Origin of the sequence: Luteibacter yeojuensis (assembly GCF_000964085.1) — a bacterium.
Lineage (GTDB): Bacteria > Pseudomonadota > Gammaproteobacteria > Xanthomonadales > Rhodanobacteraceae > Luteibacter > Luteibacter yeojuensis_A.
In genome coordinates this window covers 1-57,671 of record NZ_JZRB01000006.1, presented here as the reverse complement: position 1 = coordinate 57,671, position 57,671 = coordinate 1, and the positions used below count along the sequence as shown (strand labels likewise).

40 protein-coding genes and 1 pseudogene (1 of these 41 running past the window's edge) are annotated in these 57,671 nt (G+C 67.6%); 10 read left to right on the top strand and 31 right to left on the bottom strand.

Going from position 1 to position 57,671, the window contains the following annotated elements; translation table 11 throughout:
• The 10 genes from VI08_RS03760 to VI08_RS03720 all read right to left on the bottom strand — a co-directional run.
• Positions 1-469 carry the 5' portion of a CehA/McbA family metallohydrolase gene (locus VI08_RS03760; protein WP_045828209.1) on the bottom strand. Its footprint begins 1,019 nt before the window's first position, so only the first 469 of its 1,488 coding nucleotides appear in the window; the start codon lies at positions 467-469; its stop codon lies beyond the left edge, outside the window.
• Complete coding sequence (locus tag VI08_RS03755) at positions 469-2,961, bottom strand: TonB-dependent receptor (protein ID WP_045828208.1); 2,493 nt, start codon at positions 2,959-2,961, stop codon at positions 469-471. Before VI08_RS03755 ends, VI08_RS03760 begins: the two co-directional genes overlap by 1 nt.
• A gap of 169 nt (positions 2,962-3,130) precedes the next feature.
• Positions 3,131-4,057 carry a 4-hydroxybenzoate octaprenyltransferase gene (gene ubiA, locus VI08_RS03750; protein WP_045828207.1) on the bottom strand — a complete coding sequence of 309 codons (927 nt, stop codon included), beginning with the start codon at positions 4,055-4,057 and terminating at the stop codon, positions 3,131-3,133.
• 282 nt (positions 4,058-4,339) lie between these two features.
• Positions 4,340-4,501, bottom strand: coding sequence for a hypothetical protein (locus tag VI08_RS21615; RefSeq protein ID WP_157006306.1), 162 nt, complete (start codon positions 4,499-4,501; stop codon positions 4,340-4,342).
• A 79-nt stretch (positions 4,502-4,580) separates the two neighbouring features.
• Positions 4,581-6,062 carry a mannitol dehydrogenase family protein gene (locus VI08_RS03745; RefSeq protein WP_045828206.1) on the bottom strand — a complete coding sequence of 494 codons (1,482 nt, stop codon included), beginning with the start codon at positions 6,060-6,062 and terminating at the stop codon, positions 4,581-4,583.
• A 10-nt stretch (positions 6,063-6,072) separates the two neighbouring features.
• Complete coding sequence (locus tag VI08_RS03740) at positions 6,073-7,146, bottom strand: ABC transporter ATP-binding protein (RefSeq protein WP_045828205.1); 1,074 nt, start codon at positions 7,144-7,146, stop codon at positions 6,073-6,075.
• A 10-nt stretch (positions 7,147-7,156) separates the two neighbouring features.
• On the bottom strand, positions 7,157-7,987 hold the full coding sequence (locus VI08_RS03735; RefSeq protein ID WP_045828204.1) for a carbohydrate ABC transporter permease: 831 nt from the start codon (positions 7,985-7,987) through the stop codon (positions 7,157-7,159).
• A 13-nt stretch (positions 7,988-8,000) separates the two neighbouring features.
• The gene (locus VI08_RS03730; protein ID WP_045828203.1) at positions 8,001-8,876 is read right to left on the bottom strand and encodes a carbohydrate ABC transporter permease; all 876 of its coding nucleotides are present in this window, start codon (positions 8,874-8,876) and stop codon (positions 8,001-8,003) included.
• Positions 8,873-10,225 carry an ABC transporter substrate-binding protein gene (locus VI08_RS03725; protein ID WP_045828202.1) on the bottom strand — a complete coding sequence of 451 codons (1,353 nt, stop codon included), beginning with the start codon at positions 10,223-10,225 and terminating at the stop codon, positions 8,873-8,875. Before VI08_RS03725 ends, VI08_RS03730 begins: the two co-directional genes overlap by 4 nt.
• Before the next feature lie 254 nt (positions 10,226-10,479).
• Positions 10,480-11,406, bottom strand: a complete 927-nt coding sequence (locus tag VI08_RS03720) for a helix-turn-helix domain-containing protein (protein ID WP_052697674.1) — start codon at positions 11,404-11,406, stop codon at positions 10,480-10,482.
• 49 nt (positions 11,407-11,455) lie between these two features.
• Between VI08_RS03720 and VI08_RS03715 the strand changes: the two genes are divergently transcribed.
• On the top strand, positions 11,456-12,055 hold the full coding sequence (locus VI08_RS03715) for a short chain dehydrogenase (RefSeq protein ID WP_045828201.1): 600 nt from the start codon (positions 11,456-11,458) through the stop codon (positions 12,053-12,055).
• Positions 12,056-12,197: 142 nt separating this feature from the next.
• On the top strand, positions 12,198-12,737 hold the full coding sequence (locus VI08_RS03710) for a DoxX family protein (RefSeq protein WP_084621231.1): 540 nt from the start codon (positions 12,198-12,200) through the stop codon (positions 12,735-12,737).
• On the opposite strand, the gene ilvN is transcribed toward VI08_RS03710, so the two are convergent.
• From ilvN to VI08_RS03635, 16 genes and pseudogenes are all read right to left on the bottom strand, one after another.
• Positions 12,734-13,213, bottom strand: a complete 480-nt coding sequence (ilvN, locus tag VI08_RS03705) for an acetolactate synthase small subunit (RefSeq protein ID WP_045828200.1) — start codon at positions 13,211-13,213, stop codon at positions 12,734-12,736. The genes VI08_RS03710 and ilvN overlap by 4 nt on opposite strands.
• A 2-nt stretch (positions 13,214-13,215) precedes the next feature.
• Positions 13,216-15,009, bottom strand: a complete 1,794-nt coding sequence (gene ilvB / locus VI08_RS03700) for a biosynthetic-type acetolactate synthase large subunit (RefSeq protein ID WP_084621238.1) — start codon at positions 15,007-15,009, stop codon at positions 13,216-13,218.
• 190 nt (positions 15,010-15,199) lie between these two features.
• Positions 15,200-16,219 (bottom strand): ketol-acid reductoisomerase, encoded by a 1,020-nt coding sequence (gene ilvC / locus VI08_RS03695; RefSeq protein ID WP_045828199.1) that lies wholly within the window; start codon positions 16,217-16,219, stop codon positions 15,200-15,202.
• 114 nt (positions 16,220-16,333) lie between these two features.
• Positions 16,334-18,064, bottom strand: coding sequence for a dihydroxy-acid dehydratase (gene ilvD, locus VI08_RS03690; RefSeq protein ID WP_045828222.1), 1,731 nt, complete (start codon positions 18,062-18,064; stop codon positions 16,334-16,336).
• Between the two features lie 26 nt (positions 18,065-18,090).
• Positions 18,091-19,158, bottom strand: a complete 1,068-nt coding sequence (leuB, locus tag VI08_RS03685; RefSeq protein WP_045828198.1) for a 3-isopropylmalate dehydrogenase — start codon at positions 19,156-19,158, stop codon at positions 18,091-18,093.
• Positions 19,155-19,742, bottom strand: a complete 588-nt coding sequence (gene leuD / locus VI08_RS03680; RefSeq protein WP_045828197.1) for a 3-isopropylmalate dehydratase small subunit — start codon at positions 19,740-19,742, stop codon at positions 19,155-19,157. The genes leuB and leuD overlap by 4 nt, the downstream gene beginning before the upstream one ends.
• Positions 19,739-21,154: a 3-isopropylmalate dehydratase large subunit gene (gene leuC / locus VI08_RS03675; RefSeq protein ID WP_045828196.1), complete on the bottom strand. Its 1,416-nt coding sequence runs from the start codon at positions 21,152-21,154 to the stop codon at positions 19,739-19,741. Before leuC ends, leuD begins: the two co-directional genes overlap by 4 nt.
• Positions 21,151-22,098: a branched-chain amino acid transaminase gene (locus VI08_RS03670; RefSeq protein WP_045828195.1), complete on the bottom strand. Its 948-nt coding sequence runs from the start codon at positions 22,096-22,098 to the stop codon at positions 21,151-21,153. Before VI08_RS03670 ends, leuC begins: the two co-directional genes overlap by 4 nt.
• 64 nt (positions 22,099-22,162) lie before the next feature.
• Positions 22,163-23,338: pseudogene (locus VI08_RS03665) on the bottom strand (2-isopropylmalate synthase); the annotation flags it as partial.
• A gap of 120 nt (positions 23,339-23,458) precedes the next feature.
• Entirely contained in the window at positions 23,459-23,587 is a 129-nt protein-coding gene (locus VI08_RS22335) for a hypothetical protein (protein ID WP_269745821.1), read from the bottom strand.
• A 301-nt stretch (positions 23,588-23,888) separates the two neighbouring features.
• Entirely contained in the window at positions 23,889-25,385 is a 1,497-nt protein-coding gene (locus VI08_RS03660) for a class I adenylate-forming enzyme family protein (RefSeq protein ID WP_045828194.1), read from the bottom strand.
• Positions 25,382-26,131: a CoA-transferase subunit beta gene (locus VI08_RS03655; RefSeq protein ID WP_045828193.1), complete on the bottom strand. Its 750-nt coding sequence runs from the start codon at positions 26,129-26,131 to the stop codon at positions 25,382-25,384. The genes VI08_RS03660 and VI08_RS03655 overlap by 4 nt, the downstream gene beginning before the upstream one ends.
• On the bottom strand, positions 26,124-26,945 hold the full coding sequence (locus VI08_RS03650; RefSeq protein WP_045828192.1) for a CoA transferase subunit A: 822 nt from the start codon (positions 26,943-26,945) through the stop codon (positions 26,124-26,126). The genes VI08_RS03655 and VI08_RS03650 overlap by 8 nt, the downstream gene beginning before the upstream one ends.
• A 17-nt stretch (positions 26,946-26,962) precedes the next feature.
• Positions 26,963-27,688 carry an enoyl-CoA hydratase/isomerase family protein gene (locus VI08_RS03645; protein ID WP_045828191.1) on the bottom strand — a complete coding sequence of 242 codons (726 nt, stop codon included), beginning with the start codon at positions 27,686-27,688 and terminating at the stop codon, positions 26,963-26,965.
• Positions 27,681-28,841 (bottom strand): CaiB/BaiF CoA transferase family protein, encoded by a 1,161-nt coding sequence (locus tag VI08_RS03640; protein WP_045828190.1) that lies wholly within the window; start codon positions 28,839-28,841, stop codon positions 27,681-27,683. The genes VI08_RS03645 and VI08_RS03640 overlap by 8 nt, the downstream gene beginning before the upstream one ends.
• Before the next feature lie 22 nt (positions 28,842-28,863).
• Complete coding sequence (locus VI08_RS03635) at positions 28,864-29,637, bottom strand: IclR family transcriptional regulator (protein WP_045828189.1); 774 nt, start codon at positions 29,635-29,637, stop codon at positions 28,864-28,866.
• A gap of 246 nt (positions 29,638-29,883) precedes the next feature.
• Here VI08_RS03635 and VI08_RS03630 point away from each other — a divergent pair, with 246 nt between their 5' ends.
• Positions 29,884-31,233, top strand: a complete 1,350-nt coding sequence (locus tag VI08_RS03630) for an MFS transporter (RefSeq protein WP_045828188.1) — start codon at positions 29,884-29,886, stop codon at positions 31,231-31,233.
• Positions 31,233-32,534 carry an OprD family outer membrane porin gene (locus VI08_RS03625; RefSeq protein ID WP_052697673.1) on the top strand — a complete coding sequence of 434 codons (1,302 nt, stop codon included), beginning with the start codon at positions 31,233-31,235 and terminating at the stop codon, positions 32,532-32,534. The genes VI08_RS03630 and VI08_RS03625 overlap by 1 nt, the downstream gene beginning before the upstream one ends.
• An 88-nt stretch (positions 32,535-32,622) precedes the next feature.
• Here VI08_RS03625 and thrC read toward each other — a convergent pair whose 3' ends face one another.
• The 5 genes from thrC to VI08_RS03600 all read right to left on the bottom strand — a co-directional run bounded on the left by thrC (position 32,623) and on the right by VI08_RS03600 (position 40,531).
• Positions 32,623-33,903, bottom strand: coding sequence for a threonine synthase (gene thrC / locus VI08_RS03620; RefSeq protein ID WP_045828187.1), 1,281 nt, complete (start codon positions 33,901-33,903; stop codon positions 32,623-32,625).
• Positions 33,904-33,905: 2 nt separating this feature from the next.
• Complete coding sequence (locus VI08_RS03615) at positions 33,906-34,862, bottom strand: homoserine kinase (RefSeq protein WP_045828186.1); 957 nt, start codon at positions 34,860-34,862, stop codon at positions 33,906-33,908.
• Positions 34,850-35,998 (bottom strand): homoserine dehydrogenase, encoded by a 1,149-nt coding sequence (locus VI08_RS03610; protein ID WP_052697672.1) that lies wholly within the window; start codon positions 35,996-35,998, stop codon positions 34,850-34,852. The genes VI08_RS03615 and VI08_RS03610 overlap by 13 nt, the downstream gene beginning before the upstream one ends.
• Positions 35,999-36,428: 430 nt before the next feature.
• Entirely contained in the window at positions 36,429-38,420 is a 1,992-nt protein-coding gene (locus VI08_RS03605) for a bifunctional 2',3'-cyclic-nucleotide 2'-phosphodiesterase/3'-nucleotidase (protein ID WP_045828184.1), read from the bottom strand.
• 182 nt (positions 38,421-38,602) lie between these two features.
• Positions 38,603-40,531 (bottom strand): alkaline phosphatase family protein, encoded by a 1,929-nt coding sequence (locus tag VI08_RS03600; protein WP_045828183.1) that lies wholly within the window; start codon positions 40,529-40,531, stop codon positions 38,603-38,605.
• A gap of 164 nt (positions 40,532-40,695) precedes the next feature.
• On the opposite strand from VI08_RS03600, the gene VI08_RS03595 reads away from it, so the two are divergent.
• The 6 genes from VI08_RS03595 to VI08_RS03570 all read left to right on the top strand — a co-directional run bounded on the left by VI08_RS03595 (position 40,696) and on the right by VI08_RS03570 (position 57,494).
• Positions 40,696-42,987: a TonB-dependent receptor gene (locus tag VI08_RS03595; RefSeq protein ID WP_045828182.1), complete on the top strand. Its 2,292-nt coding sequence runs from the start codon at positions 40,696-40,698 to the stop codon at positions 42,985-42,987.
• Positions 42,988-43,025: 38 nt separating this feature from the next.
• Positions 43,026-44,084, top strand: coding sequence for a glycerophosphodiester phosphodiesterase (locus VI08_RS03590; protein ID WP_045828219.1), 1,059 nt, complete (start codon positions 43,026-43,028; stop codon positions 44,082-44,084).
• A gap of 138 nt (positions 44,085-44,222) precedes the next feature.
• A complete protein-coding gene (locus VI08_RS03585; RefSeq protein ID WP_045828181.1) occupies positions 44,223-45,728 on the top strand; it encodes an amino acid permease in 1,506 nt (501 codons plus the stop codon).
• A 150-nt stretch (positions 45,729-45,878) separates the two neighbouring features.
• Complete coding sequence (locus VI08_RS03580; protein WP_045828180.1) at positions 45,879-47,591, top strand: ShlB/FhaC/HecB family hemolysin secretion/activation protein; 1,713 nt, start codon at positions 45,879-45,881, stop codon at positions 47,589-47,591.
• Positions 47,592-47,608: 17 nt separating this feature from the next.
• Complete coding sequence (locus VI08_RS03575) at positions 47,609-57,082, top strand: hemagglutinin repeat-containing protein (protein WP_045828179.1); 9,474 nt, start codon at positions 47,609-47,611, stop codon at positions 57,080-57,082.
• Positions 57,083-57,209: 127 nt separating this feature from the next.
• The gene (locus VI08_RS03570; protein ID WP_198148829.1) at positions 57,210-57,494 is read left to right on the top strand and encodes a hypothetical protein; all 285 of its coding nucleotides are present in this window, start codon (positions 57,210-57,212) and stop codon (positions 57,492-57,494) included.
• The last annotated feature ends 177 nt before the right edge of the window (positions 57,495-57,671 follow it).

Here is a 57,671-nt window from a genome sequence, read left to right as displayed (position 1 = left end):
TCAGTGGCGCGGTGAGCCCATGCTCGGGGCCAAAGCCCTCGTCATCGCCCGAGAACCACACATCGGCCGTGAACGTGGCCGTGGAGGTGGGGCGGATGTTGGGGATGCCGAGCAGCAGGCGCCACGGGCCGGCCTGGATCTCGCCGGGGAGGAACGACGCGGTCGCATCGGTGGCCGACACCGTGAAGCGGCGCTTGCTGCCGCCGCTCCAGCCGCGGAAGCCATCCTGCGCCGCGAAGCCGCCGGGGCCGAGCAGGCCCAGGTCGATGGTGGTGCGCTGCTCGCGCCCGGTGTAGGTGACGTCGATGGTGATGCGCCGCGTGCCGGCGGGTACCTCGAAGGGCACCTCGCGGTAGGTGTGGTTGTCCTTGCCGGTGAGGTTGCCGCGGAGCACCACGTCGGGGGCGCGCTCCGCCGCGAACGTGGCGGCGGCGAAGCAGGCGAGGAACAGGGCGATGAGGGAGCGCATCAGAAGCGGTACATCGCGGCGGCGCGGAACGAACGGCCCAGGATCGGGCGCGCGATGAACGTGGTGGCACCCACGTCGTTGCTGGCCAGTTCGCCCGCGCGGGGGTTGCCTTCGGTAAGGCCCAGCGAGTTGAACAGGTTGTCGGCGTACAGGTACAGCGAAAGCTGCTGGGTGGCGTCGTAGCGGGCGCTGAAGTTCACCACGTGGTAGGCGGGCAGGCGCACCGAGTTGGCGGTATCCACGTAGCGCTTGCCTTCGTACTCGTACGAGAACTGCAGGCGCAGGCGGTTATCCAGCAGGTTCACGCCCGGCACGATGCGGTAGCTCACCCTGGGCACGCGGATCAGCTGGTTGTCTTCGTAATCACGCAGCACCGGGGCGTTGTTGACCACTTCGGTGTAGCGCAGGCCCTTGTACTTCGGCTGCTGCAGCGTGGCGTTGAACTGCACGTCGAACCATTTGACAGGGTACACGGTGCCCTCCAGCTCGAGGCCATACGTCTTCGTGTCAGCGTACCCCGTTTGCGGCGTGGAGGTATTGGTGTTCCGGTCGAACACGTAGTTCGAGAAGCCCACGTTGTTGTACTTGGTGTAAAACGCGGTGGCGTACATGTCCACGAGGCGGTCGCTGTACTTCCAGCCCGCCTCGCCCAGGTCCATGGTCTGCAGCACCGGGGTGGCCGTGGGGCTGGTGATATAGGTGCTGAGGTTGGGCAGGCGGAACGTGGAGGTCCAGCGGGCGAACAGGCCCTGGCGGGGCGAGAACTGCCAGTTCGCGCCTAGGGTCCAGCCCGTTTTGTCGAAGCTCTGGTCGTAATGGGTGAACTGGCCGTTGCCGGTCAGCACCTTCGCCGCCGCGGGCGAGCCGCCCAGGTCGACAGTGGCCTTGCCCTCGGTGTAGCCCTGCACGGTGACCTTCTCCCAGCGCGCGCCGCCGTCGATGCGCAGCTCGGGCGTCACCTGCCACTCGTCGGAGAGGTACACGGCGTTGGTGTTCGACTTGCCGCTGGCGTGTTCCCACTCGTAGCCGTAGCCGTAATAGCCGTGGTCGGTGAGCGAGCCGACCACGTTGCCGTTCGCGTCGACGCCCACGAGGTCGAGCAGGCGCGCGTTGTCGCGCACGTCCAGCAGCACCGTCGACGAGTAGCGGTCGAAATCCTGCTCGAAGTTCGCGTGGTAATAGCCCAGCGTCACATCGTGGCTTTGCTCGCCGAACTCGAACTTGCGCAGCACGCGCGTATCGTTGATGAACTCGTTCACCGGCATGGTCACGCCGCGGATGCCGCCGGTGACGACCAGGCCATTGCCGTTCTGGCCGTTGGTGTTGAACACCTGGACGGGGTTATCCACGTAGCGCAGCTGCAGCGCCGTGGCGCCGGGCACGAGGCCAAGGCGCCTGGCGCTGTCCTGGTCGATGATCGACTGCCCGGTGCCCACGGCGTTGGGGAATACGCCGTTGCGCTGCGTATCGGTGGTGCTGTAGCGCATGGCCTCGGCGAGCTTCCAGTCATCGCCCAGGTCGTGGTTGAACTTGAACGACACCTGCGTGCGCTTCACGTGCGTGCCTTCGCTGTTGTCGAAGTGGTACGTGCCGCCGCCGGCCTCGCGCATGTCGAGGTTCTCGGTCTCGGGGCCGGCCAGCGTGCCGTAGTTGCCATTGAAGCCGGGCGCGGGTCGGATATCGCCGTGCGAATCGGTATACATCGGTATGCCGAGGTACAGCGCCACCTTGTCATCCATGTGCTTCACGTCGAAGCTCACGTCGCCGTGCTCCAGCTGCTTCGACAATGTGGCGCGCAGCTGGCCGCCGTCGTCGGCGTGGAAGCCCGGGCGGCGCACGCCGTCGTCGACGCGCCAGAAGCCGCCCACGCCGAGTTTCCAGCCGCCGCCGATGGGCGTGCCGTACCAGAAGTCGAGGCGGTTGAGCGAGTAGTTGCCCACCGTGTACTTCACCAGGCCCTCGGCCGTATCGCCGACCTGGCGCGGGATGAAGTTGATCGCGCCCGCGGGCGCGTTGGAATAGAAGATCGACGACGGGCCGCCACGCACCACTTCCACTCGCTCAATGGTTTCGTCGAGGCGGAACGCCTGGTCGGCGTTGAGGTAGCCCAGCGCCGGGTCGTGCTGCACGGGGATGCCGTCTTCGAGCAGGTTCACCGAGCCGTAGCCATCCACCGGGATGCCGCGCGCGCGGATGTTGCCCGAGGCCTCGCCGCCACTGGATTCCACCCAGAAGCCCGGCACCGACTTCACCGCCTCGGTGACGCTCGTCGGCGCCTGCATGCGCAGGCGATCCTCGTCGATCGTGGTGATCGAATAGCTGGTTTCCGACTTGGTGCGGGTGTCGGTGCCCGAGCGGGCGGTGACGACGACATTGTCGAGGTCGGTGGCCTTCTTCTCGGGGGCGGCGTCCTGCGCATGGGCGGCGGCGGAAAACACGAACGCACCGACGATCGCCGCACGGAGCGCGCGGCTGAGGGGGGTGTCACGCATGATGGGGTCGAACTCCGGGATGGGTGCTGCACGTACCCACCCCGCCGCCCAGCAGGGGTTAGCCGGGGCGCCGGCCTCTCCCTGGGTACGCGACCCGAAAGAACTTATGGGTTAGCGGTGACGGACTCGTGCAGCGCATATGTCCGCCCGATGACGAAGGTGACGCGCGTCACAGTGCCAGGGCGACGACGATGCCTACCCAGAGCGCCAGGCCCACCCAGTTGTTGTGGCGGAACGCCGTGAGGCAGGCGTCGCGCGCACGGTCGCGCATGATCCACTGCTGGTAGCCGAACAGGCCCGCGGCCACCGCCAGCGCCGCCCAGTACGGCCAGCCCAGCGCACTGCGCGTACCCACCAGCAGCATGGCCAGCAGGAACGTGCCCATCAGCACGCCGATGATGACGAGGTCGGCGTCGGCGAACAGGATGGCCGTGGATTTCGCGCCGGCCTTCAGGTCTTCCTCGCGGTCGACCATGGCGTATTCGGTGTCGTAGATGACCGACCACAGGATGTTCGCGATGAACAGCAGCCACGCCACCGGCGGCACGTTGTTGGTCACCGCGGCGAAGGCCATGGGGATGGACCAGCCGAACGCTGCGCCAAGCACCACCTGGGGCAGGTTGGTGTAGCGCTTGGTGAAGGGATACAACGCCGCCAGGCCTGCGCCCGCGAACGAGAGCAGGATGGTGAGCGTGTTGGTGAACAGCACGAGGACGAACGAGAACACCAGCAGCGCCGCGAAGGCGACGAGCGCTTCCTTCGGCGTGATGCGGCCGCTCGCGATGGGGCGGCCCGCGGTACGCGCCACCTGTGGGTCGAGCTTGCGGTCGGCGTAATCGTTGATGGCGCAGCCGGCCGAGCGCATGGCGAAGACGCCGAGGGTGAAGATCACCAGCGGGCCCATCGGCGGGAAATCCTTCGCGGCCAGCCACAGCGCCCACCAGGTGGGCCACAGGAGCAGCAGGGCGCCGATAGGGCGGTCCATGCGGGTGAGCTGGAGGAACGCGTAGATCTTGTCGCGGCGGGCGGCCGGCGCGCCCCGCAGCAGGAAGGCGAGCACCTTCTCGGCGGTGGTCGATGCATCGGCCGGGCGCACGGGCGGCGGAGCCGTTGCGGCTGGCTTGCGCGCCATCGTGGGAATCTTGCGGCGGGGCGCGTTTTTCTTGGAAGCGGGGCTCATGGCCCCGAATTCTAACTGTGGGAACCGGCCTGTGGGGGCCTACCTGTGGGGCCTACTTATGGGGGCCACCGGTGGGGTCCATCTGTGGGAGCGCGCTTGCGCGCGATGGGCCTTGCCGCTAGCACCATCGCGCGCAAGCGCGCTCCCACATAATCCTTTCTAATCCCACAGTATCCTTTCTATTCCCACAGTTGTTTTTTACTTCGGCTCCGCCGGCTCGACCGGATCATCATTGACCGGCGGTTCCGGGTCCGCGTCTCGCTCCGGCCGGTAGCTGCCGGGCTGGCGGATCTCGTCTTCCGGCCGGTTCTTGCCCGGTTCGGCGAAGGGCGGCTGGGGGTTGGTCGGGGTGAGGGGCATGGTGGGGGCTCCACTCGGCTGGGTGAGCAGCCAACGTAGGTTCGGGTGGGTGAAGCCCCCGGGTACACCCCATGAAACCCTAGTCGACGAGGGCGTCCAGCCGTTCCAGTGTCTTTCGCACGCCGTGCTTTTCGAGGGCGTCCACGTAGATGTCGTACTGGCGGCGGAAGCGCTCGTCTTTCGCCGGTAGCGGCCCTACAAGCTCCACGCTTTCGATCAGCGTCTCCTTCGAGCCGCTATCGATCAGCGGCTGTACCAGGCGCATCGCGTTGGGTTCACGCAAGGGATACGTCGCGCCGTCGTCGTCCTTCCCCACGCGCACGTAGCGGTCGTACGCGGCCAAAAGGAACGCCAGGCGCCGCGCATCCTTGCCATTCTCCAGGCACGCCGTGATCGTCGGCCCGAGGAAGCCCGGGATCTTGGAGCCGCCGTCGAGGCACAGGCGGTCGAGCTGGTCGGCGATGGACTCGTTGCTGAATCGATCGAGCAGTTTCTTCTTGTACGGGCCGAGATCCATGCCGGGCAGCGACTTCAGCCACACGCCGGCATCGTCGTTGAGGAAGGCGGTGAGGTAGGCGTTGAACAGCGGATCTTTCACCGCCAGGTCGACGCGGCGGTGGCCGGAAAGGAAGGCCGGGTACGACAGCATCTGGTGCGAGCCGTTGAGCAGGCGGATCTTCGCGTCCTCGTACGGCGACACGTCGTCGACGATCTGCACGCCGTGGCGCTCCCACGCCGGCCGGCCATGGCGGAACTTGTCTTCGAGCACCCACTGGATGAAATCCTCGCAGACCACGGGCGCTTCGTCGGTGAGGCCGGTGGCCGCATTGAGTTCGTCGCGCACCGCTGGCGTGGTCGCGGGGGTGATGCGGTCGACCATGCCATTGGGGAAATCCACCTGCGCGTCGATCCAAGCGGCCAGCTCGGGCGAGCGTGCCTTCGCGAACGCGAGCACGGCCTTTTTCGCCTGCGCGCCGTTGTGGCGCAGGTTGTCGCACGACATGACGGTGAACGGTTCCACGCCCGCGGCGCGGCGCCGGGCCAGTGCACCGACGATGAAGCCAAAGGCACCCTTCGGTTCATCGGGGTGCTCGAGGTCATGCTTCACCGTGGCATCGTCGAGGCGGAACTGGCCGTGCTCGTCGATGAGGTAGCCGCCCTCGGTGATGGTCAGCGAGACGATGCGGATGGCCGGGTCGGCGAGGCGCTGCAACACCTTGGCGGCACCGTCGACGGGCGCGTAGAGGTACTCCACCATGGCGCCCACCACATGCGTGGTGCGCGTGCCGTGCGGGTCGAACTCACTCACGGAGTACAAACCCTGCTGCGCCTTGAAGGCGTCGGCCAGCGGCTTGTCGTGCTCGAGCAGGTTGATGCCGAGGATGCCCCACGATGCCATGTCGGGGTCGGTGAGCGTCAGGTTGGTGTAGATCGCCAGGTGGGCGCGGTGGAACGCGCCCACGCCGATGTGGGCGATGCCGGCGGTGACCTTGCCGCGATCGAACGGCGGTGCGTCGACACCCGGGGGGAGGCGATCGAGTTGGGACGGGGTAAGAGCCATGGGGGCCTTCTTAAGGGTGGTGGATGGCTTTGCCGGTGGCGTCGAACACGTAGGCATGGGTGAGGTCGACGCGGATGCAGATATCGCGGCCCGCGCGGCGCTCGAAGTCGCCATCGGCGCGCACGGTGATCGTGCCGAGCCCGGGCACGTCGACGTAGGCATAGGTTTCGCTGCCGAGCCGCTCGACGACGGTGAGCTTGCCCGCCAGGGTCTCGCCGGTGCCGTTGCCGTCCTCGCACACGCGCAGGTGCTCGGGGCGCACGCCCAGGGTCAGTTCGCCGCGCGCTTCGATCTGCGCAGGCAGGTGCAGCACGTTGCCGTTGGCCAGGCGCAGGTCGCCGCCTTCGGCCGTGGCGGCCATGAAGTTCATCTGCGGCATGCCGAGGAAGCCGGCCACGAACTTGTTCACCGGGCGGCGATACAACTCCAGCGGCGAGCCGATCTGTTCGATGCGGCCTTCGCTGAAGATGGCGATCTTGTCGGCCAGCGTCATGGCCTCGACCTGGTCGTGCGTCACGTAGATCATCGTTGCGTTCAGTTCCTGGTGCAGGCGCGCGATCTCCAGGCGCGTCTGCGCGCGCAGGGCGGCATCCAGGTTGGAGAGCGGCTCGTCGAACAGGAACACGCGCGGCTCGCGGGTGATGGCGCGGCCGATGGCGACGCGCTGCCGCTGGCCGCCGGAAAGCGCCGACGGCTTGCGGTCGAGGTAGGGCTCCAGGGCCAGGATCTTCGCCGCCTTCGCCACCTTCTCGTCGATGGCGAGCGGCTTGGCGCCGGCCAGCTTCAGCGCGAACGACATGTTCTCGCGCACGGTCATGTGCGGGTACAGCGCGTAGCTCTGGAACACCATGGCCAGGTCGCGCTTGTCGACGGCGCGGTCGGTGATGTCGTCCTTGTCGAGCAGGATCTGCCCTTCGTCGGCTTCCTCCAGGCCGGCGATGAGGCGCAGCGTGGTGGACTTGCCACAGCCCGAGGGGCCGAGGAACACGCAGAACTCGCGATCCTCCACCACGAGGTCGATGCCCTTGATGACATCGGTGCCCTCGAACGACTTGCGCAGCTTGCGGATTTCCAGACGGGACATGGGTCAGCTCCTATTTGACTGCGCCGAAGGTGAGGCCGCGGACCAGCTGGCGCTGCGACAGCCAGCCCAGCACCAGGATCGGTGCACAGGCCAGGGTCGAGACGGCCGACAGCTTGGCCCAGAACAGCCCCTCGGGGCTGGAGAACGAGGCCACCAGCGCGGTGAGTGGCGCGGCACTGGTGGTGGTGAGGTTGAGCGACCAGAACGCCTCGTTCCACGACAGGATGAGGCAGAGCAGCGCGGTGGAGGCGAGGCCGCCACGGCTGACGGGGATCAGCACGCGGAACATCGTCTGCCAGGTGCCCGCGCCATCCATGCGGGCCGCTTCGAGGATGTCGTACGGGATATCGCGGAAGTAGGTGTAGATCATCCACACCATGATCGGCAGGTTGATCAGCGCGAAGATGATGATCAGCGCGGTCTTCGAATCGAGCATGTTGAGGTCGCGGCTGATCAGGTAGATCGGCACCAGCACGCCCACGCCCGGCAGCATCTTGGTCGAGAGCATCCACAGCAGCACGTCCTTCGTCTTGCGCGTGGGGTGGTAGGCGAAGGCGTAGGCCGCCGGCACCGCGAGCAACATGCCGAGGACGGTGGCGCCGCCCGCGGTCACGATCGAGTTCCACGCGTAGTGCAGGTAGTTCGCGCGCGCCAGGATCTCCCTGTAGTTCTCCAGCGTCGGTGTGAACAGGAAATGCGGCGGCATGCTGAAGGCATCCAGCTCGCTCTTGAAGCTGGTGAGCACCATCCAAAGGATGGGGAAGAAGATGATGAGCGCGACGACCCACGAGGCGGTGATGCGCAGCAGGCGGGCGGCGTGGTTTGGTTTCTTGTTGGCCATGGTCGTGCCTCCCTTAGCGCTCGGTCAGCGATTTGCCGATCAGGCGGATGAGGAACACCGCCATGATGTTGGCCAGCACCACCGCCACCAGGCCACCGGCCGAGGCGGCGCCCACGTCGAACTCGAGCAGGGCCTGCGTATAGACCAGGTACGGGATGTTCGTCGTCGCATCGCCCGGGCCGCCGTTGGTAGTGACGAAGATCTCCGCAAACACGTTGAGCAGGAAGATCGCCTCCACCATCACCACCACGGCGATGGGCCGGGCAAGGTGGGGCAGGGTGAGGTAGCGGAAGATGGCGAGGCCGCGCGCGCCGTCCATGCGTGCCGCTTCGAGCTGCTCGCGGTCGAGCGATTGCAGCGCGGTGACGAAGATGAGGATGGCGAACGGCAGCCACTCCCATGAGACGACGACGATGACCGAGAGCAACGGCCAGTCGGCGAACCAGTTCACCGGCGTGGCGCCGAACAGCTTCCACACCCATGCGAGGAAACCCGAGACCGGGTTCATCAGCAGGTTCTTCCACACCAGCGCCGAGACGGTGGGCATGATGAAGAACGGCGAGATGAGCAGCATGCGGACGATGCCCTGGCCCGGGAAGGTCTCGTCCACCAGCACGGAGATGCCGATGCCGCCGACCACCGTGATGACGAGCACGCTGCCCACCAGCACGATGGTGTTGAGGATCGAGGTCCAGAAGCTGGGGTAATTGAAGAAGTAGCCGAAGTTCTCCAGCCCCACGAAGGCCGACTTACCGGGGTAGAGCAGGTTGTAGTACTGCGTGGAGAAGTACAGGGTCATCGCCAGCGGCACGATCATCCACAGCAGCAGCATGATGTTGGCGGGCTGCGCGAGGAGGCGCTCGGGGCGTTTGCGGACGCGCGCGTTCATGGCGTGGCCTCCTTCGAGATGACCGGCTTCTTGTCGTAGTAGCCAGCGCGCTTCATGGTGCGGTCCACCGCGCCCTGCGCCGTATGCAGCAGTTCATCGACATTGCCGCGGCCGGCCAGCGCGCCGGCGATCTGCCGGCCCACCAGGGTCGCCACCGCCTGGAACTCGGGGATGGAGACGATCTGGATACCCTTGTAGGGCACGGGCTTGAGCGTCGGGTGCGCGGGGTCCACGGCCTTCAGCGAATCGGCGGTGACCTGCGCGAACGGTGCGGCCTTGATGTACTCGTCATTGGTGTACGTGGATTCACGGGTGCCCGGCGGCGTGGCTTCGGCGCCGTATTTGTCGGCGACGAGCTTGAGGTAAGGCTTGGAGGTGGCCCACAGGATGAAGTCGCGCGCGGCATCGCCCTGCTTCGAACTGGCGGGGATCGCCAGCGACCACACCCAGAGCCATGACGAGCCCTTGTCGGTCACCTCGTGGGGCGAGCGCACGAAACCCACCTTGCCGGCCACCTGGCTTTCCTTCGGGTTCGAGACGGTGCCGCCGCCGACCGATGCATCCACCCACATCGCGCAGCGGCCGCCGGCGAACAGGGCGAGGTTTTCGTTGAAGCCGTTATCGGAGGGGCCAGGCGGACCGTAGTGCTTCAGCAGGTCGATGTAGAAGTTCACCGCCTTGTGCCACTCGGGCGTATCCACCTGCGGCTTCCAGTTCTCGTCGAACCAGCGGCCGCCCCAGCTGTTCACCATAGTGCCCAGCAGGGCCATGTTCTCGCCCCAGCCCGCCTTGCCGCGCAGGCAGATGCCGTAGACGCCGTGCGCGGGGTCGTGCAGCTTCTGGGCGAAGCCCTTGATCTGGTCCCACGTGGGTTGCTCGGGCATCGTCAGGTTCGCGCGGGCGAACAGGTCGGTGCGGAAGTAGGTGATGCTGGCCTCGGCATAGAACGGCACGGCATAGAGGTGGTTATCCACCGTCAGCTGCTCACGCACGTTCTTCAGCAGGTCGTCGGCATCGTAGTCGGCCGGCAGGTTGTCCAGTGGCTTCAGCCACTTCTGCGCGCCCCAAAGGGGTGCCTCGTAGGCGCCGATGGTGATGACGTCGAACTGGCCGCCGTGGGTGGCGATATCGGTGGTGAGCCGCTGGCGCAGCGTGTTCTCCTCGAGCACCACCCAGTTGAGATGCACGCCTGGGTGAGATTTTTCGTACTCGGATGAGAGCGCTTGCATGCGCACCATGTCGGCGTTGTTCACGGTGCCGATCGTGAGCGTGGTATCGGCCCAGGCCGCGCCGGGCGCCGCGCACGCAAGCGCCGCGGCACACCACCATCCCTTACCTACGTTGCTCATCGTTGCTCCCGATGCGGCGAGTCGTCGTGGATGAGGGTTATAGGCGTTAGGCGGCAATCGCCACCAATACGTGGCGCGTCGTTTTGCGGTGAAAATGCGTACTTTCTTGCGTCACGCCGCTTGCGGCGGCCCTTCGCGATGGCGTCGGGCTGCGCTTTGTGCTGCGTTGCAGCATGTCACGCCGGGCGCAACAAAGTACGTATCGCATTGGGGTTTTTCTGTTCGGCCCCGCCGCGGCGTGGCGCGGCGCGTCATCACAATTCAGCGGGCGCCTGGCGATGTCGCATCCGATACTCGCGCGGCGTCATGCCCGTGAGGGCCAGGAACCGCCGGTTGAAGTTGCTGAGGTTGCTGAAACCCACCTCGTAGCAGATCTCGGTGATGGCCTCGTGCGAGCCCACCAGCTTCTCGCAGGCACGCTGCACGCGCGTCTGGTTCACGTACTCGATGAAGCGGTAACCCGTGTGCTGGTGGAAGAAACGCGAGAATGCCGATTCGGACATCTCCAGGCGGCTTGCCACCGCTTTCAGCGACACATCGCCCGCGTGGTGGCGATCGATGAAAGCGACCGCGCGGTGCAGCTTCATCGACTGGCTGGGGTCGGCCGAGGCCTGGAACGGCCGGCTGCTGAGCGGGCGCCGCGTGCCGTCCTCTGCAAGCGCTTCCACTAGTTCGAAGAAGCTGGCCACGCGGCGGAGCCCGGGGTAATCCGATACCCGGCGGAAATAGGGTTCCAGCGCGCGCCCCAGGTCGGACGAGAACACGATGCCGTGGCGCGCTTCTTCAAGCAGCAGCGATTTCACGTGTTTCGCCGAGGGAAAGAACTCGATGCAGCGGCGCACGAAGGCTTCGGAGAACAGGATGACGCGATCGCGCAGCGCGGCCGGTTCGCATGCCTCGTCGGTCACCCAGTTGTGCGGCACGTTGGGGCCGGTAAGCATCAGCGTGTAGGGCGCGAAGCGGCCTTCATAGTCACCGACGTACGCCGTGCCCTCGGTGGCGACGATGAGGTGCAGCTCGTACGCGGGGTGGTAGTGCCAGCGGATGAGCCGGCTGCGCGAGCCGTGTTCGAGGTAGTGGATGGCCGGGCCATCCGACAGGCCCAGCAGATCCTGCTCGCGGCCCAGCGCCGAGGTATCGGCGAGCGGCGGCGGCAGCGAGAGGGCGGCTCGACGGTTCATCTGGCCGAGCGTACTCTTTCCGGTTGTCATTCACCATGGAGACCCTCCCATGAAGATCCTGATCGTTGGCGCCGGCGGCACGCTGGGCCGGGCCGTGGCGGCCGAGCTCGGCCAGCGCCACGAGATCATCCGCGCCGGCCGCGCCAGCGGCGATGTGCAGGTCGATCTGCGCGACAGCAAGAGCATCGAGGCGATGTATGCAAAGGTGGGCGAACTCGACGCCGTCGTCTGCACCGCGGGCAAGGTGCCGTTCGCACCGCTGGGCGAGCTCACCGAAGAGAAATACCTCGACGGCCTGAACGACAAGCTGCTCGGCCAGGTGCGCCTGGTGCAGGCTGGCATGGACAAGCTGCGTGATGAAGGCTCCTTCACGCTTATCACGGGCATCCTCACCGAACAGCCGATCCTCGCGGGTGCCTGCGCCAGCATGGCCAACGGCGCGGTTGAAGCCTACGCGCGTGCCGCGGCCATCGAACTGCCACGTGGCCTGCGTATCAACGTCGTCAGCCCGACGGTGCTGGTCGAGTCGATGGAAGGCTATGGCCCGTTCTTCCGCGGCTTCGAGCCGGTGCCGGCCGCGCGCGCGGCGCTGGCCTTCTCGCGCTCCGTCGAGGGGCTGCAAACCGGCCAGGTCTACAAGATCTGGTAATCACCCCGCTGGTGTAGGAGCCCACCCCGTGGGCGACAGCTCTTCGCGAAAAGCTGTCGCCCACGGGGTGGGCTCCTACATGAGGGTGTAACCCGTTGGGGTGCTGCGGCGAATTCCTGTGTACGCTCCACAGGAACCCGCCATGCGCCTCATCCGCTTCGCTGTGTCACCCCTGCCGCTGCCCGCCGGCTGGCATGCACTCCCGCTTCGCCTCATCGTGGGCTTCGGCTTCATGGAGCACGGCTACGCCAAGCTGTCGCGCGGCGCCGGTGATTTCATCGGCATCCTGCACGCCATGGGCCTGCCCCATGCCGAACTGCTCGGCTGGGCCACCATCCTCGTCGAGCTCGGTGGCGGCCTCATGGTGCTCTTGGGTGCCCTGCTGCCGCTGGTGAGCGTCCCGATGATCGTCGTGTTGCTTGTCGCCATCATCACCGTGCACCTGCCCAATGGCTTCAGCTCGATCAAGCTGCAGGGCTTCGACGCGATGGGCGCGCACTTCGGGCAGCCGGGGTATGAAACCGATCTGCTTTACCTCGCTGGCTTGATCGCGCTGTGCATCGGCGGTGCCGGGCCGCTTTCGATCGATAAATGGCTGTCTCATGTAGGAGCCCACCCCGTGGGCGACAGCTCTTCGCGAAAAGCTGTCGCCCACGGAGTGGGCTCCTACAACGAGGGCTAAGCCGCGACGAGCGGCCGCTCTATGGCCGCGATGCCGCTGCGCGCGTGGTCGGCCACGTCACCGGCCAGGCGCAGTGCGTCGAGGAAGGCATCCACTTCGTCGGCGCGGCCGGTGTACTCGACGACGGATTGCCCGCCTTCGCGCTGCAGCAGGCGGCCGCCGAAGCGGCCGAGGCAGGTATCCACCGCATCGCCGCCGGCTTCCACGCGTGCCACCAGCAGCTCGCGCTCCACGTGCACCTTGCGGGTGAGCTCACCGATCTCGATGACATCCACTAGCTTGGCGGACTGCTTGATGATCTGCTCCACCACCGCATCGTCGCCGAACACCACGAGGGTGAGGCGCGACATATCCTCGTCGTGCGTGGCGGCCACGGTGAGCGATTCGATGTTGTACCCGCGCGACGCGAACAGGCCGGCAACGCGCGCCAGCGCGCCGGCTTCGTTCTGCAGCAGGATGGAAATGGTGTGCCGCATGGTCAGAACATCCCCGTGGGCTGGCCCGTCGGCGCAACGGGTGCGCTGCGGCTGGCGATCCAGTCACCGGTGATCATCTCGGCATACGTGGCGCCCGGGCCCACCATCGGGTAGACGCCGGCATCGGGGTCGATCACCACTTCGAGGAACGCCGGGCCGTCGAAGGCCAGGAAGTCCGCGATGGTGGCCTCGATGGCCTTGGGGTCGTCGAGGCGCCGCGCCCACTCGAAGCCATCGGCCTGCGCGGCGCGGACGAAATCCTTCTTGTGCAGGCTTTTGTCCGAGGCGGAGAAGCGGCCCTTGAAGAACAGCTTCTGCCATTGCCGCACCATGCCGTCGCCGCTGTTGTTCAGCACCACCACCTTCACGGGCAGGCCGTAGGTGGTGACGGTCTCCAGCTCGCCGATGTTCATGCGGATGCTGGCATCGCCGTCGATGTCGATGACGGTGAGGTCGCGGCGGGCGAACTGCGCGCCGATGGCGGCGGGCAGGCCGAAGCCCATCGTGCCCATGGAGCCGGAGGTGAGCCAGTGGCGCGGCTCGCGGAAATCGAAGTACTGGGCGGCCCACATCTGGTGCTGGCCCACGCCCGTGCTGATGATGGCGCGGCCGTTGGTGATGCGGTTGATGGCCTCGAGCACGGCGCACGGCTGGATCGTGTCGCCATCGCGGCAGAAGTCCATCTTGTGGTCGCGCTTCAGGGCGGCCACATGGGCGTGCCATGCGGAGAGATCCTTGCGGAAGCCCTTGCGCGCACCGTAGGCCAGCAGGCGGTCCAGCGTGGTGTCGAGCGAGCCGACATGGTGCCAGTCCACCGCCTTCACCTTGCCGATCTCGGCGGGGTCGATGTCCACCTGGGCAATGGCCTTCGCACGCGGTGCGAACTGGTCGGGCACGCCCACCACGCGGTCGTCGAAACGCGCGCCCAGGGCGATCACGAAGTCGCAATCGTCCATGGCGTAGTTGGCGTAGGCGGCCCCGTGCATGCCCAGCATGTGCAGCGCCAGCGGGTCGGTGGTGTCGAAGCCACCAATACCCATCAGGGTGGTGACGACGGGGATGCCAAAGGCATGGGCGAACTCGCGCAGCGGGCCGGCGGCACCGGCGGCGACGATGCCGCCACCGGCGTAGATGAGCGGGCGCTCGGCGGCGGCCAGCTGGGCGAAGAAGGCGGCGCAGTGCTCGTCATCCAGCGTCGCCGACTCGACGGCACGCAGGCGCGTGCGGTAGCCGCGCACGGGCAGCTCGCGGCTGCCTTCGAAGGTGAGCGGGGCGTTCTGCACATCCTTGGGGATATCGATGACGACGGGGCCGGGGCGGCCGCTGCGGGCGATGTGGAACGCGGTGCGCAGCGTCGCTTCCAGCGTGGACGCATCGGTGACGAGGAACACGTGCTTCGCGCACGAGCCCATGATCTGGCTGATGGGGGCTTCCTGGAACGCATCCGTACCGATGGCGCCCGTGGGCACCTGCCCGCTGATCACCACCAGCGGGATGGAGTCGGCCATGGAATCGCGCACGGGTGTCACGGCATTGGTGGCACCGGGGCCCGAGGTGACAAGTGCCACGCCCACGCGGCCCGAGGCACGCGCGTAGCCGGCGGCCATGAAGCACGCGCCCTGTTCGTTGGCGGGCACGATGAGCGGCAGCGGCTCGCTGCCGTCGTCGCCGGCATGCTCGGCGTTGTAACGGAATACCGCGTCATAGACAGGAAGGATGGCGCCGCCGGAATAACCGAAAAGTACATCGAGGCCTTCGTCGGCAAGGACCTGCACGACGATGTCGGCGCCGGTCATGGCGCGCCCGGCCAGGGGGTGCTTCGAGGTGGTGCGGCGAATGTCGCCGACGGTATCCAGTTGCGCGTTCACTTGGGTTTCCCTTGTTTGGCGAGGGCCTTTGTAGGAGCCCACGCGGTGGGCGATGCCTTCGCGATATCGCGACAGGATGTCGCCCACGGGGTGGGCTCCTACCGGGCTGCGGCTTGGGTCAGGCGGTCTTGGTGGGTTCCCCGGCGGGCTTGGGCTGGTTCGCGGCCAGCCAGGGCATGCGGGCACGAAGCTGGGCGCCCACCTTTTCGATCGGGTGCTCGAGGTCGCGCTGCTTGAACGCCTTGTAGTTCGGCAGGCCCGCCTTGTATTCCTCGGTCCACTCGCGGGCGAACGTGCCGTCCTGGATATCCTTCAGCACGGCCTTCATGCGCTCCTTGGTGCCTTCGTCCACCACGCGGGGGCCGCGGGTGTAGTCGCCGTACTGCGCGGTCTCGGAGATGAACTCAAGCATGCGGGCGATGCCGCCTTCGTAGAACAGGTCGACGATGAGCTTCAGCTCGTGCATCACTTCGTAGTAGGCGATCTCCGGGCGGTAGCCGGCTTCCACCAGCGTTTCGAAACCCTTGATCACCAGCTCGGAGGCACCGCCGCACAGGACGGCCTGCTCCCCAAACAGATCGGTCTCGGTCTCTTCCTTGAAGTCGGTTTCGATCAGCATGGCGCGTGCGCCGCCGATGCCCGCGGCATACGCCGTGGCCTTGTCGGTGGCATCGCCGGTTGCGTCCTGGTGCACCGCGAACAGGCAGGGCACGCCACGGCCGATCTCATACTCGCGGCGGACAAGCGCGCCCGGGCCCTTCGGCGCAACCAGCACGACATTGATGTCGGCGCGCGGGGTGATCTGGCCGAAGTGCACGTTGAAGCCGTGCGCGAAGAGCAACGTGGCGCCCGGCTTGATGTTCGCCTCGATGGCGTCCTTGTAGATGCCCGGCTGGGTCATGTCCGGCGTCAGCACGGCGACGAGGTCGGCGCCACGCACGGCGTCGGCGGGTTCCGCCACGGCGAAGCCGTCGACATACGCGCGGTTCCACGAAGGGCCGCCGGGGCGCAGGCCCACGACCACGTCGAGGCCGGAATCCTTCAGGTTCAGCGCATGCGCGCGGCCCTGGCTGCCGTAACCCAGCACGGCGATGCGCGCGTTCTGCAGCGGGGCGGTGGTGGCTTGCTTGTCGGTCATGATCGTTTCCTTCAGGTCGAAAGGGCAGGTTTTTTGTAGGAGCCCACCCTGTGGGCGACAGCGTTTCGCGAGGAGATGTCGCCCACGGGTGTGGGCTCCTACATGGGGCGTGGGTTAGTTACCGATGAGTTCCTGGGTCAGGTCTTCGTCTTCGATCTCGCGGCGTACGCGCGGGCTGGTGGCGGGCGAGTCATCGAACGCCTGGGTGACGGCGCCTTCCGCGGCGGAGCCGACGAGGCGGGCATATTTCGCCAGCACGCCGCGCGTGACCTTCGGCGGTTCCGGGCGCCAGGCGGCGCGGCGGGATGCCAGGTCCGCGTCGGTGCGCAGCTCGCGCGTGCTGGCGTCGATGAAGATGGCATCGCCTTCGCGGAGCAGGCCGATGGGGCCGCCGCGCGCCGCTTCCGGCGCGATGTGGCCGACCATGAAGCCGTGCGTGGCACCACTGAAACGGCCATCGGTGATCAATGCCACGTCGTTGCCCAGGCCGCGGCCCACCAGGGCGGCGGTGACGGCCAGCATCTCGCGCATGCCAGGGCCGCCGGCGGGGCCTTCGTTGCGGATGACCATGACATCGCCGGCGCGGATGCGCCCGCCCTGCACGGCGGCGAAGGCCTCTTCCTCGCTCTCGAACACGCGCGCAGGGCCGGCATGGCTCGAACGGCCGTGGCCGGCCAGCTTCAGGATGCAGCCCTCGGGCGAGAGGTTGCCGTAGAGGATGCTGTAACCGCCGCGCGGCTTGAACGCATCGGCGACCGGGCGCACCACCACCTGGCCCTCGGTGGCCGCGGGCGCGGCGTCGAGTTCGGCGAACATCGTCCGGCCGGTGACCGTGTCGGTGTCCTTCAGCATGCCGGCCTTGCGCAGTTCCTGCGCCACGATGGCGACGCCACCGGCGGCGGACATCTCCACCGCGCTGAAGCGGCCGCCCGGCATCAGGTCGGCGATGACCGGCGTGTGCTTCGACGCGGGCTCGAAGTCCTCGATGGAAAGCGGCACGCGCGCTTCGTTGGCGATGGCCAGCAGGTGCAGCACGGCGTTGGTCGAACCGGCGGTGGCCGCGACGACGCGCGTGGCGTTGTCGAAGGCGTCGCGGGTCATCACATCGCGCGGCTTGCGGTCGGTGTTGAGGCAATCCATCACCAGCTCACCGCACTTGCGCGCGGCATCGAGCTTCGACGGATGCGTGGCAGGGATGTCGTTGAAGCCCATCGGCGTGAGGCCGAGCATGGTCAGCACCATGGCCATGGTGTTGGCGGTGTACTGGCCGCCGCAGGCACCGGCACCCGGGCACGCATGGCGCTCGACATCGTCCAGCTCTTCATCGCTGATCTTGCCGGCGCCATGGGCACCCACCGCCTCGAAGACGTTCTGCACGGTGATGGCGCAGCCATTGCGGCTGCCATGGTCGATGCTGCCGCCATACAGGGCCACGCCCGGGATGTTCAGCCGGGCCAGCGCCATCGCGGCGGCGGGGATCGTCTTGTCGCAGCCGCACAGCACCACCATCGCGTCGAGGCAGTGGCCGTCCACGGCCAGCTCGATCGAATCGGTGATGACCTCGCGGCTCACCAGCGACGAGCGCATGCCCGTCGTGCCCATGGCGATGCCGTCGGTCACCGCGATGGTGTTGAATTCCACCGGCGTGCCACCGGCGGCGCGGACGCCTTCGGCGGCGGCTTCGGCCAGCTCGCGCAGGTTGAGGTTGCAGGGCGAGACATTCGACCAGCTGTGCACGATGGCAACCATCGGCCGTGCGATGGCGTCATCGTCCAGGCCCGTCGCGCGCAGCATGGCGCGTGCCGGGGCGCGGTCGGGGCCCGTCTTGATCGCATCGCTGCGCAGGGTGCGGATGGGGATCTTCCGGGTGCTCATGCGGCCTCCGCCTTGGTCTGGATGGCGTCCAGGACAGCGCGGGTCACGGCATGCGTGGTGGCCGTGCCGCCCAGGTCGCGGGTGAGGTTGGCGTGCTCGAGTACATCGTCCACCGCGGCTTCCACCACGTCGGCCTCGGCCGCGAGGCCCAGCGAGTGGCGCAGCAGCATGGCGGCGGAGAGGATGGTGCCCAGCGGGTTCGCGGCCGACTGGCCCGCGATATCCGGCGCCGAACCGTGGATGGGCTCGTAGATGCCCGCGCCCGGCCCGCCGATGGAGGCCGATGGCGACAGGCCCAGCGAGCCGGCCAGCACCGAGGCTTCATCGGTGAGGATGTCGCCGAACATGTTCTCGGTGACGATCACGTCGTAGTCGGCGGGGTGGGTCAGCAGGTGCATGGCCATGGAATCCACCAGCTGGTGTTCCAGGGCCACGTCGGGGTAATCGGCGGCGACACGCGTGGCCACCGAGCGCCACAGGCGCGAGGTTTCCAGCACGTTGGCCTTGTCCACCGAGGTGACCTTCCCGCGCCGCGCGCGGGCCAGCTCGAAGGCATGGCGCACGACGCGTTCCACTTCCTCCACGCTGTAGCGGCACTCATCGGTGGCGTCGCTGTCGCTGCGCGTCTTCGCGCCGAAGTAGATGCCACCGGTGAGTTCGCGGATGAAAACCAGATCGACACCCTTGGTGCGTTCCGGCTTCAGCGGCGACAGGGCGGCGGTGCGCGGGTGCAGCTTCAGCGGGCGCACGTTGGCGAAGACACCCAGCATCTTGCGCATGGCCAGCAAGCCTTGCTCTGGGCGCACCTTGGCGGCAGGGTCGCTCCACTTCGGGCCGCCGACGGCGCCGAGCAGGATGGCGTCGCAGGCGAGCAACGCATCGCGGGTCGGCTGCGGCAGCGGGTCGCCGAAGCGGTCGATGGCGTCGCCACCGATGGCGTGCTCGGTGAAGGTAAAGGCGTGGCCGAAGCGATCGGCGACGGCACGCAGTACCGCGACGCCCGCGGACGCCACCTCCGGGCCGATGCCGTCACCCGGCAGCACGACGATGTGGGCCTTCTTCATGCGGCTTTCTCCAGGCGTTGTTCATAGGCCCCGATGGCGTCGTCCTGCTGCAGCAGGAAGCCCATCTGGTCCACGCCGTTCAGCAGGCAATGGCGGGCAAAGGGTTCGAGGTCGAAGTGGATGCTGCCGCCGTCGGGCAGGCGAATGCTGCTGGTGGCGATGTCGATGCGCAGTTCCACGCCAGGGTTATCCAGCAGCCAGCGGTGTTCGGCATCGGAGAGCACGATGGCCAGCAGGCCGTTCTTCAACGCGTTGCCGCGGAAAATGTCGGCGATCTCGTTGGAGATGACGGCCTGGATGCCGTAATCCAGCAGCGCCCACGGTGCGTGCTCGCGCGAGGAACCGCAGCCGAAGTTGCGCCCGGCGACGAGGATCGCGCAGCCCTTCGCCTGCGGCTGGTTCAGCGGGAACGCCGGGTCGTCGCTGCCGTCGGCCGCGTAGCGCCAGTCCTCGAAGCAGTGCTTGCCGAGGCCGGTGCGCTCCGTGGTGGTGAGGAAGCGGGCGGGGATGATGCGGTCGGTATCGATGTTCTCGTCGCGCAGCACGGCGGTGCGCGAGTGCACATAGGTCAATGGCTGGCTCATGCGGCGGCCTCCTGGTTGAGGTAGTCGCGGGGATCGGCCACGCGGCCGGCGACGGCCGATGCCGCGGCGACGAGCGGGCTGGCGAGCACCGTGCGTGCGCCCTTGCCCTGGCGGCCTTCGAAGTTGCGGTTGCTGGTGGCGACCACGAGCTGGCCCGGCTGGGCCATGTCGCCGTTCATCGCGATGCACATGGAGCAGCCGGGCTGGCGCCACTCGGCACCGGCCGCGATGAACACCTCATGCAGGCCTTCGCGCTCGGCATCGCGGCGCACCTGCTCCGAGCCCGGCACCACCAGCATGCGCACCCCCTCGGCGACGCGGCGGCCACGCAGGATGTCGGCGGCGGCACGCAGGTCGCTCAGGCGCCCGTTGGTGCAGCTGCCGATGAAGACGACATCGACCGTCTCGCCCGCGATGGGTTTGCCGGCCGTGACCTTCATGTAGTCGAGCGCGCGCTGCTCCAGCGCATCGGCCGCGGCCGGCACCGGCGCGTGGATGGGCACGACCATGCCAGGGTGCGTGCCGTAGGTGACCGACGGCTGGATGGCCGAGGCGTCGATGCGCACTTCGCGATCGTAGGTGGCGCCTTCATCGGTGGTGAGGGTGCGCCACGTGGCCACGGCCGCGTCCCACGCTTCGCCCTTCGGCGCGCGCTCGCGACCTTCCAGCCACGCGAACGTCTTCTCGTCCGGTGCGATGAGGCCGGCGCGGGCACCGGCTTCGATCGACATGTTGCACACCGTCATGCGCTCTTCCATCGACAGCGCGCGGACGGCGTCGCCGGTGTACTCCAGCACGTGGCCGGTGCCGCCACCGATGCCGATCTTCCCGATGATGTGCAGGATCAGGTCCTTCGCGGTGACACCCGGCTGCAACTGGCCATCGACGTGGATGGCGAACGACCGGGGCTTGCGTTGCAGCAGGCACTGCGTGGCCAGCACGTGGCCGACCTCGGTGGTGCCGATGCCGAACGCCAGCGCGCCGAACGCGCCGTGCGTGGCGGTGTGGCTATCGCCGCACACGATGGTCATACCCGGGTGGGTCGCGCCCACTTCCGGGCCCGCCACGTGCACCACCCCGCGGTGCGGGCTGTCCCAGCCCATCAGGTCGATGCCGAACTCGGCGACGTTGGCTTCGAGTTTCGCCACCTGCGCCTCGGCTTCCTTCGTGAAGTAAGGGCGCTTGCCGTCGGCACCGGCCGGCAGCGTCGGCGTGGAATGGTCCAGCGTGGCCAGCGTGCGGTCGGGGCGGCGCACCTTCAGGCCGCGGGCGCGCAGCTCGTCGAAGGCCTGCGGCGAGGTCACCTCGTGCACCATGTGCAGGTCGATGTAGAGCACGCCGGGCGTGCTCTCCGTTTCGGCCTTTACCTGATGGGCATCCCACAGCTTGTCGAACAGGGTGCGCGCGCTCATGCGGCGACCCTCCCGGCGGCGGCTTCTTCCACCGGCGACAGCCAGCCCCAGCGGTCTTCGGTGCGGCCGTCGAACAGGCCGAAGAACGCATCCTGCAGCGCGCGGGTGACCGGGCCGGGGCGGCCGCTGCCGACCGGCTTGCGGTCGACGGAGCGCACGGCGGTCACTTCGGCGGCGGTGCCGGTCATGAACACTTCGTCGGCGAAATACAGCATCTCGCGTGGCAGCGATTGCTCGACCACCTCGTAGCCCAGGTCCTTCGCCAGGGTGACGACGGAATCGCGGGTGATGCCGCACAGGATCGACGCGGCGGCGGGTGGCGTGTAGATGACGCCCTTGCGCACCACGAACAGGTTCTCGCCGGCGCCTTCGCTCAGCAGGCCGTCGGTGCCCAGCGCGATGCCCTCGGCGTAGCCGCCGTTGATGGCCTCGCGCGCGATGAGCTGGCTGTTGAGGTAGTTGCCACCGGCCTTCGCTCCGCTGGGGAAGGTATTGGGCGCGGCGCGGTTCCACGACGAGACGCAAACATCCACGCCCTTCTCGATGGCGTCGGCGCCGTGGTACGCGCCCCAGGGCAGCGCGATGATCGCCACGTCCACCGCGGTATCCAGCGACGGCGCCAGGCTGAAGGTGAAGCCGCTACGGAACACGATGGGTCGCACGTACGCGGATTGCAGGCCGTTCGCCACGATCACTTCGCGGCAGGCGCGGTTGATGGTGGCGGCGTCGTACGGCATCACCAGGTCGTACACGCGCGCGGAGTGGAACAGGCGCTCGGTGTGCTCTTCCAGGCGGAAGTAGCGCGGGCCGTCCGGCGTGCTGTATACGCGGATGCCTTCGAACACGGAGGAGCCGTAGTGCAGCGCATGCGCGCCGACGTGGCAGGTGGCTTCGGCCCAGGCCTTGGTGCGGCCGTTGTGCCAGAGATGGGTCGGGGCTTCCATGGATCCTCCTTCAGGACTGGACCGCGACGGCGGCGGTCTCGTTAGCGGCCTCGAACGCGCCCATCAGCGCGACGAGGTCGTCATTGGTGACCGAGCGCTGGCGGTCGGCGACCACCTTGAAGCGCTCGAAGACGGTATCCAGCGTGGCTTCGTCGAGCTCGTACTCGAGCTCGGCCAGGCGCTGGCGCAGGGCGTGGCGGCCCGAATGCTTGCCCAGCACCAGCGAGGTCTTCGCGCCGACATCGTGCGGGCTCATGATTTCGTAGGTGCCGCGGTGCTTGAGCATGCCGTGCTGGTGGATGCCCGATTCGTGGGCGAACGCGTTGTCGCCCACGATGGCCTTGTTGCGCGGCACGGCCTGGCCGGTCACTTCGGCCAGCAGGCGCGAGGTGGGGTAGAGCTGCTGCGTGACGATGCCGGTATCGAGCTTGAACAGCGGCCGGCGCGTGTGCAGCGCCATGACGATTTCTTCCAGCGCGGCGTTGCCCGCGCGCTCGCCGATGCCGTTGATGGTGCACTCCACCTGGCGCGCGCCGGCGCCGATGGCGGCCAGGCTGTTCGCCACGGCCATGCCGAGGTCGTCGTGGCAGTGCGCCGAGAACATGACCTTCTCCGCCCCGCGCACGTGCTTGCGCAGGTACTGGAACATCTCGGTGATCTCGGCGGGGGTGGTGTAGCCGACGGTGTCGGGGGCGTTCAGCACGGTGGCACCGGCTTCCACGGCGACCGAGAAGATCTCGGCGAGGTACTCCGGCTCGGTGCGCAGCGCGTCTTCGGCGGAGAATTCAACTTCGTGTGCGAGGGCCTTTGCCCGGAGGATCGCCGTCACGGCGATGTCGATCACTTCCTGCTTGCTCTTGCCCAGCTTGTGTTCCCGGTGCAGCGGTGATGTCGACAGGAACAGGTGGATCCGCGAGTGCCTGGCGCCTTCCAGGGCCCTGCCCGCCGCATCGATATCGCCGGGTTGGCATCGGGCCAGCGCGGCGACCGTGGGCGTTTTCAGCGTCCTCGCGATCTCGGCCACGGCGGCGAAATCGTCGGGCGAGGCCTGGGGGAACCCGGCCTCGATGATGTCGACGCCCAGTTCCTCCAGGGCATGCGCCATGCGCAGCTTCGCCCGCCGGTCCATGGAGAAACCGGGGGCCTGCTCGCCATCGCGCAACGTGGTGTCGAAGATGCGCACGCGGCCTACGTCGCTCTCGACGTCGCCGTTTGCCTTACCCTGGTGTGCTGGATTCATGTCTGGCTCCGCTCGTGGGTCGAGGCGGGCCGGGCAATAAAAAACCCCGCATCCGTGTCCGGAGGCGGGGTTCTTCAGGAGTCTTCAGGTTTCTTTCTTATTTCACCTGGACACTTGCCCTTAGCCCGCACCTCCGCAGGTAATAAGTACAAGGTTAATAAGAAGGAGGCCGCCGCCGAGACGCAGCTTGCCGTCGACCTTGGTAAGTCGATTCAGGGCAAAGCGGCCATGGGTGGTGCGCTGCGTCATGTCGTTGAACCTACGTCACTCGTTTGACGGGTGTCAACAGTTTCCGTTGAAAGAATTTTCTTGGAAGCGTTTGGACGGCTAGACATCCGGGGCGTGGTTTGGTCGCCGCGGTGGCATGGGAATGCGGGTTGCGGGGAAGTGGTATGCACGCCTGAAGGGCCGCGGTTTCCGATTCCTAGGACCGCGTGATCCACGTCAATTTCCCTGCTTATTGTAGGAGCCCACCCTGTGGGCGACAGCTTCTCGCCAAGCGCCCGGCAAAAAGATGTCGCCCACAGGGTGGGCTCCTACAGGTGCATCATCACGCCGCCGCAGCATCCGGCTGCGCCGCCATCCGCTTCAGCGCGTTCCGGTCCACCTTGCCCAGGCTGCCCGTGGGCAGGGTGGCCAGCACGTGGATACGCGCGGGGACGTAGACGCGGGAGAGGCCCTGGAGCACGTGCTCGCGGAGGGTGTCCACGTCGATGGTGCTGCCGGCCTGGGCCACCACGAAGGCCACGGCCACCTCGCCGAGGTCGGCGTCGGCCGTGCCGACCACGCAGCACTCCTTCACCGTGGGGTGCTTCTCGAGCTGGTTTTCGATCAGGCCGGGGGAAAGGTTCTCGCCGCCGCGGATGATCACGTCCTTGATGCGGCCGGTGATGGTGACGTAGCCCTCGTCGTCGAAGCGGCCCAGGTCGCCGGTGCGCAGCCAGCCGTCGACGATGGGGGATTCCACCTCGGCGCCGATGTAGCCCTGCATCAGCACGGGGCCGCGGATGCGGATCTCGCCATCCTGCCCCGGGGCCACGCGTTCGGTGCCACCGGGCTGGAACAGGGCCAGCTCCTGGCCGTCGAGCACGGTGCCGATGCTGCCCACCTTGCGCTTGTGCGGCGGGTTCATCGTGCTGGTGCAGGTGGCCTCGGAGAGGCCGTAGGAGACCACGAGCGGCACGCCGAAGGCCTCTTCGATGGCCTCGTGCAGCGCCGGCGTGATGGGCGCGGAGCCGCAGCGCAGGAAGCGCAGGGATGGGAAGCGCTCGCCCGGCGCCAGCTTCGACAGCACGCGCGAGTACATGGTGGGCACGCCGGTCACGTACGTGGGCTGGTAGTGGCGCAGGCACTCGACGATGTCGTCTGCGCGGAAGCGTTCCACCAGCGCGATCTCGGCACCGGCCAGCAGCGGCACCACCAGCTGGTTGTTGATGCCGTTGGTGTGGTGCAGCGGCATGATGTGCAGCAGGCGGTCAGCTGGCGTCACGCCGGTGTGTTGGGCCACGCCATGCGCGTTGGCGAGCAGGTTGCCGTGCGACAGCAGCACGCACTTCGGCAGGCCGGTGCTGCCGGAGGTGAACAACAGCAGGGCGCGGTCGCCTTCGCCCAGCACCGGCGGCGTGAACGGCACCGACGAGGCCAGGCTGGCCAGCGGCACCGCGCGGGCGCCGATGGCACCCAGCGCTTCGCCGCAGCCGGCCTGCTGCTCCTCGTCGTCGCAGGCCAGCAGGCGCATGCCCACGGCCTGCATGCGCGAGGCAAGTTCCTCGGGCGAGATGCGCGCCTCCATCACCGTGGGGCACAGCCCGGCACGCATGGCGCCGAAGAACGCCGCGACGCATTCGATGGTCTTGGCGGAGGCGATGCCGACGAAATCGCCACGGCCCAGGCCAGCCTGGCTGAAGCCGGAGGCGTACGCGTCGATGCGGTCGGCGAACTCGGCGTAGCCCACCGCGCGGTCGCCGACGAGGAAGGCGCGGCGGCCCAGCGCCGCATGCGCGCGCAGCGCCTCCTGCAGGGCCGATGACAACGAGCCGCCGTTCATGCGGCCGCCTCGGGGCGAAGCCGCACGCCCGCGTCACGTTCGAAGGTGCCGGTGGGGTCGAGGGAGCGCAGCGCCTCGCGCTCGCGCTGGGTCGGCGGTTCCGCCGGGGCGGCGCCCTCGGCATCGAAGGTGAAAGCCGTGCGGGCACGCACTTCGTCGAGCGAACTCTCCGGGTGCCACGACTGCAGCGCCAGGCGGCCATCGCGCTTGATGAAGACGGCGATGGGCGTCACCACGCCGGCCATGCCGCCGGCGGCGGTGAGGAAGTCGAGCTTCTCCACCATCGTGCGGCGCGAGTGCTCGGTGCGCCAGGTCACGGCGCGGCGCGCCGTCGGCAGCATCACCGCGCCGCCGCCACCGCCGGGCAGGCGCACCTTGGGGTTATGCCAGTCGCCGATGCTGGAGACATTCGTCTGGCCCAGGCCATCGACCTGCGCGGCGCCGAGGAAGCAAAGGTCCATCTCGCCACGCGTGCAGAGGTCGTAGAAATCCTCGTTGGAGAAGATCGAGCGCGATCCCTCCGCCAGCACGGGATCCGAGCTTGAGATGGGAATGGACGACGGCTGCGGGTCGACGCCGCCCGCCACGTTGATATAGGTGAACTCGAAATCGTACGCACGCTTGGCCAGCAGGCAGGCGAGCATCGGCAGCGTGGAGTTCACGCCGCTGAAGGTCACCTCGTGCGGGCGCACGAAGCGGGCGAGGTTCGTCACGATGAACGAGAAGGGCGACCAGGCCTCACGCATGGGCGGCCTCCTGGGCTTCCGGGGCGGCGGCAAGGTGGGCGGCGAGCACGTCGGCGCCTTCGGGCAGGTAGGCTTCCACGGCGGGGTAGTCCACTTCGTAATGCGGCCAGCACGAGCCCGGCCACGCGCCGTTGGGCACGATGGCGACGGCATCGACCAGGAAATGCGGGATCAGCGTCAGCTCGGGCTGGCGCGCGAACGATTCGCTGCTGGCGACGCGCTCGGCGATCACCAGCACGCGCTTCGCGGAGCGCGACATGATGCGGTCCCAGTGCGAGGTGCCGAACACGCGCACATCGCCCTCGGGGCTCACTTCGTTGGCGTGGATGACGGCGAAATCCGGCGTGATCTTCGGGATGACATACACGGCCTCGCCCGTGCCATACGGGTCGTCCACCTTCTGCCAGCCGTTGAGCTCGGGCAGCGCGGAGCCATGCAGGCCGCCGCAAGGCTGGAACGGCACGCCGAAGGCGGAAGCGCGCAGGCCGGCGGTGAGACTGGCGCACGCATGCTCTTCCAGTTCGATCTCCTTCTTCTCCACCGCCTTGCGGTAGTAGGGAGCGAGGCCGAAGTTGCCTTCCATCGCCACGATGCCGGCGCGCGTGCGGCGCACGCAGCCCGCGCGGCACAGGATATCGATGTCATAGCCCGGGCTTTGCTTGATGATTTCCAGGTCGCGCTTGCCCTGGCGGATCAGCTCACGGACGAAGGCGAACGGGCCACGGTGCAGGAAGCTGCCACCGAGGGCGAGGGAGCTGCCGCTGGCGACAAGCGATGTCAGTTCGCCGAGCGGGATGATCTTGGACGTGCTCACGGGTGTCCTCCGGTAACTTATTTGCCCAGCGCTTCGCGGTAGGCACGCAGGCGGCCCTGCAGGCCGGGGCGTGCGGCGGAAGCGACGAGTTCGGCCATGTCGGCCGCGCGGGTATCGGTGTGGGTGACGCGGAACAGGCGCGCGGTGGCGTCCTCGCCCAGGCCGTGGCGGGCGGTATCGGCGCGCTCGCGCTCGGCGGCCCAGCCGGCTTCATCGGCCAGCGCGGTGACGAAGCCACGCGCTTTCGCCTCGGTGCCATCGAACGTGATGCCCTCCTGCAGCACCTGGCGGGCCCAGCTCTCGCCCACCAGGCCAGCGAAGCGGCGGCTGCCGAGCACGAGGCCGAAGCCCAGGCCCGGCATGCGGAACGACGCGCCGGGCGTGGCCACGCGGCGGTTGCACACGGCGAACAGGTCCACGCCGGCGCCGAAGTTGCGGCCCTGCGCGTAGGCCAGCGTGTCGTAGCGTGCATGGAACACGCGCTGCAGCAGCTGTTCGATGCGGACGAAGCGCAGCACGAGGTCGCCTTCGCTTTGCGCGTCGTAGCCACCGAAGTCGAAGCCGGCAGACAGGTTCTTGCCCTCGCCGCGGAACACGACGAGGCGCGTGCCGTCGGTATCGGCGGTATCGAGCTCCGCGTGCAGTGCGTCGACCAGCGAGGCCGAGAGCGCGTTCATCTTTTCAGGGCGGTTGAGCGTCAGTTCGAGCACGCCATCGCCGCGGTGGACGAGCAACTCACCCATGGCTGGCCTCCGCCACGGCCGGTGCTTCGCCGAAGATTTCCGCGTTGTGCTCGCCCAGCGCGGGCGGGCGGCGGTAGATCGGCTGGCCCTGGCCGTCGAAGCGCAGCGGCGAGGCGAAGGTGCGGGTGACCACGCCCGAGGGCAATTCAAGCGGCTGCACCCAGCCCATGAAGTCGACCTGTTCATCGGCAAGCGCATCGCTGTAGCTGTTGATGGGCGCGCAAGGGACGCCCGCCTGGCGGAACATGGCCAGCACCTGCGCTACCGAAAGCGTCTCGAATACTGATTCGAAAATCTGCTTCAGCTCCGCCTGGTGCTGCGCCCGCAAAGCGGTGGAACCGAAGCGTTCGAGGCCGGCAAGCTCTTCGCGGCCGATCGCGGCGGCGGCGGAACGGAACAGCGCGTTGTTGCCCGCGGCCATGGCCACGTAGCCGTCGGCCACCTTGAACGCCTGGTACGGCGCATTGCGCGGGTGCGCGGAGCCCAGCTTCACCGGGTCGATGCCGCTGCCGAAATACTGGCTGGTCTGCAGCGCGCCCACCGCCAGCGACGCGCCGAACATCGAGGCATCGATGTGCGTGCCCTTGCCGTGCTCGCCCACGTCGCGCAGCGCGCTGGCGACGGCGAACGCCGCGTACAGGCCGGTGGCGAAATCCGATAGCGGCACGCCGCACTTCACGGGCGCACCGCCTTCCTCGCCGGTGACGCTCATCACGCCGGCCATGGCCTGGATGGTGAGGTCGAACCCGGCTTCGCGCGCACGTGGGCCCTCCTGCCCGAACGCCGAGATGGAGCAGTACACCAGCGCGGGGTTGATCGCCGAGAGCGTGGCGAAATCCAGCCCCAGGCGCGCCATGACGCCGGGGCGGTTGTTCTCGATGACCACGTCGGCCCCGGCGGCCAGCTCGCGGGCGCGGGCGTTGTCGCCCGGGTCTTTCAGGTCGAGCGCCACCGAGCGCTTGTTGCGGTTCACCGAGGCGAAGTTCTCGCTGAAGCCCTCGCTGATCGGGGGCCACGCGCGCATGCTGTCGCCGCCCTCCGGGTGTTCCACCTTGATGACGTCGGCGCCCATGTCGGCCAGCAACATGGCGCAGAAGGGGCCTGCGGCCACGCTGCAGAACTCGACGACTCGAATGCCTTTCAACGGCTGCACGTGCGGTACTCCTTAGGTAAGTTCAGGCGGCGGCGACCGGCGGGTAGCCGGGCTGCGAATAACCGAGCGAGCGGGACAGGCCGAGCGCGGCCTCCATCACCAGCTGGCTGTATTTGCGGACGCTGGCCGGGCGCAGGCGCTCGACCGGGCCGGACATGCCGATGGCGGCCACGGGCATGCCGTGCATGTCGAAGACGATGGCGGCGACGCCACCCACGCCCTCGCGCCACTCGCCGCGGTTCACGGCGAAGCCCTGGCGGCGCACGCGGGTGAGCTCTTCCAGCAGCGCATCGCGCGAGGCGATGGAGCGCAGCGTGGGCGAGGGCAGGCGTGCCGGCAGCTCCTGCAGCAGGGCTTCGCCCTGCCAGGCCAGCAGCGCCTTGCCCGAGGCGACGCAATGCGCCGGCGCGCGGCCACCGATGGTCGAATACGCGCGCACCGGCTGCGGCGACTCGATCTTGTTGAGGTAGATCACATCCGTGCCCTCGAGGATCGCGAGGTGGATGGTCTCCTTCGTGAGCCGCGCCAGCTGCTGCATGAACGGGTCGGCCAGCTGGCGCACGTCGATGCGCGCCACCACGCCGCTGGCCATCTCGAACAGCTTCAGCGTGCACTCGTAGGTGCCGGCCGCGCTGCCTGGCCGCACGTAGCCCGCGGCGGTGAGCGTCTGCAGCGTGCGGTGCACGTTGCTCTTGGTGAGCTCGAGCTCGCGGGCCAGTTCGCTGACCCCGCGGGCGCCGCGCGAGCGGGCCACGGCTTCGAGCACGTTCAGGCCTTTCAAAAGGGTGGTATCCATCGTTCCAATATCCAAAACGGTGTTCCAAATAACCGTAAACCCGTTCGGAAATCGTCGTCAAGCGATGTTGCGGCGCATCAAAATAAGTAGGCGAATCAACGTATTAGCATATGGAACGGGCCGAAAATACCTGTTGACGCCCTCTCGGCGTGTCTGCTTGACTGTTTTACATCACGGTACAGCGTCTCACCATGTGGAACGCGCTAAAGCCGTGTCATCCTGCAATCGTCTCGGGGAGAGAACGGCATGGCACAGGTGCAAGAAGGCGGCTCGAAGTTCGGCCGCGTGTTCAAGGTAGTGAGCGGCAACTTCCTTGAGATGTTCGATTTCATGGTCTATGGCTTCTACGCCTCGGCCATCGCCCACGCGATCTTCCCGAACGCGAGTGGGTACGTGTCGCTGATGATGTCGCTGATGACCTTCGGCGTCGGCTTCCTGATGCGCCCCGTGGGCGCGATCGTGCTGGGTGCGTATATCGACCGCCACGGCCGCCGCAAGGGCCTCATCGCCAGCCTCGCCATCATGTCGGTGGGCGTGCTGATCATCGCCTTCACGCCCGACTACAAGACCATCGGCATGGCCGCGCCGCTGCTGGTGCTCGTGGGCCGACTGTTGCAGGGCTTCTCGGCCGGCGCGGAATCCGGCGGCGTCTCGGTGTACCTCGCCGAGATCGCGCCGCCCGGCAAGCGTGGCCTTTACGTGGCGTGGCAGTCGGCCAGCCAGCAGGTGGCCGTGATCTTTGCGGCCATCCTCGGCGTGGTGCTGCGCTTCACCCTGAGCGAAGACCAGATCATGGCCTGGGGCTGGCGCATCCCGTTCATCATCGGCTCGCTCATCGTGCCGCTGCTGTTCTACATCCGCCGCACGCTGCAGGAGACCGAGGCGTTCGAAAAGCGCGCCGCCACGCACGCGCCGACCCTTCGCGAGATCTACGCGGGCCTGCTCGCCAACTGGAAGCTCGTGTTGAACGCGGTGCTGCTGGTGACGCTCACCAGCGTCATGTTCTACCTCATCACCGCCTACACGCCCACGTATGGCAAGGAGGTGCTGAACCTCACCGCGCGCGATGCGTTCGTGGTCACGGTGTGCGTGGGCATCTCGAACTTCATCTTCGTGCCGCTGATGGGCGCTGTGTCCGATCGCATCGGCCGCGTGCGCACGCTCACCATCTTCTCGCTGGCCGTGGCCATCTCGGCTTACCCGGCCATGGCGTGGCTGGTCGCCGAGCCGTCGTTCGGCCGCATGCTGGCGGTGCTGCTGTGGCTGTCTTTCCTCTACGGTGGGTACCAGGGCGTGATGGTGGTGAGCCTCACGGAAATGATGCCGGCGCATGTCCGCGCCAGCGGCTTCAGCGTGGCGTATAGCCTCGCGCAGGCCATCTTCGGCGGGTTCACGCCGGCGGTCAGCACCTACCTGATCCACAGCACGGGCGACAAGGCCATGCCGGGCGCGTGGCTTGCCGCCTCCGCCATCGCCAGCTTCTTCGGCGTGTGGATGCTCCATCGCAGTGGCGCCCCGGTGGGCAAGGGCACGCGGGATGTGGCGGCCAACGCGCCTGCCGCGAAGCACGATACCGTCGCGCGGGTGGCCCACTGATGCGCCGCCGACTGCTCGCGGCCGCGACGCTGGCCTGCGTCGTGGCGGGTGCCCACGCGGACGATTTCTTCCGCGATGCCAAGGTCGACGGCGAAGTGCGCCTCTATCGCTTCGACCGCAACTACGACAACCCAACCAGCAAGGATCAGTTCTCGAACTCGCTGACGGGCCTGCTCACGGTGCGCAGCGGCCAGGTGAACGGCTTCAGCGCGGTGGCGACGGGGTTCTCCGCCCATTCGTTCGGCACCCAGTCGCACGATACCGGGCGCATCGACGCGTCGCTGATGGGGCCGGGCAACACCATCGACGGTTTCACCCAGGCTTACGTGGAATACGCGAACCCGTGGCTGACGGTGCGTGCCGGCGACCAGTACCTCAACACGCCGTGGATGGGCCAGTCCGATTCGCGCGTGGTGCCGGCGTCGTACCAGGGCGCCATGCTCGACTTCAAGCCGGCGAAGGGCTGGGATATCTACGCCATCCGCACGCTGCGCTGGAAAAGCCGCACGTCGGATGCGTACAACGACGATAACGTCTACTACCCGTCCACGTACCACGGCGACACCATGTACGGTAACAACGGCTCGCTGCCCTCGTCGGCGCGCTCGCAGGATGGCACCACCGCCGTGGGCAGCACCTATGCGGGCCATGGGCTGAAGGCGCAGGCGTGGTATTACGACTTCGAGCACTTCGGCCACCTGGGTTACGTCGATGGCATGTACACCATCGACACCGGCACGGTGCTGAAGCCCTTCGTTGGCGCCCAGCTGGTTCGTGAAACAACCGGTTCCGGCAACGTCATCGTCGACACGCACACGAAGATCACCGGCGTGGCCGGCCAGCGCGTGGATGCCTCGGCCTGGGGCGTCGACGCGGGCGTGGGCATCGGCCAGGCGAAGTTCGACGTGGCGTACAACAAGCTCGACAGCGACCGCAACGCCGTGGGCGCGGGCGCCATCATCTCGCCTTACACCAACACCTACGCCACCGACCCGCTTTACACCACCTCCATGCTGCGCGGCCTGGTGGAACAGGGGCCGGGGCATGCGTGGAAGGCGAAGGCGCAGTACGCCCTGTTCCGCGGCGACCTGACGCTTATCGCCTCGTACGCGCACTACGACACCTTGCTCCGCGGCACCAGCCACGATGTCTACGTCGACATCGTGTGGAAGCTCGACAAGCTGCTGAAGGGTTTGCAGCTGCGCAACCGCTGGGAGCACACGGTGGGCGGCAAGAACAACTTGAACCCGGGCAACATGCCGTGGACCAACAACCGGTTGATGCTTAGTTACAAGTTCTGAGAAGCATCGCGCGCAAGCGCGCTCCCACAGAAGGGTGGCCAGGCGCTGGCTTCGGCACTCTGTGGGAGCGCGCTTGCGCGCGATACGCCTACCACTCGCGCAGCCAGTCGGCGAACACACGCCCATCCGCCGCCAACGGCTCGGCATACGCCTCGCGCGCCAGCATCGCCGCCAATGCCTCAGGCACCTCGACCACACGCCCGATCAGCGGTTCGACCACGCTATCGAACTTCGCCGGGTGGGCCGTGGCCGCCAGGGTCCACGCACGCGGGTCGCCGCCCAGGCGGCGCTGCTCGAACACCCGCATGGCCGTGGCGGTGTGCGGGCAGAACACTTCGCCGTCATTGGCGGCATGCCGGCGGATGACGTCGCGGATCGTCGCGTCGTCCACGGCATGGGCACTGCCCTCGAGCCGCGCGGCGTCTTCACCGCCGAACAAATGGGCCAGCCGCTCGAAGTTGCTGGGCGCGCCCACGTCCATCGCGTTGGCGATGGTGGCGACGGCGTCGCGCGCGCGGTAGGGCTGCCCGGCGAAAAACTCCGGCAGCGTATCGTTCGCGTTGCAGGCGAACACCACCTCGCCGATGGGCAGGCCAATGGCGCGTGCCCACAGGCAGGCCACGGCGTTGCCGAGGTTGCCCGTGGGCACGATGACGTTCATGGGGCCCTCGCCCGCATGCAGCGCCGCGTGCCCGAAATAGGCCATCTGCGGCAGCAGGCGGCCGAGGCTGATGCTGTTGGCGGACGAAAGCGGCACATCGGCCTGCAGGGACGGGTCGCCCAGCGCGCCTTTCACCAGCCGCTGGCAATCGTCGAAGCTGCCTTCCACGCGCAGGGCGCGCACGTTGCCGCCGAAGCTGCCGAGCTGGTGGGCCTGGCGCGGCGATACGCGGTTATCGGGGTAGAGGATGGCGACGCGCACGCCGGGCAAGCCGTGGAACGCGGCGCCCACCGCGGCGCCGGTATCGCCCGAGGTGGCCACGAGGATGGTGAGCGGCGCGCCCTCGGCGGCACGCAGGCGCGAGATGCAGGCGGCGAGGAAGCGCGCGCCGAAATCCTTGAACGCCGCCGTGGGGCCGTGGAACAGCTCGAGCACGTGCGCGCCGGCGATGCGCAGCTCGCGCCGCGGCGCCGGGTGCGCGAAGGCGTCGGCGCAGATCGCGTCGAGTTCGGGCGCGAGCGCGTCGCCGGCGAAGAACGGCTCCAGCATCGCCGCCGCAGTGCCCGCGAGGTAACCCCCGGTGGCCAGCCGGCCGACCCGGGGCATCGCTTCGGGTACGTAGAGGCCACCATCGGGCGCGAGGCCTGCGGCGATGGCCGACGAAAGGGATACCGGCGCGGCACCGCCGCGCGTGCTCACGTAGCGCATCGTCACAGCACCCGCGCCGCGGGGCCGTCGATGGGTGCCACCAGCGCGTCGCTCGCATGCCCCGCCGCGCGGAACGCGGCCTGCATGTCGTGGGCGGCGGCGACCGCATCCGCACGGCCCTCGAACCAGCCGAACACGCTGGGGCCGGCGCCGGAGATGCTGGCGCCGAACGCGCCATGGTCCATGGCGGCCTGCTTCACGGCATGGAAGCCGGGGATGAGCGGGGCGCGGCGCGGTTCCACCAGCACATCGCTCAGGCCCTCGCGCACCAGCGCGGCCTCGCCCCGGTAGCAACCCGCCAGCACCAGCGCGAGGTTGGCGCTCTGCGCCACGAACTCGCCGATGGCGTAGGCCCCGACCAGCGCGGCGCGCGCCTTGCGGGTTTCCAGCACCACGTGCGGGTGGACGAGGGCGCAGTGCCATTCGGCGGGGACCGGGATCTTCACCAGGCGGCGGTCGGTGGCCAGCACCAGGCCGCCCATGAGCATCGGGCCCAGGTTGTCGCCGTGGCGGCTGCCGCTGGCCACCACTTCGCCGTCCATGGCGAACGGGTACAGCGCCTCGCGGGGCAACGGCGCGTCGAGCAGGGCGTTGGCGGCCACCACGGCGGCGACGCACGAGGCGGCGGAGCCGCCCATGCCCGAGCCCAGCGCGATGCCCTTGTGCAGCGTCAGTTCAAAGCCGAACGGCAGGTCGAGGGCGCGCAGCATGGAAAGCAGCGCGGCGCCCGCGGTGTTGTCTTCGGCCTTCAGCGGCAGGTCGGTGACCACGCCGTGGATGGCGGCGATGCGCACGGTGCGCTCGGGGATGCGGCGCACTTCGGCGCGGTCGCCGGCGCCCTCCACGCAATGGCCGAGGATGTCGAAGCCGATGCCGACGTTGCCGACGCTGGCGTAGGCCTCGGCGATGGCGACATCGGCGCGGGCGAGGGGCGAGGTGTCTTCTTTCAGCATGCGCATCGTTTTACTCCCATGGCGCCGGCCACGCGCAGCAGGTCGGTGAAGACCGCCGCCGCGGTGACCTCGGGGCCGGCACCCGGCCCCTGGACAACCAGGGCATTGTCGCAGTAACGGCGCGTCGCGAAACGCACCACGTTATCGGTGAGCTGGCCATGGGCGAACGCATGGCCGCCGTCGAGCACCTGCACGCCGACCGAGGCCCCGGCGTTGTCGAGGCGGGCCACGTGGCGCAGCACGCCGCCTTCCGCCCGTGCCCTGGCCAGGAGGGCCGCCATCGGGGCGTCCATGGCAGGCAGGGCTTCCATGAAGTCGTCGCGGCCCAGGCCTTCGAGTTCCCGGGGGACAAGGCTTTCCACGGCCACGTCGCCGAGCGAGAGGCCCACGCCGGCCTCGCGGGCCAGGATCACCAGCTTGCGGGCCACGTCCATGCCGGAAAGGTCGTCGCGCGGATCGGGCTCGGTGTAGCCCAGCGCGTGGGCTTCGCGGACCAGGGCCGAGAACGGCCGTGACCCGTCGAAGCGGTTGAACAGCCACGCCAGCGTGCCGGAGAGCATGCCCTCGACGGCGAGCAGTTCGTCGCCGGTGTCGATCAGGTCGCGGAGCGTCTGCACCACGGGCAGGCCGGCGCCCACCGTGCCCTCGTAGTGCAGGCGGGCACCGCTGGCGTCGGAGGCCCGGGCGATGGCTTTCCAGCGGTCGAGGCAGCCGCTGGCGGCGCGTTTGTTGGGGGTCACCACGTGGATGCCGGCACCCAGCCAGCCCGCGTAGTGGTCGGCGACGCTGTCGCTGGCCGTACAGTCCGCCAGCACGGCGGCCGAACCATGGTGGCCCGCGACGTAGGCCGCGAACTCGTCCAGCACGACGGGGCGCCAGGTTTGGGCGCCGCCCACGCGGCCGTTCAGGGCCTCGTCGTCGCAGTCGAGCCACATGTGCCGGCTATCGCTGACGGCGCGCAGGCGCAGCTCGAGGTGGCACTCGCGGAGCAGCCGGGGCGCCGCCTGCTGCATCTGGCGCAGGAACGCGGCGCCGACCTTGCCGGGGCCGATGACCCCGACGTTGACGACAAGCGGCTGCACCGCGGCCCGCACGGGCGCGGCGCGTAAGGGGGAGCGTGGGTAGGCAAGGGCGAGTGACACGGTGAAGCCTCCGGTATGAGGCCCGTCACGTCTCGCAGGTGGGGAGTTCGGCTGTGGATCCCGGCGCCGGTCCCGTCCTGCGGGAGGTCGGGGCCGGCAGCGACATGGAACCTAGGCGCGCACGGACTCCGATCCTCCGACCGTAGTGGTCGTGGTGGTGGTCGTAGTCGCGGTGGTAATGGACGCAGGCGCGCAGGCCACGAGGGTGGCCCGGGTAAAAGGCAGCGCTGGCGCGTTGGGATGCATGGCCCGACGTTAGGCCCGCGTCAAGGCGCCTGTCAAGCGCCCCGAAGGCCTATGCCTGGGGTGGCTGCATCCTTGGGGGTGTCTCTCTGTCTCTCTGTGGGAGCGCGCTTGCGCGCGATGGGGGCTTGCGGCGCGTCCATCGCGCGCAAGCGCGCTCCCACAACTTAAGCAAACACCCTAGGGGTTACTTCCTGGAGAGGTCCAGCGCGTACACCGCCGTGCCGTCGCCGTTGTCCTTCACCTCGGTGACGTGCAGGCCCAGCTGCTTCGCGACATCTTCCTTGCCGGATGCGCCGGTGAAGGTCACGGGGCCTTTCACCTTCACGGGCACGAAGCGCCACGAGCGCTTGTCGAGCAGCTTCGGGGTGATGGTCTTGTGGGCTTCAACCCACTTGATGACCACCTCGCGGTTGCCGTCCGGCGCGCTGAGCACCACCGAATCGCCATTCATGCCGGGGAACTCGCCGCCGCCGTTCGCGCGGTAGCTGTTCGTCACCATGATGAAGGCCTGGCCCTGCTTCACCGGCTTGCCTTTGAAGCGGAGGTTGCCGATGCGCTGGCCTTCCGGCTTCGTGACATCGATGGTGTAGGTGACACCGCCCTGCACCTGGTCGAAGTTGTAACCCGGCATCTTGCCGATCAGCGGCTGCTCGCCATCCTTCGACGGGTCGACCTGGTTGAAGCGGGTGGCGGATTTCTCCAGCCACGCCTTGAGGCCCGCGCCATCGATCTTCACCGCGGCCAGCGTGTTCGGGTAGAAATACAGGTCGGCCGCGTTGCGGATGCTCATCGGGCCCCTGGGCACGTCGGTGTAATCATCCGGGCCGCCGAAACCGGTGCGGAAGGCCGAGGCCGACGAGATCACCGGCACGTCCTTCAGGTCGGGGCGCGAGCGCGAGAGCTCGTCGCGTGCATAGTCGATCTGCGCCGCGTTGACGACCGAGAGCGCTGTCATGTTGCCTTCGTCGGCGAAGTAACTGGTGAGCGGCAGGTCGGTCGCGCCGATGGGCGTGTTGACGTAGGCGATGGCGGCGTCGTGCGCATCCTTGACGATGGGCGCGATGGCCGGGTCGGCGTCCACGCACTGGCCCTTCTTCTGGCAGATGGGGCGCACTTCGCTGTGGCTCTTGTCCTTCTCGACCACCCAGCGGCCACCCTCGCGCTTCATGGTGAGGTTGATGACGCCAAGATCCTTGCCGAAGAACCCACCCATCACCGCGGGCACGCCGCGGACGATGCCGCGCTTAGCGTCCACGTCCTTCATGCCCTCGTAGCGCGGCCCCGGGAACTCGGTGTGCGAATGGCCGAGCAGCAGCGCGTCGATGCCCGGCACGCCGGCGAGGTACCAGCCACCGTTTTCCATCTGCGGCGTGTACGGCGCGGTGTTGAGGCCGCCGTGCAGGATGGCAACGACGAGATCGGGGTGTTGCGCCTGGATCTCGGGCATGTACTTCTGCGCGGCCTCGACCACGCCCGCCACGGTGACCTTGCCCTGCAGGTTGCGCTTGTCCCAGTCGAGGATGGGCGGCGGGGTGAAGCCGATGATGGCGATGCGCACGTCGGTCGGCACATCCTTGCCGGCCGCGTTCTTCGCGTTCACGGTCTTGGTGACGATGGTCCACGGCTTGAAGATGGGCTGGCCGTCGCGCGCGCTGTAGACGTTCGACAGCACCAGCGGGAACTTCGGGCCGGCGCATGCCCTGGCGTTCACGCCGTCGACGTTCATCGCGGTGTTGGTCACCTGCGCCAGGAACGGCAGGCCGTAGTTGAATTCGTGGTTGCCGGCGGTGCCGCCGTCGTAGCCCACGCTGTCCATGGCCTTGTAGATGGCCAGCTCGGTATCGCAGCCCACCGGCTTCACCAGCGCCTGGTAATCGGCCAGCACGCTGCCCTGGATCGTGTCGCCGCTATCGAACAGCACCGTGTTCGGGAACTGCTGGCGCGCCTGGCGGATAAGCGTGGCCACGCGCTCGTAGCCGAACGACGCATCGTCCTTCTGCTTGTAGTAGTCGTACGAAAGGATGTTCGCGTGCACGTCGGTGGTCTCGAGGATGGCGAGGTCGAGCGTGGCGCCATCGGCGAGGGTGGCCGGCTTGCCGGGTTTGCCGGCGGGCGTGCTGGCGCACGCGGCGAGCAGGGCGGCCGAAAGTGAGGCCAGCGCGAAGGGCTTGAACATGGTGGTGTCCGGGTTATCGGTGGATCTGGGAGGGGCAACCTAGCAGAAAGCGACGACAACCGCCCCCTCGTCGTAGGAGCCCACTCCGTGGGCGACAACCGTTAGCGAGGCGCCCCTGGACCTGTAGCGGTGGCGCGAGGAGCTGTCGCCCACGGGGTGGGCTCCTACGTTCGGCGGGTGGTTTAGGGGGTGCGTTCGGCCTTGGCCTGGTCGAAGTAGGTGTAGACCTTGCCGTTATCGGTCAGCTGCTTCGTCTTCAGGGTGAAGCGGTAGGTGCCGCGGCCCATGGGCGTGCCGTCGACGCGGCGCACGTCCAGGCCGGTGGCGGCCTCCGTGGCCACGTCCACGGGTTTCACGGCCAGGCCGTTGCCGTCGCGGCCCGCCACGGCTTCGCGCAGCACGCGGCCGTCGGCCTTGCCCAGGTCGAGGCCGAGCACCGCCGCGAGCGTGGGCGCCAGGTCCACGTTGCCGCTGGGCAGCTCGCTGCGCAGGTTTTTGCGGAAATCGGGGCCGGTTACCAGCAGGGTGTTGTGCACGTCCACGGGGCTGAAGCTGCCGTGCATGCCGCGCTCGTTGCTCATGCTGGTGTACACCGTGCCGCGGAAGCCCTGCACCACCGCATCGGCGTCGAAATCGTAGCTGGCGATGATATCCGGCGCGCGCTTGCTGGCGAGGTGCACGGTGGCCAGGGGCAGGGTGCCGGGAACCTTGCCATAGCGCGCGTCGACGAAGATGGCGCCGATCATTTCGCGCGACTGCAGGAAACGCACCGCCTTCACGATGGCCGCCTTGTCGTGCGAGGGCAGGTACAGGTACTCGCTGCCGCCGTTCGGCGCGATGACGAAGGCATCCTTCGGCAGGTCGACCGGTACCTTGTAGGCGGGCGTGGTGTACGGCGCCGGCTTGCCACACACGCGGCCATCGTCGTCGTAGCGCGTAGGGTGCAGCGGTTTGCCATTCGCGAGGATGCCGGCCATCACCGGCGCGTAGATGCAGCCAAAGCCATCGAACGCGGTGAAGCCCGCCTGGGTCATCTCATCGGCGAGGCGGATGGCGCCCGATGTGGAAAAGCCCCACTCGCTGTCGACACGACCGACGCGGCCATCGGCGATCTGGCGCAGGGGAAACAGGTCGCGCGGACCGGCCACGTTGCTGTGCGCGTGGTCGGAGACGATGACAAGGTCGGTATCGGCAGCCATGCCGAGCGCCTTCAGCTTCGCCTGCAACTGTCCCAGTAGTTCATCCTGCGCGCGCAGCGCGAGGTGGAAGTTGGGCGAGCCCACGCCGTACTGGTGTTCGGTCGAATCCGGGTTGCGCAGCCAGACGAAGCTGACGTCGGGCTTCTCCACCGGGAGGATGTACTCAAGGTAGGCCTTCATCAGATAAGCGTTCGACGCGGTGGGCGGCGCACCCGCGCCATCGGAGGCATCGGCGGTGCTGCCGTCCTTCAGCGTCACCAGCGGCAGTTGCGCGGTGGGCGTGCCGTTATCCGGCTCGAGGTGGAAGTGGCCGGCGTCGTATGCGTGCACGGTGTTGGCCGGCAACGCGAAGCCCGCCTTCGCCAGCTTCTGCGCGAACGCCAGCGGCAGCGCCACGTTCTCGTCGAGGATGGTCCCGCCTTCGTGGATATCCTGCAGGAAGGCCGGGCCGGACTTGCCCACCACGGCCGTCTTCAGGCCGTTCTTCCGGGCGCGCTCCAGCAGCGTCGGCGCCTGCAGCAGGTCGTGGTGGTAGTGGTCGTCCAGCGCGCGGAGCACCGCGTAGTCCTCGGTATACACCGGGGCCGCGAAATCGCTGGGCGCGCCCTTCGCATCGAACCCGCTGGCACCCGGGGCCCAGAAGCGGTTGCCGAAGAAGCCGATGGTGCCGGGGAACGAGCCCGTCGCGAAGCTCGACGCGTTGACCATCGTGAACGTCGGGTACGTGGCGTGGTTATCGGTGAAGAACGTGCCTTGCTTCACCAGCGCGGCTAGGTTCGGCGTGTCGTCTTCGCTGATGGCGTCGGGGCGCATGCCATCCCACACGAACACGATGACCCGGTGGGCGGCACTGGCCTCCGTGGTGGCGGCGAGGAGCAGCAGGGCGGCGGCAAGGCGGGTACGCAGTGACATGGAAGGGTCCGTGCAGGGGTTCGCCATTGTTGGGGCGAAGTGTTGCACTTTTTTTCCAAGTGCGACGGGGTTCACCAAACCGGCGATTCGCCGCGACGCGTCAAAAAACGTCCATCTGCGCCCCGCACGCTCGTCGGCTTCCTAAACGTCGAGTCTCCCTGTCGATGAAGCTCCCGCGCTCCGCCCTGTTCCTGGCCCTTGCCGCCGCCGTCGCCGCCCACGCCCATGCCGAGGACGCCCCGCCGCCGAAAACCCAGGACCTGGAGGCGGTGTCGGTCATCGGCCAGGGCGAGACGCGCCAGGTGCAGCGCATCGTGCCCCAGGACCGGGCCGTGCTGCCCCCGGGCACCAGCCCTCAGAAAATCCTTAATCGGCTGCCGGGCGTGAACGTCCAGTCCAACGATGCCTTCGGCGCCAACGAGGAGTCGCAGAGCATCACCCTGCGCGGCTTCAACACCACCCGCCTGGGCTACACGCTGGACGGCCTGCCGCTGGGCGATAACGCCTACGGCAACTACAACGGCCTGAACATCTCGCGCGCCCTGATCGCCGAGAACATGTCGACGGTGGAGCTCTCCGAAGGCATCGGCGCGCTGGGTACCGCCTCGACCAGCAACCTCGGCGGCACCCTCCAGTACTTCTCGGCCGACCCGGCCACCAAGTTCGGCGGCAAAGTGGCGCAGACCTTCGGCAGCGACCACAACCGCCGCACCTATGCCCGCATCGACACGGGCGACTACAAGGGCTTCTCGATGTACCTGTCGGGCGTGAAAGCCGACGCGGACATGTGGGCCCAGCCCAACTCGAAGACCACGACGAAGCAGTTCAACGGCAAGGCGGTGTACGAGTTCGGCGACGGCAACCGCATCACCGGCTTCGCCGATACCTCGCGCACCAGCCAGGCCGATTACGCCTACCTGTCGAAAAGCGGCCTGCGCCGTGGCCTCGGCTGGGACTGGAACCTCTACGCACCGGACTGGAACCGCGCCCTGGCCGCGGCGTATTGCGCACCCGCGTATACCGTGGGCGGCGTGCAGGATCCGCGCTGCGGTTTCAGCGGCGGCGTCGACAACATCGACGATGCCTACTACCAGAGCCGCGCGCTACGCCGTGACGACCTGTACTACGTCGCCGGCGATTTCACCGTGGCCGACGGCGGCACGCTGCACACGCAGGTGTACCACCATGAAAACGCGGGGCAGGGCCACTGGTGGTCGCCGGGGCAGAAGTCGTTCCCGGGCACCGCGCAGGAACTGCCGATCAGCATTCGCAGCACCAATTACACGATCAACCGCAACGGCGCCATCGCGTCGCTGGCGTGGGATCTCGGCGCGCACCACGTGGAAGGCGGCGTATGGTACGAGCAGAACGACCACCATGTAGAGCGCAATTTCTACTGGATCGACGGGCCGGTCAGCGATAACTACTACCTGCAGGATCCCAACCGCCGCCTGTTCGCGCAGGACTACACCATCACCACGAAGCAGGCCTACCTGCAGGACAGCTTCAAAGCCTTCGACGATCGCCTCTCGGTCGATATCGGCGTGAAGAGCCCGCACACCACGATGAAGGCGACCGAGCTGCCGGGCGTGGAGAGCCCGTATGCCACCGGCACGCTGAAGGCGCAGAAGGCCTTGCTGCCGCAGGCCGGCATCGCGTGGAAGCTGGCGCCGGGGCAGGAAGTGTTCCTGTCGTATGCAAAGAATATCGCCGCGTTCCAGGGCGGTGGCGCGGGTGGCCCGCAATCGGTGTCGCAGTCGGCGTTCGACGGCACGAAGGCCAACCTGAAGCCGGAACAGTCGCGCAGCATCGATGGCGGTTTCCGCAGCGTGGGCTCATCGTACGAAGCCTCGGTGGCGATGTACGACGTAAAGTTCGACAACCGCCTGCTCTCGCTCAACCCCTGCCCGAGCATCGAGGTGGGCACCCGCCCCGAGTGCAACACGGCCTTCGTCAACGTCGGCTCGGTGAGCAGCCGCGGCGCGGAGTTCACCTTCATCTGGAAGCCGTTCCAGGGCTTCCAGTGGTACAACTCGGCCTCGTTCAACCGTTCGAAGTACGATGACAACTACGTCGCCAACGGCGTGGTGGTACCGGTGAAGGACAAGACCACGGTGGATACGCCCAAGCGCATGTTCGCAAGCGAGGTGAGCTACACCACGGGCCCGTGGACGGCCAGCCTGCGCGGCAAGTACACCGGCAAGCGTTATTACACGTATACCAACGACCAAAGCGTCGCCGGCGCCACGTCGTTCGACCTTGGCGGCAGCTACGACTTCGGCGCGCTGGGCCAGCTGAAGGCGCTGACCCTGGCGCTGAACATCACCAACCTCACCGACCACCGCTACGCCACCAACCTCACCGCATTCGCGGCCACCGACCCGCAGGGCCGTGCCCTCGCGTTCCACGCCAGCGCGCCGCGGCAGGCCTTCGTGACCCTCTCGGCGGATTTCTGATGACGAAGACGGCGCTATCCTTCGGCTTCCTTGCCCTCATGTGCGGAGCCCTGCCGATGACCACCGATGCCATGGATGCCCGGCCCATCGCCGCGAAAGTGCGGGTGATCGGCCACCGTGGCGCCAGCGCCCTGCGGCCCGAGCACACGCTGGCCTCGTATGCGGTGGCCATCCGCGACGGGGCCGACGTCATCGAGCCCGACCTGGTGTCGACGAAGGATGGCGTCCTGGTGGTGCGCCACGAGAACGAGATCGGTGGCACCACCGACGTGGCGAACCACCCGGAGTTCGCATCGCGAAAGACCACGAAGACCGTGGACGGCATGCAGGTCACCGGGTGGTTCACCGAGGATTTCACGCTGGCCGAGCTGAAGACGCTGCGTGCCCGCGAACGCCTGGGCGATATCCGCAAGGCCAATACCGCCTTCGACGGCCAGTTCACCGTGCCCACCTTCGACGAGATGATCGAGTTCGTGGCCGCCGAGGCGTCGGCGCGCGGCACGGTGCTGGGCATCATCCCCGAGATCAAGCACTCGACGTACTTCCGCGGCGTGGGCCTGCCGATGGAAGACAAGGTGCTGGCCACGCTGGCCGCCCACGCCTATACGCGCACGGCGCCGGTGGAGATCCAGTCGTTCGAGGTAGGTAATCTCAAGTACCTGCGCGGCAAGCTCGGGAAGGATCACCCGAACATCCGCCTGCTGCAGCTCATGGACGCGGCCGACCAGCACCCGGCCGACCAGCCCTCGCTCACCTACGCGCAGATGATGACGCCGGCCGGGCTCAAGGCCATCCGCGGGCATGCGGATGCCATCGGCCCCTCCATCCGCAGCATCATCCCGCTGGGCAAGGACGGGAAGCTGGCGCCCGTGGCGCCCCTGGTCCACGACGCCCACGCGGCCGGCCTGGAGGTGCACCCGTACACCTTCCGCCCCGAGAACCACTTCCTGGCGGCGGATTTCCGCGACGGGGCGGGCGACGCGGCCCGCAACGACGAGGGCTCGGTGGCCGAGATCCGCGCCTACCTCGCCACCGGCATCGATGCCTTCTTCACCGACGACCCGGCCCTGGGCCGCAGGGCCCTCGACCACCGCTAAGGCCCGTAGGACCCCTTGTAGGAGCGCGCTTGCGCGCGATGGGTGCTCGCGACAATCCCCATCGCGCGCAAGCGCGCTCCCACAGTGGGTGGGCTGGCCGCTATGATCCCCGGTCATCAGTCACACCGTGGATCTCCCATGTCGCTAGCCAGGTTCCTTCGCCATAAATCCGTCGAGCAACTCCAGGCGGAGGTAGGCAAGCGATCGGATTTCCGCCGCGTGTTGGGGCTGTGGCAGCTCACCGCCATCGGTATCGGCGGCATCATCGGCGTGGGCATCTTCGTCCTGGCTGGCCAGCAGGCCGCCATGAACGCGGGCCCCGCGGTGGCGCTCAGCTTCATCATCGCGGGCCTGGGCAGCGCCTGCGCCGCGCTGTGCTACGCCGAGTTCGCCGGCCTCATCCCCGTTACCGGCAGCGCCTACACCTATGGCTATGCGGTGCTCGGCGAGGGCGCGGCATGGATCATCGGCTGGGATCTCCTGCTGGAATACGCCCTGGTGGTGGCCGTGGTGGCCATCGGCTGGTCGGGCTACGTGCAGGTGCTGCTGGCCACGGCGGGCGTGCACCTGCCCGAGTGGGCGCAGAAGAGCATGAGCGCCGACACCATGAAGTACTACTGGCAGCACGCGGTGGGCTCGCTCGGCGTCACGTTCGCCAACCCCGTGCCGGCCCCGACCGACGGGCACCGCTTCAATATCATCGCCGCGGCCATCTCGCTGCTGGTGGCCATCATGCTCTCGGTGCGCACCGAATGGGGGGCGCGGCTCAACACGTTGATCGTCACCATCAAGGTCATCGGCGTGGCGCTGGTCATCGGTGTCGGCGCGTTCTTCATCAACACCGCCAACTGGCACCCGTTCATCCCCGCGCGCGTGTTCGACGACAAGGGCATGGGCCACTTCGGCTGGCACGGCGTGCTCACGGGCGCCTCCGTCGTGTTCTTCGCCGTGTTCGGCTACGACACGCTCACCACCGCCGCGGAGGAAGCGAAGAACCCGCAACGCGACCTGCCGCGCGCCGTGCTGCTGTCGCTTGCCGTCGCCATGGTGCTTTATATCGCCGTCTCGCTGGTGCTCACGGGCATCGTGCCGTACACCTCGCTCGGCGGCGAAGCCTCGGTATCCGACGCGTTCAACGCCATCGGCCTGCCGTGGATCAGCAACATCATCGCCGTGGCCGCCGTCATCGGCGTGGTGAGCGTGCTGTTCGCCTTCATGCTCGGCGCCGCGCGCATCTGGTTCGCCCTGTCGCGCGACGGCCTGCTGCCCGCGTGGTTCTCGAAGGTGCACCCGCGCTTCGGCACGCCGGCGCGCCCGACCATGATCCTGGGCGTGTTCACCGCCGTGGTCGCCGGCCTGCTGCCCATTGGCGAAGTGGCGGAGCTGGTAAATATCGGCACGCTGAGTGCGTTTATTCTCATCTGTGCCTCGGTGCTGGTGCTCCGTGTTCGCAAGCCGGGCCTGCAGCGCAACTTCCGCACGCCCGCCGTGTGGTTCACGGCGCCGCTGGGCATCGTGTTTTCACTCGCGCTGATCTACGGCCTGCCGTGGATCACGTTCGAGCGCTTCGCCGTGTGGATGGTGCTTGGTCTCATCGTCTACTTCGCTTACGGCGCGCGGCATAGCAAGCTCAACGACGAATAATCTCATTCGCTTATAGGGTTTCCCCTACAAACGTCGGGCAAAAATCCGACGCATTTTTCAGAATTCTTCTAAAGCCAACGCCCCAGCGGCACCCATAACATTCCCTGCCTCGGAAGCACTTCGTCCTGAAGTGGCCATGGCAGGGACGTTATGAACCACACGCACAACAAGGTCGGCGCCCGCTGCGGTATCGCATCCGTGGCGTGTGTCGCGGCGGTACTCGCAGGCGTGCCCTCCGCCGTCGGCGCGGCGGTGCTGGAAGACATCGATACGCAGGAGCGCCGCGCACGCACCCAGCGTGAAGCGAAGTGGCGCGACGAACAGCGCGCCCAGCCGGCTGTCCACCTGGGCAGCGCGCCGCTCGCGGATTTCCATCGCACCGACCTGCCCGCGGACCGCGAATGCTTCCGCATCACCACCATCGTGCTCGAGGGCGCGCCCGGCCGCGCGTTCGATTTCGCGCGGCGCTACCTGCGCGGCTACGCGGGCCGCTGCATGGGGCACGATGGCATCAACCTCGTCGTGCGTCGCGTCTCCGACCTCATCATCGGCCGTGGGTATGTCACCACGCGCGTCGGGCTGGCGCCACAGGATATCCGCGCGGGTGCGCTTCGGCTCACCGTCGTGCCGGGCACGGTGCGCGCGGTGCGCTTCGCGCCGGGCTCGGCGAGCGGGTTCTGGCGCACGGCGTTGCCGTCACGGCCCGGCGCGCTGCTCAACCTGCGCGACATCGAGCAAGGCCTCGAGCAATTCAAGCGCGTGCCGTCGCAGGATGTCACCATCGATATCGCGCCTGCGGATGTCGCGGGGCAATCCGACCTGGTGGTGTCCGTCACGCGCACGCGGCCATGGCATGTCGTGGCGTCGCTGGACGATACCGGCTCGCGTGGCACCGGCCGCCTGCAGGGCGGCGTGCAGCTTGGCCTGGATAACCCGCTGCGCATCAACGATGTGCTCTCGCTGGGCTACAACCACGATGTTGGCAGCAGCCGCGGGCGCGGCACGCGCGGGCAAAGCGCGAACTACACCGTGCCGCTTGGCAACGCCTCGGTCACCGTCGGCGTCCATGACTACCACTATCACCAGACGGTCGAAGGTTCCCAGCAGGCGTTCGTTTCCAGTGGCAAATCGCGGTCCGCCGATGCCACGCTGCAGCGGGTCATCCACCGCACGTCGTATGGCAAGACCGCGCTGGAGCTTCGCGTGGGCAAACGCCTGGCGCATAACTTCATCGAGGGCACCGAGCTCACGGGGCAGAGGCGTCATGTGACCACCGCCGAGCTGGCCCTCGCGCAGCGGCAATTCGTTGGCCCGGCCCAGCTCGATGTGCGCCTCGCGCAGCGCCAGGGCGTGCGTTGGTTGGGCGGCCAGCGCGATGCCACGCCCCCGCCACCGGGCTCGCCGACGTTCCAGTACCGCCTGGCCATCCTCGATGCCTCGCTCACGCTGCCGTTCCGCGCCGGCGGCGTGCCGTTGCAGTGGTCCAGCGAATTCCGCGCGCAGCGCAGCGGCGACGTGCTGTACGCCTCCGAGTTCATCAGCCTTGGCGGGCGCTACAGCGTGCGCGGCTTCGACGGTGAGCAGACGCTGGCCGGCGAACGCGGCTGGTACTGGCGCAACGCATTGAGCGCACCACTGGGTGCGTGGCCCGCAGCCGTCTACCTCGGCATCGATGGCGGCCATGTCGGCGGCCCCGGCATCAAGGCCCTGCCGGACAAGACGCTGCGCGGCGCGTTCGCCGGCCTGCGCGGCAGCGCCGGGCCCGTCAGCTTCGATCTCTTCGCCGGCTGGGCCGACAAGGGCGGCCGCGCCCTGCAGACCGTGCGCCCCGCCACCGGCTTCCAGCTCGTTTACCAGTATTGACCAGGATCCCACCCGTCATGAAACGCCCCTCGTTTCCGCACGGCACCGCGCATGCGCTTGCCTTCGCCATCTTCGTCGCCCTCGCCGGTGGCCCTATCGCCGCGCAGGCGCAAGTGGCGCCGGCGCCGGGTTCCGACCATGCGCCGGGCATGGACCACGCCGCCAACGGCACGCCCGTGGTCAACATCGTCGCGCCCAACCAGCGCGGCGTGTCGCACAACCAGTACCACGACTTCAACGTCGATCCGCGCGGGCTGGTGCTCAACAACAGCGGTGCCGTGAGCCAGGCGCAGCAGGCGGGCTATATCGTCGGCAACCCCAACCTCGCCAACGGTGCCTCGGCGCGGCTCATCGTCAACGAGGTCACGTCGGGTAACGCGTCGAGCCTGCGCGGCTTCACCGAAGTCGCCGGCCAGCGTGCGGAAGTGGTCATCGCCAACCCCAATGGCATCCACTGCGATGGCTGCGGGTTCATCAACACCTCGCGTGGCACCCTGGTCACCGGCACGCCGCTGTTTGGCGGCGATGGTAGCCTGGCGGCGTTCCGGGTCACGCGCGGGCACCTTGCCATCGATGGCGCGGGGTTGAACGGTGCCGGCACTGATCGCCTCGACCTCATCGCGCGCACGGTGGCCGCCAACGCCAAGGCATGGGCCAACGAACTCAACGTCGTCACGGGCGCCAACCAGGTGGACTACGCCGGGCTCGGTGCCCAGTCCATCGCGGGCGAAGGCGCCGCGGGCATCAGCCTCGACGTGGCCGCGCTCGGTGGCATGTACGCCAACAAGATACGCCTGCTCGGCACGGAAGCGGGGGTGGGCGTGCGCAACGCGGGCGAGCTGGCGACACAGGGTGGTGACTTCACCATCACCCAGGCCGGGCGCCTCGAGCTGACGGGCAAGACGGTGTCGGCGGGCCAGCTCACTGTCAGCGCCGCGGCGCTGGGCAACAGCGGCACGCTGGCGGCGGGCGGCAGCATCATGCTCTCGGCCACGGGGGCCATCGACATCAGCGGCACCGTACACGCGGCGAACGATGCCACGCTACAAGCCGGCGGCGTGCTGGCCAACAGCGGCAAGCTGTACGCCGTCGGTGGCCAGCTTGGCCTCCACGCGGCGAGTTTCCGCAACGCGGGCGCCGGCGATGCCTACGCCGGCCAGCGGCTGGCCGTGCACGCGGGCGATATCCACAACGAGGCATCCGTCGAGTCGGCCGCCGAGCTGTTGCTGCAGGCGAACGGTGCGCTGCGCAATGCCGGGACGGTCATCGCCAGCGGCCCCGCCCGCCTCGAAGGCGGTGACATCGACAACAGCGGCCGCCTGAGCCTCGCGGGCACGGCGGCCCTGTGGGCCACGCGCGCGCTGCTCAACAGCGGAACGCTCGTCGCCGGCGGCGACACCAGCGTCCGCGCCTTGGGATTCACGAACCATGGCCACTGGCAGTCCGGTGGCGATATGACGATGTCGGTGGCGTCGCTGTCCGTCGGTGCGCACGGCGTGCTGTACGCCGTGCGCGCGCTGGCGCTGGATGTCGACGGCACCCTCGACAACGCCGGCCAGGTGTACGCCGCGGGCACGCTGGCGGTGCGGGCCGGGGCGCTCGACAACGCCAGCACCGTCCGTGCGGGCGGCGATGTCACCGTGCGCGTGCAAGGCGAGCTGGGCAATCGCGGCACGCTGCTGTCCGATACGGGCAACGTCACGCTGGCCGCCGCCCGCATCACGCAGGCCGGCACGGTCAGCGCCGTCGGTGATGCCACCCTCGCCGCCACCGGCGCGCTCGACAACACGGGCACGACCGTCGCGCGAGGCAACCTCGCCATCACGGCCGGCACGCTCGTGTCGTCGGGCGTGCTGGGCGCGGGCATCCAGGCCGATGGCAGCCTCGGCACCGCAGGCCTTATCGATGCCACGGTGGCGGGCGCGCTCTCGGTCCACGGCGATACGCTGGCTGCCAGCGGGCTGGCCTTGTCGGGCGCCTCGCTCGACCTCGCGCATGCCCGCCTGCGCACGGCGGGCGACATCACGCTTACCGCGCGGCAGGGCGGTATCGATACTGCGGACGCCGACGTGGCGACCGCGGGTGCACTGGCGTTGCAGGCCGCCGGGGCCGTCACCAACCGCGCCGGCGTGTTGCAAGGTGGCACGCTGGCGATCAGCGGCAGCCACCTCGACAACACCGGCGGCACCCTCACGCAGACGGGCTCGGCCGACCAGATGCTGTCGTTCGCCGGTGGCCTCGACAACAGCCACGGCCGCATCACGTCGAATGGCACGAACATCACCGTGCGGGCATCGGCCATCGTCAACAACGGCGGTGCCATCGAGCACGCGGGCGCGGGCCTGCTCACGATGCGCAGCGGTGAAGGCGTCGCCAACCGGGCCGGCCGCATCGTCGGCAACGGCGCCCTCGATCTCGATGCGCAGGGCATGCTCGACTCCCGCAGCGGCACGATCAGCCTGGCGCAGGGCGTGACGCTCCACGCCGCCAGCATCGCGAACGACGGCGGCACGCTGGTGGGCGGCGCGGTCGAGGTGGGCACCACGGGTACGTTCTCCAACGACGCGGGCACCCTCCAGTCCGGCGGCGCGACCACCCTCCATGCGGCGTCGCTCGCCAATGGCAGCGGCCAGATCAAGGGGCTGGGCGGTGAGCTGATCCGCCTGGGCATCACCGACGCGCTGGTCAATGGCGCAGGCGGCTTCATCGGTGGCAATGGCGGCCTGTGGCTGCACGCCGGCTGGCTGGAGAACACCGGCCAGCTTTACGCCGGCACCCGCGCCGATGTCAGCGTCGTCGGCCACCTCGTCAACCGCGGCGCCGTCCAGGCCATGGGCGGGTTGGCCGTCAACACGGGCGCGGCGCTGGACAACGACGGTGGCCGTATCGAGGCCGGCGCGGGCGACGCCGGGGCGGCGCTCGACCTCCAGGGCGGCTGGCTGACCAACGTGGGTGGGCGCATCGCCAACAGCGGGGCCGGGCAGACGCGCTTCGGGTTCGGCACCGTCGACAACCGGCAGGGCACCCTGGGTGGCCAGGGCAACGTGGCACTGGCCGCCGCGTCACTGCGCAATGGTGGTGGCCGCGTGGTCGCCGGCGGCGATCTGTCGCTCGGCGCGGGCCGCGTCGACAACACGCAAGGCAATGTCTTCGCCGCGGGCGCGCTTGACTGGCACGACGGCGAGGCCACGCTGACCAACACCGGCGGCCAGTTCGGCGCCGGCGCGCGCCTGGCGCTCACGCTGGCGTGGCTGGAGAACCAGGACGGCAACGCCTCATCCAACGGCGACGTGGCGCTCTCGCTCACCGGTGGCGTCGCGGGCGGCGGCCGCGTCATCGCCGGCCGCGACCTCGACATCCACCTGCCGGGGGATTTCGCCAACGGGGGTGGCAGCCAGTTCAAGGCCAACCGGAACTTCGGGCTGCACCTGGGCGGCGCGTTTTATAACCGCGATGGCGCCGTCCTCGAAAGCGTGGGTGCGCTCACCATCGATGCGGCCACCATCGACAACGGCGTCGGCGCGCGCATCAGCAGCGCTGCCACCACGCTGACCGCGCGCGGCCAGGTCACCAACCGCGGGCGCCTGGAAGGCGACGCGCTCACCGTCCATGGCACCGACATCGACAACACGGGCGCGATGATCGGCGACACGATCACCGTCCGCGCCGGCAACCTCACCAACGGTGCCGACCTTGGCGGCGCCACCGACAACGCGGCCTACCAGTCCGCCCTGATCGCCGCGACGCAGGATGTCCGCCTGCTGGTCGGCGGCACCTTCCTCAACCGCGATGCGCTGGTGTTCGCGCTGGGTGATATCTTCATCGCCGCCGACGATGCCGGCAGCCGCACGCAGGCCATCATCAACCGCTCGGGGGCCATCGAGGCCGACCAGCGCGTCACACTGGCCGCGCAGCAGGTCACCAACGAGCGCCGCGTCTTCGAGACCGAGACCGTGCACCTCGCCGACGGCGCCGTGACGCAGGCCAGTGGCCCGGTGGTGCGCTACGCGTACAACGACCCGGACCCGAACCACCGGCCGCCGAACGTCGATCCCTCGCAGGTCGTCTCCGCCGAGGAGATCCAGCTGGCCCGTGCCTACTGCCAGCGCAATGGCTACGACGACCACCGCTGCATCGGCTTCCGCGACGGGGATGGCATCCCCACGGCATTCGAGGCCACCTTCGTCGATACGCTGGTGTCGTACGAGCGGCTGAAGCGCACCAGCGCCGAAGGCCGCATCGTCGGCGGCACCGACATCGTCATGGCCGGCTCGGTGACCAACGACAAGTCCACCGTCGCCGCCGGCAACCACCTCATCATCAACGGCGCCGGCCAGGGCGCGGTGGGCCCGGGCGAAACCGCCATCGGCGGCGAAGTCATCCGCAACATCGCGTGGGCACCGACCGGCACGGTGCGCACGGTCACGTCGTACGGCGTGGGCTGGGAGGCCCTGGTGCACGATCCGCGCCGCTGGGTGCCCGACGGCTTCCGCATCTATGGCAAGGGCAGCAGCGCCGCCACGGTGGGCCTCGGTGACGGCCAGCGCCCGGCATGGATCACGCTCGACCCGGGCCAGGGCCTGGCGGCGCGGATGACCGCCGGCGGCACGCTGGAATTCCACGGCGAGGCCATCGAGAACACCACCGTTGGTGCCGATGGCAAGCCGATCAGCGGCGTGCAGCTGGGGGCGAACGCCGGTGGTGGCCACGTCGTTGGCCCAGGCGCGGGCCCCGTCGGCCACGCCGGCGGCGACATCGACCTCGGTGGCCTCGCCGATGCACCGGGCAACAGCCACGCGGGCCCGCGCCCCGGCGCCCAGAGCATCGGCGGCCCCGATGCGCCGGCCGGGCATATCCGCTTGCCGGCCAGCGGCCTCTACACCACGCACCCCGGCAGCGGCAGCGCATACCTGATCGAGACCGACCCGCGTTTCGCCAGCCAGGCCGGCTTCCTCGGCAGCGACTACCTCATGCGCCGCCTCGGTTTCGACGGCACCCGCGTGATGAAACGCCTCGGCGACGGTTTTTACGAACAGCGCATGGTGCTCGACCAGATCACCTCGCTTACCGGCCGCCGTTACCTCACCGACAACACCGATGCCCTCGCACAGTACCGCGCGTTGATGGATGCCGGCGCCGACGCAGCCGGCGCCATCCAGCTCGCGGTCGGCGTCGCGCTCACCGCCGACCAGATGGCCGGGCTCACGCAGGACATCGTCTGGCTGGTGAACCAGGAAGTGAACGGCGAGAAGGTGCTCGTGCCGGTGGTCTACCTCTCCGCGGCGCACGCGCAGGAGGTGGCGCAGGGCGGCGCGATCCTATCCGGCAAATCCGTGGTGCTCGATGCATCGGGCGCCCTGACGAACACCGGCAGCATCGCGGCCAGCCGCGACGCGAGCCTCAAGGCAGGCACGCTGCTCAACGCGGGCAACCTCGGCGCGGGTGGCGACCTCAGCATCACCGCCGCGCAGGACATCCTCAACGCCGGGACGATCAAGGGCGGCAACGTCAGCCTCGCCGCGGGAAACGATATCCGCAGTGGGGCGGATCTTGGCCGCGTGGAGCTTGGTGGGGTGGTGTTGGGTGATGCTGTTGCTCCGATGGATGCGGCACGCCTTGGCGCTCCCGCGGGCGGCGGCATCAGCGCCTCCGGTAGCCTCGTCGCCAACGCGGGTCGCGATCTCACATTGGACAAGGTGCTGGTCTCGGCCGGGAGCGATCTATCGCTATCGGCGAAGCGGGATCTGACGATGACCGCTGCGGGGGTGAAGGCGGGCGGTGATGCACAACTCGTTGCCGGGCGCGACATCAACCTTGGCGCGACCAGCCAGACCACGGCCGTGCACGGCGGGATGCACAACAGCGAGCGCACCGAGCATGCGGTATCGACGATCGACGCGGGTGGGAGTGCCGTGCTCGCAGCCGGGCGGGATGTCGTCAGCGAGGGCGCGCGAGTCACCACGGGCGACCAGCTGGTGGTCAGCGCCGGCCGCGATGTCGTGCTGAATGCGGTTACCGACACCGAGCGACACGAGGTCCGCGGTAAGGAAGGGAAGACGCTGGTTCGCGTGTCGACCATGGACCAGGCGCTCAACGGCACACAGCTGGCCGGTTCACAGGGCGTCGTGGTCAGTGCGGGCCGCGACATCAAAGCCACCGCCGTGACCCTCGCCAGCGACAAGGGCGGCGTGGCCCTGGCCGCGGCAAACGACATCCATCTGAACGCCGGATCGGAACAGCACACCACCGAGAAGACGACCCAGAAGAAAACGTCCAGCACCTTCTCGAGCAAGAGAGCGAGCACGCGCGACGCCGCCGACGATACGTATGCGGTCGGCTCGACGGTCCTGGGTGCCGAGGGGGTGACGCTCGCTGCCGCGCGTGACATTACCTTGCAGGGTACGCAAGTCGGTTCCGACGGCGCCATCGCATTGGCAGCCGGGCGCGACATCGTCCTCGAGGCCACCCACGACCGCTACAGCGAGAGCCACGCCTCGCAGGTCAAGAAATCAGGCTTCGTCCTCAATCGCGGACTCGCGCCGGTGCAGCAAGGCAAGGCCACCGTGCGCGATTCATCCACGACGCAGACCATTGCCCACGGCACGACCCTCAGTGGCGATAGCGTTACCGCCGCGGCCGGCCGCAACCTTGTCGGCGAAGGCGTGCAGATCGCCGCCACGAACGATGTGCTGCTCGCCGCGGGCAATGACCTCCGCCTCACCACCGCCGAGAATACCTACAGCACGAGCCAGGACAGCTCGGTGACGTACACGGGGTTCTCCAGGCAAGGCTTGAACGACGACTACGGCAAGGCGAAGGACTCGCAGGGGCAGGGCGTCACCGAAGTCGCGCACTCCGGTAGCCTGGTCGGCTCGATCCACGGCCAGGTGACCCTCACGGCGGGCAACGACCTGCACTTGACCGGCACCGACGTGATCAGCGACAAGGCCACCACCCTCGTCGGCAAGAACGTGACGATCGATGCGGCGGTCGCCACCTCGGATGCCACCCAGTACCAGCGACACGACGAAGGTGGCATCACCGTCGGGCTTGGCGGATCCATGGTGTCCCTCGCCATGGATGCGCGGCAGTCGGCGCGGCGTGCCAACGAAGTCGACGACGGCCGCCTGAAGGCGCTCTACGCCGCCAAGGCTGCGTACGACATGAAGGACATCGCCAGCGCCTACGCCGCCAACGGCGTCGGTACCGCCACGGGCGGCAAGGCTGGCGAGGAAGGCGTCAACGTCCAGGTCAGCATCGGCGGCAAAAGCGCGAGCAGCCGCACCACCAGCCACGACGAGGCCGCCTTCGGCAGCCATATCCGCAGCAAGGGCGACGTCACCATCGCCGCCACCGGCGGTGACCTCAACATCATCGGCAGCGAAGTCACGGGTAACAACGTCGCCCTCGCGGCGGCCCACGACATCAACCTGCTGAGCCAGGCCGAGAACCACACCCTCAAGAACGACGCCAGCAATAGCAGTGGTGGCGTGGGCGTGAGCTTCGGCACCAACGGCCTCGGCATCTTCGCCGAAGCTAGCGTCGGCAACGGCAAGGTCCGTGGTAACGGCACCACCCACGCCGAGACGACGATCAACGCTGGCAATGCCCTCACCCTGCTCAGCGGGAACGACATCACCATCCAGGGTGCCCAGCTGAAGGGCAACCAGGTCATCGCCGACATTGGCAACAACCTGACCATCCGCAGCGAACAGGATACCGACGACTACGCCAGCAAAACGATGCAGGCAGGCGGCAAGGTGATGTTCGGCTGGACGCAAAGCGGCTTCGTCAGCGCAAGCGGCTACTACAGCAAGGGCACGGTCGACAGCCACTACCAGAGCGTCAACGAGGTCAGTGGCATCAAGGCCGGTGCTGGCGGGTTCCAGCTGAACGTAGGTGGCACGACCCACCTGATTGGCGGGCAGATCGCGAGCACAGCCGACGCGTCGAAGAGCCTGCTCAGCACCGGGAACCTTGTATATGAGGACCTGCACAACGAGTCGAAGTACAAGGCCAGCCAGGTTAGCGTGAGCGGCGGTACCACTGCGAGTAGCAACGTAAACGGAGCTATCGGCGCAGGCTTCGGTCTCGCGACACCGCAGAACGAGCGGAAAACGGGTGATACGTTGGCCGGTGTAGCGGCTGGAACGATCCTTGTCCGCGATAATCCCTCTGTCGATTTCACTGGGCTCGATCGGAAGCCGACGCTCGAGGATGAGGGGTTTAAGAATATCTTCGATGCAGAGAAGGTAGCCAAGAACCAAGAGCTTGGCCAGGTTGCTGGGCAGGTCGGCTTCCGTGCCGCCGGGGATATTGGCGAGAAGCTCAAGTTTGAAGAAGGGAGCGCCGAGAAGATCGCTCTACACGCGGCCATTGCAGTGGGCGTAGCTAGCATGGCCGGTGGCAACGCCGGTGATGCCGCAAAGGGCGTGGCAGCAACCCAGCTAGCCATCAATGCGATGGCGGATGCCATTGAATCGGCCGGGTACAAGAGGGGTACTTCGGAGTTCGACGCCTTGCTCAAGCTGGGGAGCATTGCGATTGGTGCTGGGGTAGGTGGCGATGGCGGTGCCTCCGCGGCGCTGAACGCTACTACATACAACTATCTCAAGCATGAGCAGCGCGCGCAGCGTGATGAAGAAATCAAGGCATGTGGGGCGAATGCGTCTTGCCAAGAAGAGCGAACGAAGTACTGGGATAAGAAGAGCGCTGACCAGAGCCTTAGCCTCACGCAGGGCTATGGGTCCTCCATGGATCCGGAAATTTACCAGCGCCTGCTGGACACCAATCCGTATTCGCCAGCATACGACCAGCTGTTGGCAGAGGGCATCGCGTCGATGCCGCGTTTTGGACGAGGCGGCGATAGCTCGATCGGTGTTTCCAAAATGGTACTTGGGATCGATGGAAATCCCGCAATGCAGGCAGCTTATGGCGGATTGAGCCCGGCGGCTCGCGCACGACTCGAGATTAGCGTCCTTGGTCCGCTATTCGGTGGCCCTGGAGCTGCCACCGAACTATTCGGAGGTTCTGCCGCGCAGATCTCCGCTGCAAATAGCTTAGGCATGGACGCCTTCCTAATGTCGTCAGCAGGAACTTGGCGTGGTCTGAAATCTAGATTGGCCGAGGCACGAACTTCGGCTAGCGAAAAAACTTCGGCGAACGAGATCTATACACCCGATCTGCCTCCCAACTCTTGGCTTGCCAAAGCTGATCAAGCAGGCAGCATATCAACAGCCAAGAACTATCCCCTTGGGAGGGGTTCGACGGGGCGAACTGTACCAAAAGATTTGAATGAGCAGCTGGCTATGAGAGAAGTTCTGGGAAAGCCTGAGCTGGGCAGATTCTTGCCACTTAAGAAAGGGATGACGGATGCGCGATGGTTGTCATCTGATGGCTGGTTTAAGATGTCGCAGAGAGTAAACGGCGTCGAGATTCACTATGTGATGAATGTGAAGACCGGCGAGGTTGACGACTTTAAGTTTAAGTGAGGGTTCGATGCGAGCACGATGTTTGAATTCTAAGGGCTCAGGCCTGAGAAATGAGGCATTGAAGATTGGCCTTACAACGCAGTCCAAGTTTCCAGTTTGCGTTGACGTAGAGTATGTAATTTTTGCGATGCTCCTTCAGGCCGAGACTGTTCTTGTACTCATAAGCGATGATGATGAGTTGCCCAGCTGGATTCCAATCGAGCTATTTCAGATCACAGACTGTCGAATGGATAGTAGCTGGCTATTTCAGCAATTTTCGAATCCGGGTGGGATACGTGCGCTCTGGGGTTACGCGCGATTGATCCAAGATGATGAGCATTTCGACGCGCTTGTTGAGCGCGATCCAGGCGCGCTGCGGGTGTTCTATGAAGAAAAGCATCGTATGAGCGTTCAGTCTAACGCTTTCAAGTGATCGAAGATGCCGGGGTTTGACCACTCTTCGTGCACGCATTCAAAGTTTGATCGCGTGGCTAGAGTCTCTGTTTACCAGATTGCTTCGCAGCTAAGCGTTCCGGCTGAATAATCCATCTGCGGATGCAGCTGGGGTTCGATGTTCGCTCAATTATTTGGTTCTTCGCGGATTACCGTG

Bases quoted from the DNA above. Each gene is read 5' to 3' on its own strand.
- VI08_RS03755 (WP_045828208.1), bottom strand. From the start codon at position 2,961: ATGCGTGACACCCCCCTCAGCCGCGCGCTCCGTGCGGCGATCGTCGGT.
- VI08_RS21615 (WP_157006306.1), bottom strand. From the start codon at position 4,501: ATGCCCCTCACCCCGACCAACCCCCAGCCGCCCTTCGCCGAACCGGGC.
- VI08_RS03745 (WP_045828206.1), bottom strand. From the start codon at position 6,062: ATGGCTCTTACCCCGTCCCAACTCGATCGCCTCCCCCCGGGTGTCGAC.
- VI08_RS03740 (WP_045828205.1), bottom strand. From the start codon at position 7,146: ATGTCCCGTCTGGAAATCCGCAAGCTGCGCAAGTCGTTCGAGGGCACC.
- VI08_RS03735 (WP_045828204.1), bottom strand. From the start codon at position 7,987: ATGGCCAACAAGAAACCAAACCACGCCGCCCGCCTGCTGCGCATCACC.
- VI08_RS03730 (WP_045828203.1), bottom strand. From the start codon at position 8,876: ATGAACGCGCGCGTCCGCAAACGCCCCGAGCGCCTCCTCGCGCAGCCC.
- VI08_RS03725 (WP_045828202.1), bottom strand. From the start codon at position 10,225: ATGAGCAACGTAGGTAAGGGATGGTGGTGTGCCGCGGCGCTTGCGTGC.
- VI08_RS03720 (WP_052697674.1), bottom strand. From the start codon at position 11,406: ATGAACCGTCGAGCCGCCCTCTCGCTGCCGCCGCCGCTCGCCGATACC.
- VI08_RS03715 (WP_045828201.1), top strand. From the start codon at position 11,456: ATGAAGATCCTGATCGTTGGCGCCGGCGGCACGCTGGGCCGGGCCGTG.
- VI08_RS03710 (WP_084621231.1), top strand. From the start codon at position 12,198: ATGCGCCTCATCCGCTTCGCTGTGTCACCCCTGCCGCTGCCCGCCGGC.
- ilvN (WP_045828200.1), bottom strand. From the start codon at position 13,213: ATGCGGCACACCATTTCCATCCTGCTGCAGAACGAAGCCGGCGCGCTG.
- ilvB (WP_084621238.1), bottom strand. From the start codon at position 15,009: ATGACCGGCGCCGACATCGTCGTGCAGGTCCTTGCCGACGAAGGCCTC.
- ilvC (WP_045828199.1), bottom strand. From the start codon at position 16,219: ATGACCGACAAGCAAGCCACCACCGCCCCGCTGCAGAACGCGCGCATC.
- leuB (WP_045828198.1), bottom strand. From the start codon at position 19,158: ATGAAGAAGGCCCACATCGTCGTGCTGCCGGGTGACGGCATCGGCCCG.
- leuD (WP_045828197.1), bottom strand. From the start codon at position 19,742: ATGAGCCAGCCATTGACCTATGTGCACTCGCGCACCGCCGTGCTGCGC.
- leuC (WP_045828196.1), bottom strand. From the start codon at position 21,154: ATGAGCGCGCGCACCCTGTTCGACAAGCTGTGGGATGCCCATCAGGTA.
- VI08_RS03670 (WP_045828195.1), bottom strand. From the start codon at position 22,098: ATGGAAGCCCCGACCCATCTCTGGCACAACGGCCGCACCAAGGCCTGG.
- VI08_RS22335 (WP_269745821.1), bottom strand. From the start codon at position 23,587: ATGACGCAGCGCACCACCCATGGCCGCTTTGCCCTGAATCGACTTACC.
- VI08_RS03660 (WP_045828194.1), bottom strand. From the start codon at position 25,385: ATGAACGGCGGCTCGTTGTCATCGGCCCTGCAGGAGGCGCTGCGCGCG.
- VI08_RS03655 (WP_045828193.1), bottom strand. From the start codon at position 26,131: ATGCGTGAGGCCTGGTCGCCCTTCTCGTTCATCGTGACGAACCTCGCC.
- VI08_RS03645 (WP_045828191.1), bottom strand. From the start codon at position 27,688: ATGGGTGAGTTGCTCGTCCACCGCGGCGATGGCGTGCTCGAACTGACG.
- VI08_RS03635 (WP_045828189.1), bottom strand. From the start codon at position 29,637: ATGGATACCACCCTTTTGAAAGGCCTGAACGTGCTCGAAGCCGTGGCC.
- VI08_RS03630 (WP_045828188.1), top strand. From the start codon at position 29,884: ATGGCACAGGTGCAAGAAGGCGGCTCGAAGTTCGGCCGCGTGTTCAAG.
- VI08_RS03625 (WP_052697673.1), top strand. From the start codon at position 31,233: ATGCGCCGCCGACTGCTCGCGGCCGCGACGCTGGCCTGCGTCGTGGCG.
- thrC (WP_045828187.1), bottom strand. From the start codon at position 33,903: ATGCGCTACGTGAGCACGCGCGGCGGTGCCGCGCCGGTATCCCTTTCG.
- VI08_RS03615 (WP_045828186.1), bottom strand. From the start codon at position 34,862: ATGCGCATGCTGAAAGAAGACACCTCGCCCCTCGCCCGCGCCGATGTC.
- VI08_RS03605 (WP_045828184.1), bottom strand. From the start codon at position 38,420: ATGTTCAAGCCCTTCGCGCTGGCCTCACTTTCGGCCGCCCTGCTCGCC.
- VI08_RS03600 (WP_045828183.1), bottom strand. From the start codon at position 40,531: ATGTCACTGCGTACCCGCCTTGCCGCCGCCCTGCTGCTCCTCGCCGCC.
- VI08_RS03595 (WP_045828182.1), top strand. From the start codon at position 40,696: ATGAAGCTCCCGCGCTCCGCCCTGTTCCTGGCCCTTGCCGCCGCCGTC.
- VI08_RS03590 (WP_045828219.1), top strand. From the start codon at position 43,026: ATGTGCGGAGCCCTGCCGATGACCACCGATGCCATGGATGCCCGGCCC.
- VI08_RS03585 (WP_045828181.1), top strand. From the start codon at position 44,223: ATGTCGCTAGCCAGGTTCCTTCGCCATAAATCCGTCGAGCAACTCCAG.
- VI08_RS03580 (WP_045828180.1), top strand. From the start codon at position 45,879: ATGAACCACACGCACAACAAGGTCGGCGCCCGCTGCGGTATCGCATCC.
- VI08_RS03575 (WP_045828179.1), top strand. From the start codon at position 47,609: ATGAAACGCCCCTCGTTTCCGCACGGCACCGCGCATGCGCTTGCCTTC.
- VI08_RS03570 (WP_198148829.1), top strand. From the start codon at position 57,210: ATGCTCCTTCAGGCCGAGACTGTTCTTGTACTCATAAGCGATGATGAT.